The following is a 55,607-nucleotide window of genomic DNA, read 5'->3' on the forward strand; positions in this document are numbered from 1 at the left end:
TCGGCGGCTAGCCGCATCCGGCGGGACAGGAGCCGGTGCGACTGACGACGAATGCCAAGCTGCCAGACCGAAACCCCCGCCGCCAAGACCCCCTCGCTACGACCCCTCGTCGTAGTCGATCGGCGGACGGCGCTGGTCCACAGGGGCGGGCTGCGCAACATAAAGCACTGCTGAACTGCGAAAATGCCGCAGCGCGGGGTTCGGACAGTGTCGGCGCGCGGCCACTATCATCCGTCGTGGACCCTCCGCGGTGTGAGTGGGCTCACTGCTTATGTCCCGTTTTGTCCGATTTGTCAACTACTGACTGAGCTGTCGCCAGTGCTCTGCGTGCAGGTGATCTTCCCCGGGTTGAGACCGGCATCACACCCGGATGCATGAACCGCACACGCTGTCGGCGCGATCGGAGCCCGTACGGAGCGCCGAGCCGGCGTCGCCGCCGTGTGCGGGCGACGAGCCGCTCTGCTCCCGGCGGCAGCCCCACGCTGGTCGGCGAGCAGCTGATCCCGCTGTTCCCCCGCCGGGCCGCGGCGTGCGTGTGCCCGCGGCTCGTGACGGGTCCCGTGCCTCCGAGCCCCGCTTCCGTCCGGGTGCGGAAACCTCGAACCCCGGCAGAATCGATGTGTGGGGGACGGCCCCCGCTGCGTCGCGGGTGCCTACGTGAGAGGACCGTGCCATGCCCGACTTCCACCCGAAGCACGATCACCTGATCGTCAGGCCGATCGGGAGCTCGACCACGCAGGACCCGGAGAGGTGGAAGGGCGAGGTGGTGGCGGTAGGACCCGGCCGACAGTTGGAGAGCGGCAAACCGCACCCGGTGGATGTCAAGGTCGGCGAGAAGATCCTCTTCCACAGGCTCTCCGGTTCGGAGATCGAGGTGGAAGGGCAGGAGTACGTCGAGCTTCCCGAGGACGAGATCCTCGGGCTCTCCACGGAGTAGGGACAGGGCGACGGGCGTACCTGGCGCCCGATGCCTCGGATCCCGACATCCCCAGGCCCTCGAGACCTTTGGAGATTCCCACCATGCCCGAGCGGTCACCTGCCCGGATCGGCGTCACCGGACTGGCCGTGATGGGCCGCAACCTGGCCAGGAACTTCGCCCGCCACGGATACCGGGTCGCTGTGCACAACCGCACGCAGTCGCGGACCACGGCGCTGCTGGAGGAGTTCGGGCATGAGGGCGAGTTCGTGGCCACCAGGACCACGGAGGAGTTCGTCGCGGCCCTGGAACGCCCCCGTCTGATCGTGATCATGGTCAAGGCCGGGGCGCCGACCGACGCGGTCATCGACGAGCTGGTACCGCTGCTCGATGAGGGCGACGTGGTGGTGGACGGCGGGAACGCGCACTTCCTCGACACCAGGAGGCGGGAGGAGGCCCTGCGGGAACGCGGACTGCACTTCGTGGGCAGCGGGATCTCCGGTGGTGAGCAGGGCGCCCTGGAGGGGCCGAGCATCATGCCCGGCGGCACAGCCGAGGCCTACCGGGTCCTGGGGCCGTTGCTGGAGGACATCGCGGCCAAGGTCGACGGCAAGCCCTGCTGCACCCATGTCGGACCGGACGGCGCCGGTCACTTCGTCAAGATGGTCCACAACGGGATCGAGTACGCCGACATGCAGCTCATCGCGGAGGCGTACGACCTGCTGCGGCACGGAGCGGGACTGCAACCCGGCGCAATCGCCGAGGTCTTCCGGACCTGGAACGCCGGGCGCCTGGAGTCCTACCTGATCGAGATCACCGCCGAGATCCTCGCCCACACCGATGCGGCGACCGGGAAGCCCTTCGTCGACGTCGCGCTGGACCAGGCCGAGCAGAAGGGCACCGGCCGCTGGACGGTCCAGAGCGCGCTGGAGCTCGGCGTGCCCGTGAGCGGGATCGCGGAGGCGGTCTTCGCCCGGGCGCTGTCCGGCAGCGTGCCACTCCGGCAGGCCGGACGGGGGCTGCCCGGCCCCACCGAGACGTGGCTCGACAGCGCGGCGGCGGACCGGTTCGCGGACGACGTCGAGCAGGCTCTGTACGCCTCCAAGATGGTGGCCTACGCCCAGGGCTTCAACCAGATCCAGGCCGGCAGCGCGGAGTACTCCTGGCAGATCGACCCCGGTGAGATGGCCGCGATCTGGCGCGGCGGTTGCATCATCAGGGCTCGCTTCCTGGACCGGATCCGGGCCGCGTACGAGGCGGACCGGGAGCGTCCCACCCTGCTGACCGACGCGCACTTCCGGGAGGCGCTCGGCTCCGCGCAGTCGGCTTGGCGACGGGTCGTCTCGGTGGCGGCCCAGCTGGGGGTGCCCGCCGCCGGTTTCGCAACCGCGCTCGCCTACTACGACGGCCTGCGGGCGGAGCGTCTTCCGGCCGCACTGGTGCAGGGACAGCGGGACTTCTTCGGCGCACACACCTACCGCCGGGTCGACCGGGACGGGATCTTCCACACCCGCTGGGAGGCCGAGGGGCGCCCGGAGGAAGAGCGCTGAACCGTGCGGGGGGCGTGCGCCGACTTCCGGACCGAGCCGGTCGAGTCCAACGGCGGGACGACCACGTCGGACTTCTCCTCGGCCCGGCCCCACCCGGCGCGTGGCCCGGCCCGGGTGTCGCACGTCCGCCCGCTCGTCATCGGCCGGCGAGTCTTCCCGGATCGAGCCGGTCCGCTACGGCGAGCCCGTCTGGCGGCCCTGTCGGCGGGCGGGGAGAATGGTGATCGCAAGGCTTGCCGCCGCGAGACGCGGAGTTGGTAACTGGTGTGAAGACCACCCCCCGCCCCGCTGAGTGCGCCCCGCCGCTCGCACCCGGGCCCGGCGCTGGTGAGAAGGGGCTCAGGTCGGGCGCCCTGGGGCTGTTCTCGTCGGTGGCGATCGGGATCTCCTCGACCGCGCCGGCGTACAGCCTGGCGGCGACGCTCGGCGTGATCGTGGTCGGGGTGGGGCTGCAGGCCCCGATCATCACCATGCTGGCGTTCGTGCCGATGCTGCTGATCGCGTACGCCTACCGGGAGCTGAACGCCGTCGACGCCGACTGCGGGACGACCTTCACCTGGGCCACGCGCGCCTTCGGCCCACGGGCCGGCTGGATGGGCGGCTGGGGCCTGATCGTCGCCGACGTGATCGTGATGGCGAACCTGGCCGAGATCGCCGGCATCTACGGCTTCCGGCTGGTCGGGCTGGAGTCGCTGGCGACCAGCCGGATGTGGACCACCGTGGCCGGGGTGGTCTGGATCGCCCTGATGGCGGCGGTCTGCTACGTGGGCATCGAGGTGTCGGCGGCCATGCAGCGCTGGCTGCTCTGCCTGGAGGTCGCGGTCCTGCTGCTCTTCGCCGTCACCGCCCTGGTCAAGGTCTACACCGGTAGCCCGCCGACCGCGGTGCACGTCTCCGCCTCCTGGTTCAATCCGCTGAACGTCCCCTCCCCCCAGGCGCTGACCACCGGGGTGCTCGCCGCGGTGTTCATCTACTGGGGGTGGGACACCGCTCTCACCGTCAACGAGGAGACCGTGGACAGCCGACACACCCCCGGGCGGGCCGCCGTGCTGTCCACCGTGCTGCTGCTGGTCGTCTACGGTCTGGTCGCCACCTCGGCGCAGGCCTTCGCCGGGGTCGGCACCACAGGCATCGGGCTGGCCAACCCGGACAACTCCGGAGACGTGCTCTCCGGCCTCGGCGGGGCGGTGTTCGGCACCGCCGGGCTCGGCCACGCGCTCACCAAACTACTGATCCTGATGGTGCTGACCTCGGCGGTCGCCTCCGCCCAGACCACCATCCTGCCGGGCGCCCGCACCGTCTTCTCGATGGCCGCGCACAAGACCGTGCCGGCCGGCTTCGCCCGGCTGCACCGCCGGTTCCTGACCCCGACCTGGTCGACCGTCGGCATGGGGCTGGTGTCGATCGCCTTCCTGGTGCTGCTCACCTCGGTCAGCCGCAACGTGCTGGCCGACTCCATCGGCTCGGTGGGCCTGGCGATCGCCTTCTACTACGGCCTGACCGGCTTCGCCTGCGTCTGGTACCACCGCCGGGTGCTCACCCGCAGCGGCCGGGACCTGCTGTTCAAGGGCGTGCTGCCCGGGATCGGCGGGCTGATCATGCTGTTCCTGTTCTGCTACGCCGCCTTCCACGTCTACGCCGCCCCCGGCTACGGCGCGACCTCCATCCGGTTGCCACTGATCGGCCGGGTCGGCGGGGTGACCGTACTGGGGCTGGGCGCGCTGCTGATCGGCCTGGTGCTGATGCCGGTGGTCACCCGGGAGCACACCGCGGCGCTGCGGCTGCAACGCAGCCTGCTGCCGCATCGGCTGCCGACCTTGAGCGCGGTCGAGTCGGCCAGCCGCTACCTGCCGGCCGACACCCGCTCCGGGGTGGGCGGCGACTGGTACGACGTCATCCCGCTGTCCGGCAGCCGCGTCGGCCTGGTGGTCGGCGAGGTGCTCGGCCACGGCCTGCGGGCCGCCGCCGCGATGGGCCGGTTGCGGGCCGCCGCCCGGGTGCTGGCCCGGCTCGACCTGGAACCGGAAGAGCTGCTCGCCCGCCTGGACGACGTGGTGCGCGAGGAGGACGACCGGGGCGGCCCGCGCGGCGGCGGCGTGAGCTGCCTGTACGCGGTGTACGACCCGGTCGACGGCCGGTGCAGCCTGGCCCGCGCAGGCCACGCACCGCCCGCCGTGGCCGACCCGGCGGGCGGCGTCCGCTACGCGGAGCTGCCGGCCGGGCGGCCGCTGGGGCTGGGCGGCCCGCCGTTCCAGCGCGCCGAGCTGGACCTGCCGGCCGGCAGCCTGATCGCCCTGTACACGGACGGCCTGGTGGAGGCCGTCGACGGCCGGCGCGGGCTCGCGGAGACGCTGGCCGGGCTCCACCGGCCGCTGGAGAGCCTGTGCGACGAGGCGCTGGCGACCCTGCTGCCCGGGCCCGTGGACGACGACGCCGTCCTGCTGCTGGTCCGCACCCGTCGGCTCGACGCCGGGCAGGTCGCCGACTGGGAGTTGACGCCCGAGCCGGCGGCGGTCGCCCAGGCGCGTCGCAGTGTCACCGGGCGGCTGGACGAATGGGGCCTGGCGGACCTCGTGTTCACCACCGAGCTGATCGTCAGCGAGCTGGTCACCAACGCGATCCGGTACGCCCCCGGGCCGGTCCGGGTCCGGCTGATCCGGGACCGCAGCCTGATCTGCGAGGTCTCCGACACCGGGCACACCTCGCCGCACCTGCGCCAGGCCGCCCGGGACGACGAGGGCGGGCGCGGCCTGTACATCATCGCCCAGCTCACCGAGCGCTGGGGCACCCGCTACACCGAGGAGGGCAAGACCATCTGGACCGAGCAGGCCCTGCCCGCCGAGGGCTGACGGCTCCAGCCCCGAGGCGCGGGCCGCCTCGGGCGGACCCGAGGTGTCGACGTGACGCTTGCCGGTCGATCCAGGAAGGGAGAGGCGCAAGAGGCGCTTAACTGTGGAGTGGGGGAAACGACGCGGCTGTGGGGACGAGCGGGACAGAAGGGCAGTCCGGTGGCTGATGTCTCGAACAGGAGGGCGTGGCGTTCGCCGCGATTCCTGCCCAGGTGGGCGCACCAGGTCATGATCGGTGGCTATGTGCTGGTCGCGGCCGCGGTGGTGCTGGATCTCGCCAGCGGGCCCGGTGCCACGTTCGCCCCGATGCTCGCCGCCCTCCCCGTACTGGCCGGTGTGGGCGCCCGCCGGGCCGCGATCCCACTGGCGGCCGGGGTGGTCGCCAGCGCGATCGTCGTCGGCCTGGCGGTCTACGACAACGACGTACCCGCGGTCGTGATGGCGACCGCGGCGACCACCGTGGTCGTGGTCACCTTCTTCAGCTGCGCCAACGTCGTGGTGGTGACGGCCCACGAGCGGGAGCTGGCCAGGGTCCACACGGTCGCCGAGGCCGCGCAGCGTGCCCTGCTGCGCCTGGTGCCCCGGCGGATGGGGCCGCTGGTGGTCGCGGTGCGCTATGTGGCGGCGGAGGCCGAGGCACGGATCGGCGGGGATCTGTACGAGGTGATGCCGACCCCGTACGGGGTGCGGTTGTTCCTCGGCGACGTGTGCGGCAAGGGCTTGGCCGCGGTGGAGACCGCAGCCGACGTGCTGGGGGTGTTCCGTGAGGCCGCGCGGGCCGAGCCGGATCTGGCGGAGGTGGCCAGGCGGCTGGACTCGGCGCTCGTCCGTCGTCCGGCGAGCGAGGAGTTCGTCACGGCGGTCCTGGTCAGCATCCCCGACACACCGGGACCGGCGGTCGTGGTCAACTGCGGGCACCCGCCGCCGCTGCTTCGCCGTGACGGTGAGGTCACCATGGTGGAGCCGTCCGTCGAGGCGCCCCCGCTGGCACTGCTCGGCCTGGTCGGCGGGACCTACCATGCCGGGTCGATCGCCTTCGACCGCGGCGACCTGCTGCTGCTCTACACGGACGGCGTGTCCGAGGCCCGGGACGCGGCGAGCCGGTTCTACCCGCTCGCCCAGCGCCTGGCCGACCTGCCGCACGCGGAGCCGGACGCCCTGCTGGACGACCTGCTCCTGGACGTGCGGGCGCACGTCGGCTCCGGCCTGACGGACGACGCGGCCCTGCTCGCCGTCCGCCGGGAGCGGTGACCGCCGAGAGGGTGTGGATCGCCAGCGGTAGCGAGAGCGTTCGTCGCGGACAGAGCCGGTGTCGGCTGCCGCCTCTGTTGGCCGACAGCCGACACCGGCCTTCTCAGGACGTGCCGATCACCGGGTTCAGCAGCCCATGGTCCAGGTATGGGAGGCACCCTTGTCGTTCGCGGCCGCGTTGTAGCCGACTTCCTGCCCGGGGGCGAGGCAGATGGTGACGTGTCCGAGCAGTTCACGCGCGGAGTACACCTTCACGTGGTCCTTCACACCCGGGCCGGAAATGCCGTGGTTGGCCCAAGAGGAGTCGTGCCAGGCCATGTCGCCCTCCCACCAGTGGTCGTCTCCGGAGTGCTCGATCTTCAGGCCCGAGAAGTTGGCGTCCGTCCACACACAGAAGTTGCCGCTGGCGCACGGGACGGCCGAGGCCGGGGTAGCCGTGCCGGCGGCCGATGCGAGGGCCAGCAGGGCGGTGGCGAGCAGGGTGGTGAAGCGCCTCATCGGGGTGGACCTCCTGGGGTCGGTCGGTTGCTGAGCAGGGTGGTGGCTTCGGTCAGGGCGTGTGCCTGCAGGCGCTGCCAGGTGGCGAAGTCGGCCTGGTGACGGGCACGGACCTGGTCGAGGGTGCTGTGGCTGTAGTCGGCTTCGGGTTCGAAGTTGTTGACGACCACCGAGGATCGGAACCACGCGGCCTGGTCGCCGTACAGCTGCTGCTGTGCGGCGGCCAGGCATCCGTCGGTGTGGGCGCGGACGACGTAGCCGGTGGGCAGGGTGAGGGCGAGCTGGGCCGGGCCGGTGCCGAACAGCGCATCGGTGACCCGCTGGCGGTCGGCCGCCGACGGGGTCTGGTCCGGCCGGGGCGGGATGATTCCTTGCTGCTGGAGGCAGGAGTCGGTCAGCTGCCGGGTCGCCGCGGCGATGATCTCGTCGGGCTTGGGCGGGGACGGTGAAGGTGCGCAGGCGGTCATCACCCCGGCGGCGATCAGTGCGCCTGCCAGGCGTAAGGCGGATCGCGTCTGCAGGTTCACCGGTGATCAGCCCGCCACCGGTTGGTGGCGGGCCTTCATGGCTCCGTCCTCGGGGCTCACGTTGTCCGGCTCGTGGTCTCGCGGCATGGTGCCATCGTGGGGTCGGCGTGGGCGTCCAGTCGCACCGATCACGTGCACTGACCCCTGATCGGGTGATCATCTACTCCGTGGGGAGGTCCGTGCACGCCCCCGGGTTGACGTCGCCGTAGTGCTGTTGGGGCGTCGGGCGGTGTCGAGAGCACCTCGGTGAGGGAGGTCTTCCTGGCGTCGGTGTGCTGGGGCCGTACCACCTGGACACGGGCGCCGCGGGTGGTGTCGTTGGCGGCTGCGATGATCCACTTCATGAGTGAGACGACTCCCGCCGTGACGTGGACGCATGACCTGGCCACCACCGTCGAGCTGGTACGCACCCTGCACGACCTCCCGTGGGCCGCGGACCGGTCCGCGGTCGAACGGATGGTGGCTGAGCGCCCCGGCTGGAAGATCCGGCGGGAGATGAGCGATCTGCTTGTCGTCGGGCTGTTCCCGACCGGCGGGACGGAGCTGTACTTCGACGCCACCGCCCCCAAGCAACCGCAGTACCGGCGGATCCGGCTGATGCGGCTGCTGGATTTCGCCCCGGCGGCAACGCCGCACCAGCGGCAGGCCGCCCTGCGTCAGCTCGCCGAAGCCCTGGGCGCCGTCGGCTCGCCGACACCAGCGCCGACGGGGGCCGAGGGCTCCGGGCTGCGCTGGCGGTCGGGGGAGCGGGTGATGCTGCTGCAGAGCAACGACCGGTGGGCGTGGATCGCGCTGCACCTGGCGGTCGGCAGCGCGCAGCACGTCGACGAGGACGTCCTCGGGCGGATCAGCGAGCTCCTCCCGCCGCTGTGGGACACCGGCGTGCACCGGCGGCGCCTGACGCTGCACCGGTTTGCCGGGCCTCCCACGCTCGAACACCGGCGGGACGTCTTCGCCGACGTCTACCGGGCGGTGTGCGGCGTGCTCGGCGACCCGACGCTGTACGGGGGCGGCCCGAACGGGCCGGACGTCCGGTGGCGTGGCAGCGGCGAGGACACCGTGCTGCTGCGGCTGCGGGCCGACCGTCGGGAGGTCTGGGTCGAGACCGCCCCGGCCGGCCCGGTCGAGGCCGAGGAACTCGGCAGCTTCCGGTGGGGCGGCCCGGGCAGTGACGGGAGCAGCGACTTCTCCCGGCTGCCGTACAGCTGGCAACTGCACCTGCACGGGCCAGGCGAGCTCGCCACCTACCTGCCCGGCGGCCGACTGGCCGGCAACCTGGCGCACCTTCGGGAGTCGCTGGAGCTGCTGTTCGCCGCGTGGATCGAGCAACTGCCCGTCCAGCGGCCGGGGGAGAAGGTCACGTTCACCATGGCGTCGCGTCGGATCAGCGGAGGGATCTCGTTCACGTACGACACCGCGAAGGGGTTCCTGCTCCGCGTCGGCGCTCGGCCCGGCGACCCGCAGGAGGTGGCGGCGGCCATGACCGCCGACGGATGGCAGCCGTCCGGCAAACGGTGGAAGGCCGAGTTCCCCGTCCCGACCGCGCGGACCGCCACCGACGTCGCCGCGCTCCTCACCGCCGAACTGGCCGCCCGCGGCCTCACCGGCGATCACGGTGAGGTGACCGCCCGACGGATCCACTTCCCCGCACACCCGTACGGCTTCTTCCGCGCCACGGGGCTGGGGATGGAAACGAGCTGACGCGCCACCACCCGGAGGCCCGCTCCGGGCGGCAGGGCGAGCCAGGGACTACGGAGTCCGCTCGGCCGGTCGTTGCGGGGGCCTCACCTGCGGGGAAACGGCCGGCGGTCGCGAGCGCCACCGCGGCCGCCACCCTGTCGACCACCTCAGCCCGCGCGTCCACCGCCGCGATCTCCGGCGCCCGCTCGTACGCCCGACCCCGCCGCCGCTCCGCAGCATTCAGGCTGTCCGTGCCGCCCGGCGCAGCAACCGGGCGACGCGTGAGGACGGGGCAAGCGGTGCCTGGTGCGGCACTAGCGATCGCGACCGTGTGCCTTCCGTACGGAAGCGGCAACGCGATCGATCAGTTCGGGGAGGGCCGAACGCACCGGGTCGCTCAGGCCCGTACCCAGTTCGATGTCCGACGTCTCCACGGCGTGCACCACGAGCTCGCGGGGAAGCCGGTCGAGGATTTCCCCCAGGGCCAGGCACTCCCCGAGGCCCAAGGCATGAGTGCTCGCCGGACGCGTCGCGTGCGCGGCTGCTTCCGCCACCGACAGGGTGTGCAGTCGGCCGGGCCGGGCAGGGTGCGTTCGGACGGCTTCCACCACGACCACGGTGTCGGCGCCGTGCCACAGGTCGAGCATCCGGCTGGGCTCGCCGTCGCTGACCGCGAGCACGGTGCCGTCGGGAACCCGGCGCCGCAGTGCCTCCACCACCGCCGGGCCGACGCCGTCGTCGCGGCGGAAGGGATTGCCCACCCCGATCACCACGACCCGGCCGGTCACGTGCGTTCCACCGTCAGGTCGAGGAAGTGGGTCGAGCAGGAGATGCAGGGGTCGTGGTTACGGATGGCGCGCTCGCACACGGTGCTGAGTTCCTCGTCATCGGCGGCGGGGCCCGGCCTGTCCAACCGCGCCTGGACGGCCCGGCGCAGGTCCTCCTCGATGGCCGACTGGTTCTGGGCGGTGGGCGGAACGATGCGGGCCGCGGTGAGCGTGCCGTCCTCCGCCAGGGCGTAGCGGTGGTAGAGCAGCCCCCTGGGCGCCTCGGTGGCGCCGGTCCCGATCGCCTTGCGTGGCGGGACGTCGACGGCGGGTCGGGGAGGCGGTTCGTAGGCGTCGATGATCCGCAGGGCTTCCTCGACGGCGTGCACCACTTCCACGGCGCGTACGACGATGCTGCGGAAGGGGTTTCGGCAGACCGCGCCCGCCGCCGGGTCGCCGAGCCCGGCTTCGCGCGCGGCCTCGGCCGCCACGGGGTGCAGCCACCGGCCGTTGATGGCGTAGCGGGCCAGTGACCCGGTCAGGTAGCGGCGGCCGTCCAGGGTGGCGGTCAGGGCGGTGGAGTGCGGTACCTGCTCCTCGTGCACGTGCTGCTCGAAGTCGGCGACCGGGAACTCGCGCAGGGCCGGGCTCCCCCCGGTGCCGCTGCCGTCGTGGGCGGCCATGACGGCGGGTGTTCCGGAGTCGATGGCGTAGCGGCCGGGATCCCGCAGGGCCAGCAGCTCGTAGTCGCACACGGCGTCGGGGAAGTCGAACGCGGCCACCCAGCGCACGGTCTGAAGCGCGTCCTCGCGAGCCTGCCGCAGCCGGTCCGCCAGCGGACGCAGTTCCTGGGTCGTCGGCGTGCGGTAGAAGCCACCGACGCGGACGTTGACCGGGTGGACGGGGCGACCGCCCAGCTGTTCCAGGATCGCGTTGCCGGTCTGCTTGGTCCGCAGGCCGCGCTCGACGGCGGCGCGGTGGTCGCGGGCGAGTTCGACCACGCTCGGGCAGCCGAAGAAGTCCGGGGCGTGGAGCAAGTGGATGTGCAGGGTCTGGCTCTCGATCCATTCGCCGCAGTACAACAGGCGGCGCAGCTGGGCGAGTTGGCCGTCCACGGCGACGCCGCAGGCGTTCTCGACCGCCTGGCAGGCGCTCATCTGGTAGGCGACCGGGCAGATGCCGCAGATGCGGGAGGTGATGTCCGGTGGCTCGGTGTGCCCCCGGCCGATCAGGAAGGCCTCGAAGAACCGTGGCGGCTCGTAGATGCGCAGCCGTGCCTCGGTGATCCTTCCGTCGTGGACGCGCAGGTGGAGAGCGCCTTCGCCTTCCACGCGGGCCAGTGCGCCCAGCCGCAGGACGCGGGATCCGCGATGGCTCATACCGGCCCTTCCGAGGTGGTGTCCGTCCTCGCCCGAGAGTCGTCCTGCTCCTCGGCCTCGGCCTCGGCCGCGAGATCGGGTACGGGGGCATATTCCGGCGACGCGGCGTTGAAGGTGTGGAAGACACGCAGGATGTCGCGCTCGCTCATCCCGTCGTGGGCCAGTTGCCGGACCATGGAGCGCAGGTTGGGGCTGTCGCTCGGCCCGAAGCAGCCGTAGCAGCCGCGTCCGTAGGCCGGGCAGATCGCGCCGCAGCCGGAGTGGGTGACCGGGCCCAGACAGGGGGTGCCGTGGGCCACGGTGATGCAGGTGGTGCCGCGCCTCTTGCACTCGAAGCAGACGCTGTGATCAGGGATGCCCGGTTTGCGTCCGGCCAGGTGGGCGGTGATGACTTCGAGGAGCTGGCGGCGGTCGATGGGGCAGCCGCGCAGTTCGAAGTCGACCGGCACGTGGGCCGAGATCGGCGTCGAGGTCTCCAGCGTGGCGATGTACTCCGGGCGGGCGTAGACCGCGGCGCGGAACTCGGCGACGTCCCCGAAATTGCGCAGTGCCTGGATGCCGCCCGCGGTGGCGCAGGCTCCGATGGTGACCAGGCGACGGGAGATGCGCCGGATGTGCCGGATCCGCTCGGCGTCCTCGGCCGTGGTGATCGACCCTTCGACCAGGGAGAGGTCGTACGGTCCGCGCCCGGGCAGCTCCGCGCGCTCGCCGTCGGGGCCCTCGGCGGCGGACATCTCCAGGAAGTGCTCGATCCGTACCCGGTCTGCCAGACCGAGCAGCTCGTCCTCGCAGTCGAGCAGGGTCAGCTGGCAGCCGTCGCAGGAGGCGAACTTCCACACGGCGAGTGACGGCCTGGGATCGGCGTCCGGCCCGGGGCCGGTGTCCGGTCGCGTGTTGGTGACCATCTCACAACTCCCTTACTCCGAGCAGTGGTTCAGCCAGGTCGTAGCCGACGACCGGGCCGTCCCGGCACAGCAGGAGAGGGCCGAGCTGGCAGTGGCCGCAGTGGCCGGTGGCGCAGCGCATGTTGCGTTCCAGGGACACCTGGACGCGGTCGGGGGGCACGCCCCGGTCCGTCAGGGCGCGTGCGGTGTGGCGGATCATCACCTCGGGGCCGCACACCAGCGCGCACGTGCGGTCGGACTGGATGTCGAACCGGCCCAGGAGTGTGGTGACGATCCCTACCGCGCCGTGCCAGCCCGGGCCGGGCCGGTCGACGGTCACAGCCACCCGGGCCGGGCCGCGCCAGCTCTCGCTCTCCCCGCGGTAGAGCAGGTCGCCGGGGGTGCGGGCGCCCACCAGGATCCCGAACCGGCTGTACGCCGCGGGCCGCTCCAGGGCCGTGTGCACCACCGGCCGCAGCGGCGCGAGGCCGATGCCGCCCGCGATCACCAGGACGTCGTGGCCGACCGCCGCATCCAGGTCCCAGCCGACGCCGTACGGCCCGCTCAGCCCCACGGTGTCCCCCGGCCGCAGTCGGTACAGCGCCGTGGAGACTGCACCCACCGCGCGCACGGTGAACGCCAGCCCTCCGTGCCGGCCACGCAGGGCGCTGACCGAGATGGGCACCTCACCGACGCCGAACGCGTAGATCATGGCGAACTGGCCCGGCGAGAACGGCGGAAGCTCCAGTCGCACCGGCACCAGTTCCAGCGAACGGGTGTCGGCGGTCTCCGGCCGGGTGTCGGCGACCCGGTACGGCAGCGGAGAGGGCACTGTGCTCATGCCGGGCCGCCTCCGTACGGCGCGTACAGGTCCAGCAGCCTGACCCGGGTCGCCTGCAGGCGCTCGGCGACGACCTCGGTGAAGCGGCGCATCAAGGCATAGCCGAGTTCGGGCTCGGCCGCGCACAGGCCGAGTACGTCGGCGGCGGGGAACCGCGTCGCCTCCACCGCGGTCACCGTCTGCGCCCCCAGGTGCCAGCGGTACGGCGGGGAGATCCACGACCAACCCAGCAACTGGCCCGGGCCGAGCGTCTCCACCACGGGTGCCGGGTGCCGGCCGGGAACGTACAGGTCGAGGGCGACCTCGCCGGAGCGCAGCAACCAGAAGCGGTCGGCCTTCCCACCCTCGTCGAACAGCCGCGTACCGGCCGGATACGAAACGGGCAGTCCCGTGACCAGCAGCCGTTCGCGGTGGGCGACAGGAAGGAAGTCCAGGGGCGACGCCAGGCCGCTCACGGCGCCTCCGCCTCCTCCGATGCCCCGGTCTGTCCCCAGTCGTGCAGAGCGGCAGCCTCCTCGGTGATGTCGATACCGACCGGGCACCACACGATGCAGCGGCCGCAGCCCACACAGCCGGAGGAGCCGAACTGGTCGTACCACGTGCCCAGTTTGTGGGTCATCCACTGCCGGTAGCGGCTGCGCGCCGAGGCGCGGACCGGGCCGCCGTGCAGGTGGGAGAAGTCGAGGTCGAAGCAGGAGTCCCACAGCCGCCACCGCTCCGCGTGGTCACCGGTGAGGTCGGTGACGTCCTCGGTGGTGGTGCAGAAGCAGGTGGGACACACCATCGTGCAGTTGCCGCACGTCAGGCAACGCCCGGCGACATCGTCCCAGCGGGGGGCGTCCAGTGTGCCGGCCATCAGCTCCCGTAGGTCGGCCTCCGGCATGGTCCGTCCCATGCGGTCCGCGGCGGAGGCTACACCCGCGCGAGCCGCCTCACGGGTCGCGGGGTCTGCGGGGCGGGCAGGCAGTTCGGCGAGGATCTCCGCGCCTTCCTCGCTGCCGCTGCGGATCCAGAAGCGGTGACCGTGGTCGTCGACCACTTCGGTCATCACCAGGTCGTAGCCGGGACCGGCCGCGGGTCCAGTGCCCATCGAGACGCAGAAGCAGGTGCCGCCGGGCTCCGTGCACTCCACCGCCACCAGGAAGGCGCCGGTGCGCCGCCCCTGGTAGACGGGGTCGCGGTGCGGCCCGCCGGTGAGCACCCGGTCCTGGATCGCGATGGCCCGCAGGTCGCAGGAGCGCACCCCCAGGAACGCGTACCGGCCGGGCGCGGTCTCGTCGGCGGTGAAGACCGTCTCGTCGCCCACCCGGTCGGCACTCCACTGCCGCACCCGCGCCGGGTGGAGGAACGTCTTCCACGACTGTGGGCCCGCCGCGTTCGCGAACGCGGCACCGTCCGGCCGTTCACGCAGCCGGTAATGCCCGGCCTCCAGTTCCACACCCCATCCGTAGGGCAACTGGTCGGCCGACTCCAGTCCCGCCAGTACGATCGCGCCGTCCCGAACGGTGGGGCCGACCACGGTGAAACCGCGCCCGATCAGGACGTCGACCAGCGCGGCCATCCCGTCCTTGCCGATCACCATCCCGTCGGAGACGGGTGGCGACGAGGTGTTCACGTCGGTGTGCGTGTTCATGGCCTTGCTCCCTCAGCGCCGGGGAAAGCAGGTGCGGCGGCCGTCGGCGCCCTGGAACCCACGGGCGCAGGACTTCCGGCACAAGCGGACAAAACGGAGATACCGGAAGTGTAGTGGTCGACGGCCACCTCCAGATCGCCTACGGAGCGGTCCCGGCCCCGGTGTCGCCGGCCGGCCGCCTGCCGCGGCACCGCTGCCCCGCTACCGAAGGCGGTCCACCCGGAGGCCGCCGGGCTGTCCGCGTTCCGTACCGCGAACGCGGACTTCGATCGCGCCGGCCCGGACGAGGATCGGCGTCGGGGACGGCTCGCCGGTCAGGTGGGCGCCGGGCACGGTCAGCGGGCCGGGCCGCCGCAGGATGGTGCCGGTCGTCTCCGGTGCCGCTCGTCGGCGGTGTCGGCGGTGTAGGCGGGCGGGCCCGCTCTCGCGCAGCGCGGTGGAGCCGCAGTCAGCGAGCGCGGGGCCGCGTCGGAGCGCGACGGCCTCACGCAGCAACGGCACGGCGGCGCCGTCGACGGGCTCGGCGCGGGCGCGGTCGAGCAGTCGCTCCAGCCGGTGGGCGTCGATCATGTCCGGGTCGGCGCGCAGCGCGTAGCCGGGAGCACGGGTCTCCAGGCGCGGGCCGTCGGTGAGCAGGGCGCGAAGTCGGGCGATGTGGCCCTGCAGCGCGGCGCGCGCGGTGCGGGGCGGGGGCGTGGTCCCAGGCGAGGTCGAGCAGCCGCTCGACCGGCACGACACGGTTGGCCTCCAGGGCGAGCGCGGCCAGGACAGCGCGGCGCCGGGCGCCTCCGATGTGGATGGTGGTGTCGGCGGGGGACCGCAGTTCCAGTGGTCCCCCGCACCAGAATCCGCACGCCGCTCCTGTGCTCTCGTCCGTGTCCGGTTCCCGGGCCCGCGCTCTGGTCGGGCGGGGGCCCGGCGGTCCCGGGAGGCCGTGGGCCCGGAGGCGGTGCTCCGGGTCCACGGCGGCGGTGGTGCAGGCTCGACGGCGCGGCGCGGAACGGTGCCGCGCTCAGGCCTCGGCCATGGCGGCGACGAGGCTCGCGGGACGCATGTCGGTCCAGTTCGTCTCGACGTAGTCGACACAGGCCTGGCGGTTGTCGGGACCGTGGGCGATGGTCCAGCCGGCCGGGACGTCGATGAAGGCGGGCCACAGCGAATGTTGGTTCTCCTCGTTGACGAGAACGAGGTAGGTGCCGTCGGCGTCCTCGAAGGGATTGGCCATGGTGGGTTCCTTTCTGGATGGTGGTCGGAACGGGAGTGTTCACCGGCCGACCAGGACAGACCATGATCGACGGTGGCGAACGGAACAAGGCCCTGGCACGACCGTCAGGTGAACTTGCTTCAGATCGGGAGGTCGTAGCGGCGGCGGATGCTGCTGCCGTGGCGCCGGACGTCGGTGCCGTAGACGTGGAGCGAGACCGCGAGGTCGTCGCCGCCGTTGCGGACCAGGTGGATGTCGCCCGGCGGGGTCAGGTAGGTGACGGTGCCCCCGGCGGGTTGACCGTCGTCGCGACCGGAAACGCGAGCTCGAGACGAGCCACGCCATCGAGGAGGCCCGCGAAAACCGCGAACTGCGGCGACGCTGCTACACCGAACTCCACCGGGACGCCAGGCAGTTCGCCACAGCGCTGAGCCGTCACCTGTACGTCATGCGGGATCGTGCAGTCGGTGAGGAGGACGTTCGGGCACTGGAAAGAGCCAAGGACACCCACCGGGATGGCTGGTCCGAGACCCTGATGATCGCCCCGGACACGGTGATCGGACCGGCCAACGAGCTGAACGATGCACTGACCCGGGTGTACGGGCAGATCAAGCGCATCGAACAGGGAAACCCCAGGAGGGACGAAACCCTTCGGTCCGCCGCCGAAGCGCAACAGGCCCTCTGGCCCCTGATACGCGCCACCAGGGAAGCAATGCGCGGTGACCTGGGTGTCACGGGGGCCACCCCTTGGCCACAGTCGAACTCGTACGACGATCCGGCGATGATCGACGACTTCGAGGAACCACTCGGCCACCCCGACTCCTAGATCGCCAGCGAGAGCCGCCGAGATCCTTGGGCATCCGAAACCGACCCCGGCCCGCCATCGTCACGCTGCCCGACATCTCCCTCTCCGGCCGCCGCCCTCGAGTCCGCGAACCCCCTGCTGGGAGCAATTGTCAAGGCCTGCGGAGCGCCCCCGTTCCGGAATCCGCAGGCTCCGGGCAGGAACGGTCCTCCGTACGATGCCGTGCATGATCAAGGAAATGTCTGCTTGTCCGATCCGGACGCCATGGCCGTCTGATGGTCTTCCTGTCGGCCGCGTTGACTACGCGGGAACCCGTCGGGGGCGGCGATGAAAGCCGCCGTCTCCCCGCCGCGGCCGTTGGACGTCACCTCGGTCTTTCCCGAACTCACCGCCCATGCGGGGACAGCGGTCCGGTTGCATCCTGCGCCGGCGACTCCGGGCCCGCGTGACAGCTCCGTGGGAGGACCGCTGGCCTGGCCGGAGGATGAAGCATGGCCGACCTGCCCAGGCGGCAGTCATCTGATGCGCAGGCAGCCCCATCGCCCCGCCAACGTCCGCGGTGAGCGGTCGACAAGGTTCGTCTACCACGGTGAGATCACCTGGGACGCGATACCCGCGGACGCGTCGTGGCCCTTGCTGCCCGTGATGCAGGTGTATGCGCATGACGTGCCCTGGTACGACGGGTTTCCGGAGGGCATGGACATTCTTCAGATCCTCTGGTGTCCGTTCCAGCACGTCTACGACGCTCGGGGGGTGCCCTACAACGGAATCGCCGGCCCGTGGGTCCAGGTCCGCTACCGCCACACTGCTGACCTGGGAGACCGCTTCCTGACCCCGCCGGAGCCGCTGGCCGTCGGTGAGCCCGGCTATCTGCCCACCCCCTGCCTGCTGCGGCCGGAGCCGGTGACCGAGTACCCGCACCCGGGCGCCCTGGGCGAGGAGTTCGAGGCCCGGGTCGAGGAATGGGAGATGGCGACCTTCGGCGACCCGGACGACCCCGAGGAGTACGACCCCCGCTACTCCTGGGACCTCTCGACAGCCCCGGGCTGGAAGCTCGGTGGCCATGAACCCTGGAACTACCAGGGCTACTACGGCCCGGTGCGCTGCGCCACGTGCGGCAGCGGGATGCGCTTCGTGGCCGCGATCGCCAGCACGGAATGGGACGGGGGTACGGAAAGCTGGGCGCCTGTCGGCTTTCTCGAAGGCAGCCCACGCGATCGGCGTCAGTGCCGGGAGCCGACCGACGTCGTACTCGGGCGACGAGAGACCATGCGCGTCTTCACCTGCTCCCTCTCCCCAGACCACCCGGTCATCAGCGACCTGATGTAGTCGCCCGGCCGCGTCACTGCTCGTTCAGGCGGCGGCCGCCGCGGGGCGCTCGACCAGCCGGCCGCGTTCGAAGCGGGCTCCGGTGCGGACGAGCGGGATGAGGTGGGGGCCGTTGACGGCCCGCCGGCGGAGTGGCCGCCAGCCCTCGCCTGGCGGCTGCACCACGCCCCCAACGTGCTGCTCATCCCCGGCACCGCCAACACCGCCCACCTGGAGGCCAACACCGCGGTCAGCGAGATCACCCTCGACGCCGCGACCCTCGCCACCCTCGACGGCACCGAGTCCCGCTCCAACGACGTCCCCATCGGCTGACCGGAACCGACGCGGCCCATGGGCCGGCGCCACCGTGATCAGCACGGTCAGCAGCCCGGAGAAAGCCCGGCTGGCCACCGCCGCCGGAGCCCACCACGTGATCAACTACCGCGAGGGCGACCCGGCCGCCGCGATCCGCACGACGGCCCCGGACGGCGTCGACATCGTTGCCGAGGTGGCGCTCGGCGCGAACCTCGCCCTGGACCTCGCCGTACTGCGAACGCGCGGCACGATCTCGACCTACGCGAACGACGGCGGCAAGCCGGTCGAACTGGACGTACTGCGGAACATGGTGCTCAACGCGCGGTTCCAGTTCCTGATCCTCTTCTTGGCCGGTCCGGAAGCACGCGCCGCAGCCGCCCAGGACGTCGCCGCCGCAGTGCGCGACGGCGCGCTGCCGGTCGGCGAGGAGCACGGCCTGCCGCTGCTCCGCTTTCCCCTCGAGCGCACTGCCGACGCGCACCGAGCGGTCGAGAGCCGGGTGGTCGGCAAAGTCCTGGTGGACATCACGGCCTGACGTCCAGTTGGCACGTCGTGCTCCTCGAAGCGGCGGGCGAGGCGGACGGCCTGTTCGACGGTGTGGGCGCGCATGAGACCGGTGTAGGCGGCCTGCGGGCGGTCGGCGTCGCCGGCGTGCGCCCGGGCCTGGCGGTGCAGCTGCTTGTGCAGCGAGCCCCGGGGCACCTCGGGCGGCTTCACAGCGTCCTCCTCACCCGGCGGCGAACGGCGAGCACGGCCCCTGCGGCAAGGCCCGTCAGGGCGCCTGCGGCTGCCGCTGCCAGGAGCCGGGCGGCCGCAGGGTGCGGATGCGGGCGGGGAGCCGCCTGCTCGGGATGGTCGGTGGGTGGCGCCCCGTCGAGGGCCAGGGCGAGGGCTTCGGCCAGGTGCACGGCGCGGCGGCCGGTGCCCGCCTGGTCGATCTGGGTGCGGCAGCTGAAGCCGTCCGCCACGACGAAGGCGGCCGGTGCGGTGCCGCGGACGGCGGGCAGGACGCCCTGCTCGGCGATCGCCTGCGACAGGTCGTAATGCCCTTGCTCGAAGCCGAAGTTGCCGGCCAGACCACAGCAGCCCTCGTCCAGCACGTTCGCGTCGATGCCGGCGCGGCGCATCAACTCGCGGTCCGGGTCGGCGCCGAGGACGGCGTGTTGGTGGCAGTGGGTCTGCACGGTCGCCGCCCGCCCCACCTTCGGCGGGTGCCAACTGTCGGGGGCATGGTTGACGAGTTGTTCGGCGAACGTGCGCACCTGGGCGGCGAGGCGGACGACGTCCTGGTCGCCGGGAAGCAGGTCCGGGGCGTCGGAGCGGAAGACGGCCGCGCACGAAGGTTCCAGGCCGATGATCGGCGTGCCGGCCTCCAGCCACGGGCGCAGGACGCCGGTGGTGCGCTTCAGTACCCGTTTGGCGGTGGCGAGCTGGCCGGTGGAGATCCACGTCAGGCCGCAGCAGACCGGTTCCTCGGGGACGGCCACGTGGAAGCCAGCGTCCTCCAGCACCCGGACCGCCGCCTTGGCGATGTCCGGGTGGAAGTGGTTGGTGAACGTGTCCGGCCACAACACCACGGTCCGCGGGTCGTACGGGTCGGGCTGTGGCCGGCCCTCCCGGTGCCGGCCGTCCTGGAACGTTTCGGGGGCGAACAGGGGTGCGTCGCGGCGCGGGTCGATCCCGCCCAGGTACTTTCCGATCCGGCCGAGGCCGGGGGCGTGGAGGGCGGCGTTGGCCAGCCCGGGAGCGATGCGGGCGAACCGACTCCACAGCGGGAGCCAGCCCATGGCGTAGTGGGCGGCCGGGCGCAGCCTGCCCTGGTAGTGATGGGCGAGGAACTCGGCCTTGTAGGTGGCCATGTCGACACCGACCGGGCAGTCGGACTTGCAGCCCTTGCAGGCCAGGCACAGGTCGAGGGCGTCCCGTACCTCGGTGGAGTGCCACCCGTTCTCGACCGGCGAATCACCGTGGCCGCCGAGCATCTCGAACAGCAGGCGGGCCCGGCCGCGGGTGGAGTGCTCCTCCTCCAGCGTCGCCCGGTAGGAAGGGCACATCACCCCGCCCCGGTGCGTGCGGCAGTTGCCGATTCCGACGCACCGCATGACGGCCCGCCCGAAGTCGTGGTCGTCGTCGTTGTACGCGAAGTGGGTGTCCAAGGGCTGCGGGCGCCAGTCGGCGCCCAGGCGCAGGTTCTCGTCGACGCGGTAGGGGTGCACGACCTTGCCGGGGTTCATCCGGTTCCCGGGGTCGAACAGGGCCTTGACCTCGCCCATGGCGTCGACCAGCTCCTGGCCGAACATGCGGGGCAGGAGTTCGCCGCGGGCCTGGCCGTCGCCGTGCTCGCCCGACAGCGAGCCGCCGTAGGAGGCGACCAGGTCGGCGGCATCGCACAGGAACGCGCGGAAGGCCTCGACCCCTTTACCCGCACGCAGTTCGAACGGGATCCGGGTGTGGACGCAACCCTGCCCGAAGTGCCCGTACAGGGAGGCCTGTTGGTAGCCGTAGCGGTCGAAGAGCCGTTCCAGGTCGCGCAGGTAGTCACCCAGTTTCCCGGGCGCGACGGCAGAGTCCTCCCAGCCCTCCCAGGTCTCGGAGCCGTCCGGCGGCCGGGCGGTGACGCCGAGGCCGGCCTCGCGGGCCTTGAGCATCTCCTGTTCGCGGACCGGGTCGTCCGACAGCGCCACCGACGGATCGTCCTCGTCGCGGCCGAGCGCGCGCAGCAGCTCGCGGGCCTGGGCGTCGGCCTGCTCCTTGGTGTCGCCGGTGAACTGGAGCAGCAGCCAGCTGTCGCCCTCGGGCAGCCGGTCCAGCGAGTCCAGGTAAGCGTGTTCCTCGCGCATCAGCTGCGCCATGCGGCCGTCGATGGCCTCGAGCTGGGAGGGACGGCTGTGCTCGAGCAGGTCGGGGACGGCGTCCGCCGCCTGGCAGATGTCGTCGAACCCGAGCGCCAGCAGCGCCTCCGCGGCGGGCACCTCGACCAGCTCGAGTTCCGCCCGCAGGACGGTCACCAGGGTTCCTTCGCTGCCGACCAGCGCCTTGGCCACGTCGAAGCCGTTCTCCGGCAGCAGGGAGTCCAGGTTGTACCCCGAGACCCGGCGCGGGATCTTCGGGTAGCGTCGCCGGATGGCGGCCATGTTGCGGCCGGCGATGTCCTTCAGCCCCCGGTACAGCGCGGCCTGCGGGCCGCCCTCGGCGACGATGTGCGCGTAGTCCTCGGCACTGGTGGGACCGGCCCAGAACCGGGCACCCCCGTAGGTGAGGACCTCCAGGCGGCGGATGTTGTCGACGGTCTTGCCGTAGGCCTGGGCCGAGGCTCCGCAGCTGTTGTTGCCGATCATCCCGCCCAGCGCGCAGTGCGTGTGGGTGGACGGCTTCGGCCCGAACTTCAACCCGTGCTCGGCGAGCTGCCGGTTCAGCTCGTCCAGCACGATGCCGGGCTCCACCACACACGTCCGCGCCTGCGGGTCCACCGAGACGAGCCGGTTGCAGTACTTCGTCCAGTCGATGACCACGGCGGTGTTGGTGCACTGGCCGCCCAGGCTGGTGCCGCCGCCCCGGGAGAGCACCGGCGCGGCGAAGCGCGAGCACACGGCGACCGCCGTCGCGCCCGCCTCGACCGTACGCGGCACGACCACGGCGAGCGGGACCTGCCGGTAGTTGGAACCGTCGGTCGCGTACGCGCCGAGGCTGCCCGCGTCGAACCGGACCTCTCCGTCGACCGCCTCCCGCAGCGCCTCCTCCAGCGCCGGGAGGTCGACCTGCCCGTCGAGGCTGTCGCTCATCGTCGGTCCCCGCCGCCGGGGAGGAACTCCTGGACCTTGGCCTTCACACCTTGGCGGATGACGGAACCGCGGTCGCTGTCGCCGTGCAGGACGGCGGAGGCGGCGGCCTTGATCTGGTCCCAGGTGGCGTGCGGCGGGATGGGCGGCACCGCGGGGTCGGTGCGGAAGTCGATGACGAACGGCCGCTCCGCCCCCAGGGCCCGGCTCCACGCCGGGCGTACGTCCTCCGGCCGCTCCACCCGTACACCGTCGAGGCCGAACGAGCGGGCGACGTCGGCGTACGGGATGTCGGGCAGGTGCTGGGAGGGTTCGAACTGGGGAGCGCCCTGCATGGCACGCATCTCCCAGGTGACCTGGTTGAGGTCGTGGTTGTTCAGCACCGCCACCACCAGGCGCGGATCGTCCCACTCCCGGTAGTACTTGGCGGCGGTGATCAGTTCGGCCAGGCCGTTCATCTGCATGGCGCCGTCGCCCACGATGGCGATCGCGGGCCGGTCGGGGTGGGCGAACTTGGCGCCGATCGCGTACGGCACGCCCGGGCCCATCGTGGCCAGCGTCCCGGACAGCGAACCCCGCATGGCCCCGCGCATCCGCAGGTGGCGGGCGTACCAGTTGGCGGCGGACCCGGAGTCGGAGGACAGCATCACGTTGTCGGGCAGCAACGCGTCGAGGGTGTGCACCACGTACTCCGGGTTGACCGGGTCCGCGGTGACCTCGGCGCGGCGGCGCATGACCTCCCACCACCGCGCGGTGTTGTCCTCGATCGTCCTGCGCCAGGCGCCGTCCGACTTCGGGGCCAGCAGTGGGATGAGGCGCCGCAGGGCCTCGGCGGCGTCGCCGACGATGTTCACCTCGAACGGGTAGCGCAGGCCGACCATGGACGGGTCGAGGTCGATCTGCACCGCGCGGGCCCGGCCGAACTCCGGCAGGAACTGGCTGTACGGGAAGCTGGAGCCCACCACGAGCAGGGTGTCGCAGTCACGCATCATCTCGTAGGAGGGCCGGGTGCCGAGCAGGCCGATCGAGCCGGTGACGAACGGCAGGGTGTCGGGGAGGGCGTCCTTGCCGAGCAGGGCCTTGGCGACGCCGGCGCCGAGCAGGCCTGCGACCTGCTCGACTTCGGCGCGGGCCTGGCGGGCGCCCTGGCCGACGAGCACGGCGACCTTCTCGCCCGCGTTGAGGATCTCCGCGGCCCGGGCGAGGTCCTCGTCGGCCGGGACGGGGGCGTAGTGGGGCACGCCGAGGCTGGAGGGAACCTGTTTGAAGGCGTGCGCGGGCGGCTCGTAGTCGAGTTCCTGCACGTCGGCGGGGATGATCAGCGCGGTCACGGTACGGCGGGTGGCGGCGATGCGCATCGCCCGGTCCAGGACGTTGGGCAGCTGCTCGGGGACGGTCACCATCTCGCAGAACTCGGACGCCACGTCCTTGTACAGCGACAGGAGATCGACTTCCTGCTGGTAGGAGCCGCCCATGGCGCTGCGGTCGGTCTGCCCGACGATCGCCACCACCGGCACGTGGTCGAGCTTCGCGTCGTACAGGCCGTTGAGCAGGTGGATCGCACCGGGCCCGGAGGTGGCCACGCACACCCCGGTGCGGCCGGAGAACTTGGCGTAACCGACCGCCTGGAAGGCGGCCATCTCCTCGTGGCGGGCCTGGACGAAGCGCGGCTGGTCCTCGGCCCGGCCCCATGCGGCGAGCAGTCCGTTGATGCCGTCGCCCGGGTAGGCGAAGACGTACTCGACCTCCCACTCGCGCAGTCGCTGCAACAGGTGGTCGGAAACCTTCATCGTCTGCTCCTCTTGGTCCCGGTGCTCGCCGTCGGGCGCAACGGGGAGCGCCCGTTGCTGCACGCTCGGCTAACCGTCAACGGTGGGGCCGAAACCCCCTTTGTCGGCGGCCGAGGAAAACGGGTTGTTCGTGAGGCTCGGCGGCAGTATCGCGAAAGCCAGACCGGCGGGCGGGCAGGCGTGTCCGGGCAAGCGGGAACAGCAGCCCGCCGGGGGCACGGGGCCGGGAGGCGGCCACCAGCCCGGTCGGCTTCCGGGAGGCCCCAGGCGCCCGGGACGCGGACGCGCCCCGCATCAACAGGAGACTGTGGGGTCGCAGTGCCGTGGATCGGCGGTCAACTGCGTTGTGAGGGAGGGAAACTACGACCACCTGTCCTGGCGGTCGTTACGGGACGAGCCCTGGTTCGGAGCCGTCCCGACGCTCACGGGTGGGCCAGGAGCGTGTCGCCCGTCGGGTAGGGCCGCTCGACGGGAAGCAGTTCCCGTGCGGCGTTGAGTTCCCCGTCCCGCACCTGGGCGTGGACCGTCCGCGCGTGTGCAGGGCGCGGACCTCGAACCTGGGTGCTGGCATGCTGACCAGGTTCGATCTTCGGCGCGCGTCGCGCCAGCGAATTTGTCGGGCCCGGTGGCGGCTGCCAAGGCCACCCGGACGCGCCGCGGGGCGGCAGCACCGGTTTCGGCCGGTGCTGCCGCCCCGTGTGTCCTGTCCGCTCAGCCGAGCGGCGGAGTCAGCTCCTCGTAGCGCTGGCGGACTGGTGTTCGTCGGCTATGTGACCCCAGCTCAGGACGACTGCGCGTGAACCGTCCCGCCCGGAACCGCTCCCGCGACGTCATCAGTGGAATCCGTGCGGCTTCTACCGCAGGACGGCGTCCGCGTCGCCGGTGTGGACGACGGCGCACTCGCGAGGGTCCGGGAGCGTCGGGCCACGGCGTCAGTGCCGGTCCGGGCCCCTGGTGGGCGCGTCTGGTGGTCCCGTTCAGCGTCGCGGGCACCGTCTTCAACGCCGGCAACGCCCACCCGGCCCTGCAACCGCTGGCCGCACCGGTCATCGCCGTGGCCGCGGTGTTCGCGGACCAGTACGTCGACCGCGCCATCGCCGTCCCCGAACACCTCGAGGACCCGTTCGCGGTCACCGGCCTGGCCCGCCCTCAGCGCACTCGACCTCCACGGGCTCCACCCCAAGGGCCACGGTCTCACCCGCGATCCCGAGGAGCGGACCGCCGGCCCGGCGGGAACAGGGTGTCGGCGCGGTGAGAAAGCGCTGGACGGTGGGTCCGAGCCAGTCCACGATCTCCTCGCGGCCGAGTTCCACGCTCGCCGGGAACCGCAGCACGTAGCGCGTCAGTGCCAGCCCGAGCACGGTGGAGGCGCACAGTGCCGCCCGCGTCGGCGCCTGCTCCGGGTCCGGGCCCACCCGGCGGGCCAGCGGGATCAACTGCTCGCGCAGCACGCTCTGCATGCGCTCGGCGGCGGCCGGATCGGTGGTGCCGACCCGCATCAGCGCGGTGAGCCCCTCGTTCTCCTCCCACAGGGTGAGGAAGTGGCGCACCAGCGTCCGGCCGATCTCCTCGCGCGGTCCGACGGACAGGCCGGGAAGGTCGGGGTCGATCGAAACGGCCTCCGCGAAGAGGCCCGCCTTGTTGCCGTAGTAGCGCATCACCATCGACGGGTCGATGTTCGCGTCGCGCGCGATGGCCCGGATGGTCGCCTTCTCGTAGCCGTCCGCCGCGAAGCGCTCGCGGGCCGCGGCGAGGATCGTGGCGCGGGTGGCGTCGGAACGCCGGGCGGCCTGCTGGTTCTCCGTGCTTCCGGTCATGCCAACAAATGTAGGCCAACACGTGTTGACAGTCCAGAGTCGGCGGGCCTACGTTTGCCAACAAGCGTTGACCAACAAGCGTTGGCAAGGTTGTCGCCGTGGAGGCGGCCACCAGCGACGCCCTTGAGTGATCGTCAGAGCGAGAGGAAGTGCCGAAGATGGCCAAGCTCCAGAGCCTGGACCCGAACACGCCGTTGTTCGCGCAGTTCAAGGAGAGGACCGGGCCCATCGTCCTGGCCAACACCTTCGTCGTCCCGGAGGGGAGGGCCGAATCGTTCCTGGCCCTCTTCCGCAGGCAGGCGGCGTTCATGAGGGCCCAGCCGGGATTCGTCTCCCTGCGGATGCACAGGGGAACGGCGGACAGCCGGCTGCTGATGAACGTCGCGGTCTGGGAGTCGACCGAGGCGCTCGCCACGGCGTTCGGCAGTCCGCAGTTCCAGCGCATGGCGGCCGAGTCCCCCGACGACATCGTGTCCTACCCGCACATCTTCGAGCAGATCGACGTGTGACACGGCAGCCGCAGCCGAAGCACCCGCACCCGGCCCACCAGGACCACGAAGCCCACGAAGACCGCAAGGAGAAGCAGAACAGTGTTACTGAAGAAGACCAACACCGCGCTGGCCGCCGCCCTCATCCTCTTCATCCTCTGGTTCGGGACGGAGTTCGTCCTGAGCCCGGAGACGACGGCGCCGGGCTTCGGCCTGCCGAGCTGGCCGTCCGGTGACGGCGGCGGCTTCCTGGTCGTCAAGGGGATCCGTGACGTCGTCCTGGCCCTGGTCCTGGGCGTCCTGCTGGTGACGGGCCACCGCCGGGCGCTGAGCCGGGTGCTGCTGGTGGAGGCCCTCGCCGCATACGGCGACATGACCACCGTGCTGGCCCACCACGGCTCCGTGGCCACCGCGCTCGGCGTCCACGGCCTGACCGCGACGGTGATGGCGGCCAACGGTCTGCTGATGACGCGTGAGACCCGCGAGGTGACGACCGCTCCGGTGGCACCCGGATCGAGGAGCCGGACGGCGTACTGAGCGTCCACCTCACGGTCGACGCGCCCGGTGAGGCGGGCCGGCTGGCCGCAACGGCGCACCGAGTCGGACGCCGCCGCGCTACGGGCGGCGGCGTCCGCCCGGGAGGCGACCGCCGGCCCGGCCGAACTCGCCGAGTCGAACCTGGAACTGCACCGCCCGGTCGTCCGGGCCGCGCGCAACCCGCTGCTCGTCCGCCTCTACGACTCCTTCGTCGACGCACTGCACGAAGCGGCCAGCCAGGTGGTGACCGGCCACCACCTCCACGGCGGCGTCGAGCGGGAGACCACCGCCGACGCGCACCACGCCCTGGTCGAGGCGGCCGCCGCGGGCGACGCGGAGGCCGCCGTCACCGCGACCGGGCCGACCCGGACCGCACCCTCGACCGACTGCGCGCGGCCGGAGCCGGGCCCGTCGTCGCTCCAGGGGCTCGGCACGCAGGGCTCGGCGGGGCCCCGCCACCGACCTGGCCGACCACCTGGCCACGGGCGCCGGCCCGGCCCGCGGCGCGTGGCCGCCCGGCGGTGGCAGCGAGTCACTTACACCGCCGGAGGGCCAGGCGGTACACGGTGTTGATCCTGCCGTCCGTCGAGTCCATCTCCATGACGCTGGTGGCGCTCGGGCTCGACGTGCCCTGCTCGACCCGCAGTTCGGTGTTGATGCCGAGGCTGCGCTCCTCCCCGCAGGGGGCGAAGACCAGGGCGGCGACGGGCACGGTGTCGGTCGTCTGCCAGTTGTTGTCGAACGGGCCCTTGAAGTGGTGGTTCGAGGTGGTGGTGCGGGGGTCGCCCTGGAAGTGGTAGCTGGCCCGCTGGGTCGCGGACGCACCCGGCGCCAGCGACGCGAAGCCGCTGTAGCCGGCTGAAACGACCGCGTAGGTGTAGCCCCCGGGGGCGTGTACGCGCAGGCTGAGCCGGCAGTCCTTCTGGGCGTCGGTCGGCGACGTCCCGGGGCCGATCTGGGCGATGTACTTACTGTAGGTGACGGTGAAGGCGGTGCCGTCGGGGGAGACGGCCACGGCGGCCGTCCCGGTCGGGCAGCCGGTGCCGTCGGCCGTCACGCCGTCGATGACGATCCGGTCCTGTGGCTGGGGCGGCAGCGGAGGAAGGCCGCCGGCGAAGGCCGGAGAGCTGAACAATGACGTGGCGACACCTGTCGCGGCCAGGGCGCGGAGCAGCATGGGATTCCCTTCCATCGTCCACGGACCGGGGACCGGGCGTTCGCGGTCCGAGCCCGGCCCCCGGATTTCACGTGGGCATCGCACCACACGCCGCACGCCCCGGGCACAGGACGTCACTGCACGGTCACTCGAACAGCCTTCGGGGTGCACACCCCGTTCACCCGTGTACGGGAACAGGCGCGGTCCCCAGCGGCGTCGCGGGCACCGCACGGCTCGACCGAGTGGTCGCCGAAGAGCGGGGCGCCGGCCTGCTCGACGTGTCTCAGCACGGGTGAGACCTCCATGCTCTGTCCGGCGAGGGAGCCGATGCGCTCCGAGTGAACCCGAACAGCTCGCCGAGGTCCCGGCAGTGGGTGATGGTGTGGAGGTTCCAGGGCCCCGAGGTGGCCGCGGCGAAGGCGACCTCGGGGATCTCGCGTTCCTGCGCGAGTACGTGGCCCGCGCTCTTCCGCCGCCGACGGGTGCACGCGCAGCCACAGGTTCGCGCAGGCAAGCCCAGGGCCGCTGCAGCGATCTCGACGTCGATCTGCACGGCGCGGTGCCGGTGCATGGTGTTCAAGGTGTGTCCCGATTGATGCGGTTGTCGGTATGAGCGGCCAGTCCTCTCACTGTTGGGGTCGGGGTCCTTCCGCCCTACCACCGCCGGACACCGCCGAACCACCGCGGGTACGCTGGCGGCCGATGCCGGAGACCCGCCGAACCGTCCAGCCCGTGGCGACGCCCGCCGAGCCCGCCAAGCCCTCGGCGCAGACGCCCCGCGGTGCGGCCTGGGTCCCCCACGGCTACCACCTCGACGCCCACTCCCACACCCACGGTCAGCTGGTGTACGCCGCCGCCGGAGCCTTCAGCACCACGACCGAGCGCGGGACCTGGATCGCCCCGGCGAACCGGGTCACCTGGACCCCGCCCGGATTCGACCACTCCCACCGCTTCCACGGCCGCACCGGCGTCCGCCTGCTCGACGTCCCCGTCGACCTGTGCGGGGAACTCGCCGCCCACCCCGCCGTCTTCGAGGTGAGCCCGCTGCTGCGGGAGGCCCTGCTCGCCCTGACCGACCGGCCCCGGTTCCGCCCCGGCGCCGACCGGCGGCTGCTCACGGTGGTGGTCGACGAGCTCGCCGAGGCCCCCGAACCGTCCCTGCACCTGCCCGAGCCGCGCGACGACCGGTTGCGGGCCGTCACCGCCCTCCTGCACGCCGACCCAGGCCGTCCCGCGACCCTGGCCTCGCTGGGACGCACGGTGGGAGCGAGCGAACGGACCCTGAGCCGCCTGTTCCACACCGACCTCGGCATGAGCTTCCACCGCTGGCGCACCGTGCTGCGCGTCCACCACGCCCTGGTCCACCTCGCCGACGGCCGGTCCGTCACTGACACCGCGATGGAGTGCGGGTGGTCCAACCCGTCGAGCTTCATCGAGGCGTTCACCGGGATCGTCGGGCAGACCCCGGGCCGCTACCAGGCCGAACTGGGCGGCGACGTGCCGTAGCGGCGCTCGGTCCGACCGGTCCGACCGGTCCGACCGGTCCGACTGGCCTGCCCGGCCCGTACCGTCCCGCCCATACCGTCCCGCCCATACCGTCCCGCCCATACCGTCCCGCCCGTCCCGGACCGCCCGTGCCGAGCTTGGCGGCTTCCCCCGCGCGGCCTGGCCGGGCTGACCCCCCCCGCGGCCGCACGTCGGCCGGCTCTACCTCCAGTGCCCGCTCGACGACACCCTCGCGCAGTGGCCGGACGAGCGGGTCTGGAGCGAGCTGGTGGCCCGCTTCGGCTCGCCCGTCACGCCCGGCCCGATCGTCGACAAGCGGCTCCTGCCGCTGCGGAGCGTGGTGTACAGCCCCATGCAGTACGGCCGGCTGCACCTGCTCGGGGACGCGGTGCACATCGTCCCGCCGATGAGCGCGAAGGGGATCAACCTCGCCCTCCACGACACCGAGGTGTTCGCCCGCGCCGTCATCCGCCGCTACCGGGACGACGACCCGGCTCCGCTCGCCGACTACTCGCGGACCTGCCTGCGCCACGTCTGGAACTACCAGGCCTTCGCGGTCTGGCTCACCGAGATGACGCACAACGCCGGAGACGCCTCGTACGAAGGGGAGTTCCGCCGGCGGATCGCCCGGGCGGACCTGGAGCGCCTGCTCGGCTCGCCGACGGCCAAGCGGCTGTACGACGAGTTCACCGCGGGCGTGAACTGAGGCGGTGCCAGAACGGCCGTGGCCGGCGTGCGACGGACCCGTGGCGAGTAGCGTTCTCCATGACCGTCCAGGGCCGTCCACGACCGTCCGTGGCCGCTGTGAGTTGCCGTCAGCGTGCGCCGCAGGCCTGGCGACGCAGAACGAACCCTCGGGTTGTCTCCCCGGGGATCTTCCCTCCCGAGGGGTTCGACATTCCCGCAGGCCAGAGTCCAGAAATCACGCCCCCCGGACTCGCCGACAACCCTTCCCTGGCGGCGAGCCGACCATCATCGTGGGTGCGAAGGGCAACCTTCGCCTGCGGTAGCCCGCAGGCGGCCTCCGAACTGCTCCCGACGCGGAGAGGCCGGAACGGTTGACGGCGCTCGCCGTCGCCAGCAGCGACCGTCTCAAGGACCGCCGCGCCGCCTTCGTCACGTTCAAGGCCTCCACCGATGGGCGGGCCCGGAGAAGAAGGCGGGTTCAGGTGACGATGCGGATCGTCCAGAAGTCCGATGCGAGTCCCTGCTCGGTGAGGTAGGAATACGGCATGGTGAAGTAGCCGTCCATGCCCCAGCCGGGCCCCCAGGAGTTCCGGACGATGAAGCGTTCGGTCTGGTCGTCGTAACCCACGGCCATCACGGCGTGTCCGCCGATCACCTCCTCGTCCGTCGTCGGCAGCTGCGCGACGCCGGTCTTCTCGACCTCAGCGCTCTCGAAGTCGGCGTAGACAGTGAATCCAAAGACGAACGGGAAGCCTGACGCGAGACAGGCCTTGAACTGGTTGAGGTCCCGGGTAATGCGTTGGTAGGCGGTCACCGTGGACTTGAGGGCCTCCGTGTAGCAGCTCGCCGGAGGCTTCTGGCCTGCCCGTGCGTTCTGTGGGAAGGGGCCTCCGTCGGAGAGCGCGGGTGTGCCGTCGTAAGGCCACTCGTCCTCCGGGCACGCACCCAGGCTTGCCACGGACTTGATCCCGTCACGCAGCTGTGCGCCCGAGTCCGTACTGGCATGACCCTCGATCACCCGTTCGTTGTAGTAGATGAACAGCCGCGACGGAACGAAGGCCTGCAGGTTCTGCCGCATGAGCTCGAACTCGAACGCCGCGGCGATGGCGTTCGCGGTACAGCTGCCGATCTCGCCCTGGTCGTAGACCGGCGGGCACTGGCCGCGCAGATCCGCTGTGGGCGGCAGGCTGATGAGCGAGAGACGCGGTGCGGAGTAGAGGAAGTCGCGGGCGTCGGGCAGGTCCGGTGTCCAGCCGTAGCGGGCCGTGCGACGCGTGGTCGGATGTGGCATGGCACTCCTGTCAGAACGGTCTGTCGGCGCGCGATCGGTGACCGGGCGCGGGTGTACCGTCTGTATCCAGACCGTGCCGAGACCAACCGCTCTCGGACGCGCGTCCCTCGGGCAGGCCAGTACCGACCGCCTGATGGTGCTCTCTCAGGACCGGACCCCTCCAGGTCGGAAGAACGGGGCCTCCGGAACGGCGGGCAGACGGTCGGCCCTATCGACCAGTTCGCCGTCCAGGACGTCCGGTTCGATGTTCATCCGGTTCTCTCGTGAAGCTGAACACCTGCCCCGAAACCGGCTGGGCGGGGCCTCCGTGCACTGCTTCCGGGATGCCGCCACCCATGGGCCGCTGCGCTGGTACGTGAACTTCGAGAAGCCCACCAGCGCCGCCCCGGCATCGGATCCGTCCTGGCCGCTGCCGACGCTGCCGCCGGGCGCTGACGAAGCGGCCACGTCGGCGATCCCGTACCGGCTGTGACGGGCAACGGCCGGGGCCTGCATCTGGGCCAGTGCCGAACGCGCCGATGTTCGCCTGCGGCCCGTGCAGCGCCGAACTCCAAGAGTGAGTCTGGAAGTGGCAGGAGCGCCTGACTTCAAAACTTCATGGTCCGAATATCAGGGCCGATGAAGAATTTCGCGATCGCGATCAGCACGGCCAACTGAGCCAGTACGTACGCGATCTGCGCGGAGAAGCCGCGGAGCTGGTAGATCGAGAGCAGCAGTCCGAAGCGGCTGGGCCACAGACGCCGCTCGGAACGGAAGGTGTCCGCGTCCATGGCGAGGCTGGTGAGGGTCAGCACCAGGAGCATTTGGCAGATGGCGATGGCCCAGTTGCCGAGTGGCTGGTCGGTGAGGAGGTTGCCCAGGATCCCCAGGACGATCAGCAGGGTGTAGACGGCGGTCAGGCTCAGGGCGCGTGTCGGACCGCGGCGGCCGGGCAGCAGGCGCCAGAGCGCTCCCAGCACCAGGCCCGCGCCTGCCGCGGTGAGCTCCCAGAGCAAGAACTGCCGGATCATCTCGGGTGCCCCGAAGGAGTCCTGCGCGGTGTGCATCCACTGAGTCTGCTCCCCCTGGTAAAAGAACCAGAGGATGAGGAGAGTGCCGGGAAGGCCGAAGGCTGCCGCCAGCAGGGCGGCCCGGCGGGCGTTCTCCCACCACCTGGCATGCGGGCCCCAGCTCAGGGCGATGTCCATGACCGTGAACTGGCCGGGCAGCCAGGGCCGTGCCGTGTTGGCGGTTCCGGTCGGCGACCGCCAGCGGTGCAGCCCGCTCAGCTCCCGTTCGACCGCGTGCCGTTCCTTCTCCGCCGCCTGTCGGCTCGCGGCTCCTTCGCTCTTCCCCGGCTCCATGTCACGGAGCTCGTCGGTCAGCTCCCGGTAGCGGCGTGCACGCACGATGAGGTCGGAGTGGCCCGTCTCCGTGATCGCTTCGCTCAGCCTCGGAGTGTCCCCGCTTCCCTCAAGGTGTTGGGCCAGGACCGCCCACCGCTTCCCGACCGCCAACAGGGCGTAGAGGCCGGCGATGTCCAGGACGAGCCAGAGGACAGCCGCTGCCTGGCTGCCTGCGTACGAGCCCTGGCGGTAGGCGACCACGACGGCGAAGAACACGGCGATCAGGAGGAGGTCCAGCCTGGTGGGATACGCGCGCGGCACGGGGAACGCCAAGTCCCTGGCCCGTAGCAGGGCCACGATGGCGATGCCGGTCACCACCCAGGTCCCGGCGACGCACCATACGGGAACCTGGATGGTGTAGGACACCAGATGCTCGCTCAGGTAGGAGCGGTGCAGCCAACCGTACTCCTGCACGGCGCGGTCGCTCAGCCAGCTGGCCCGCTCCCACCCGCGCTCCTGGGTCCACCACTCCCACCCCAGCAGAAGGACGGTGATCACGGCGAGGACCGACCCGAGGCGGCGCAGCCGCCAGGGTGATGCCGGTGTCCGGATCAGTCCGCCCTCACACGCGAGCCGACAGATCCACAGCGCCAGGCCGGCCAGCCACAGCCACAGGAGCGCCGCGGTCATGGCCATCAGCGGGGCGAAGCTGTGGACGGACCCCGTTCCGGGGGAGGAGAGCTTATGGGGAAGGCCGAACAGGGACGGCCAGCCGGCTACCAGGCCGCCGACCGCTGCCACCAGTGAGGCGGCCAGCAGCACCGACCTCTTCGGACGGGCGGCGGCCGTCAACGCCCAGCCGACCAGAACCCCGATCAGGATCCTCCAACGGTCCTGACCGAGGAGTGTGTACTGCGGTGGCAGGAACGTCAGGCTGATGACGGCGCTGACCAGACCCCACTGCAGCAGGACCGTGCTGCTGCGGATTTCGAGCCCGGTGGCCTCGATGTGGGCCGGCCGGCGACGGGCTCGTAGAGCGGCCACCGCGACGATAGCGGACATGACCACCCACCAGGCGGCCATCCCGATCTTGTTGCTGACGAGAAATGCGCTTCTGCCGCTCACGGCCGCCCATGCGCGTTGCCACGGGGGAGCCACCCGAACCGTCAGCAAGGGGCTCGACTCCTGAGGCCGGTCAGGGTCGCCCCACCGCATGGTCCCGTTGCCGGCGGTCGAGGGTTCGGGTACCACGCGGGATGCCTCCAGGCCGCCCAGATCGACCACGACCGAGTCCCAACGGGCCCCTGCCAGAGCCGTCGGGGGAACGAGGGACAGCTTCCACTGGCCCGGGTGCACATCGACTTCCCACGGCCCGACGCGGAACATACCGGGTTGGTCGAACCAGAAGATCGTCGGGTACTCGACCTCGACCCAGTCAGGCTCGACGCTCACCGCCGGATTGGACGAACGCCACTCGCGTCCGCGCAGGTACTGTTGCGGGGGTCGCCCCGACTCCTGCTCGTCGCGAAGGAGACAGCGCATCGCATCGCGGTAGGCAACAGAACTCTTCTGCAGCAGCAGGCCCTCGGCGTACTCCCAGGACCTGGGTACGCGGACGGTCATGACTCCCCTGCCCTCGACCGTGTTGTGGGCGTGGTTGGCGAGTCTGAGTTCGACGTTTACACGGGCCGCGGTCAACTGCTCCGCATGACAGCTGCTCGGGGACGGGGAATCCGCTCGGGCGGGCTGTCCGCCCCAGAGAAGCAGGAAAGCCAGCATCGGCACGGCGCAAAGTCCCCACCAGTACAGCGCGGCGCTGCGGACTCTTGCGTTGCGACCGTGCGACGGCGGCGAGGTGTTCGTGTTCACCTCGCCGCCGTCCTCGTTCTTCAACGCGCTGTGCTCCTGCTTCCCGGGCACCCGCTGATCGGACTGCACTGCAGGATCACCTGGTAGGCGTGGCTCTCGACCTCACCGCTGCCGCGTCCGGTCTTCACGAACCGCCACTGCGAGGGCTTGGTGTGACCGGTCGCGTCCGCCTTGTCGACCCGGATCTGGAGGGTGCGTGCCGCGAGGTCGTGGGTCTCGACCAGGACCTCGTCGCCCGCGACCGGAAAGTGCTGGTGCAGCAGACACAGGCCGAAACGGTCGAGATTCCCGTGCTTTTCCAGCACATCCACGATATCGTGCACGAACTGACTGTCCTGCGGACCCAGTCCCTTGGCTTCCTCGAACGCCGGAAGCGACTGCCCGGGATCGTTCTCCGGATTTCCCATGAATTGTTCCTCGATGTCAGCTGAGTGGATTTCGGAATCCTAGGTTCGGTGACGAACGGCTGCAAGCCGACACCCCGGAGGGATGGCCGGCAACCCGCCGGCCCCTAATCCAGGCGGCCGAATACGGGTGCCGGCCGGTTGCCGTGGCAAGACGCCGCACAGGTAGAAAGCGGCCGACGAGCCGCCTTTCGAGCCGGGGGGAAGGCGCGAGCACCAGGCCAGCGGCAGGGAGCGCCCCGATCCCCCTCCCGGCCAACTTCCCACGCAAGAGTGGCTCGGAGCGGCGGGTTCAGGCGCGAGTGCGGCGGAGGAACCGGTCGGCGAGGTCGACGGCCTCCCTGACCGGGACGAGTCGGCAGCCAGCGGCACCGATGCGGGCGGTGGTGACACCGGTGGCGGCGGCGAGGACGCGGTGCCGAGGTCGCGAAGTACGGCGCCCACGGCCGGGGGCCGGGGCGATGGTTGGGTCGAAGCGCGGCATCCGGGCCCGGTACGCGGGCACTTCCGCCGTGGAGAGCCCGGCAACGGCGGACTGGTAGGTCCGCGACGTGGAGGAGTTCTCGGGTGTGGCGGTGAACTGTCGTGCACCCGTCTGCCCGGTCGGTCCGCGGACATGCGCCGGACTTGGAAGACGCGGCGTGTGCGAGGCCGAGGCGTTCAGGGACGTTGGGGCCGACTGGTAGCGGCGTCCGTCGGCGGCGATGCGGCTGCAGCCTGGTGTCAGGCGTGGGTGTGGGGGACGGGTTCGCCGGTGAGGGCGTCGGTCAGGGCCCGGACGCCGAGGGGCTGGTGCAGGACGACCGTGAGTTCGGCGATGCCGCCGTCCTCGCATCCGATGTCCGGGCCCGAGGCGTCGCGGCGTCTGAGCAGCAGGGTGACCTGCTCGGCTGTCTCCCCGGCCACCAGGTCGGGCTTGTAGTCGCAGCCGCTCCAGGCGACCTCCATGGAGACCGTGCGGTCGTCCGCTGCCACCGTGGTGTTCTTCGTGGACGGGTCGGCGAGCGCGATGCGGCGCAGGACCGAGGCGTCGCGTCGCGTGTAGGGGAGTGGGTAGTCGGCTTCGTCGCCCCATACGGCGTAGCACGCCGACACCATGGCCGCGATCACGCCCACCGCGGCTATCCAGCGCTTGTCGCGCACCGTCAGTTCCATTTCCCGGCCTCCCCCGTGTCGTCGATCAGAGTAGGTCTGCCGGCCGGCACAGCCGCAGGTGGTGTCGGTGGGTGGCGTCGACGGCGATGCCGACGAGCTGGAGGAGGGCGTGGCCCCGCGTGGTGGCGGCGATCAGCACGCCGAAGGCGACGGCGGTGAAGAGGGTGAAGGCCTCGTCGACGCGGCTGCGGGCGTGGGTGGTGCGCCGCAGGCGGGCGATGATGACGATCGCGAGGAACACTGACGCGCTGATCGTGTACTGCACTGCCCACCCCGGGTCTTGGCTTGACGCTGTGTGAGGCTGGCCCCGACCGGCTCCTCCTGGATCAACCAGGTGCGGGACGTCGCAGAGACACCGGTCTGCCGCTCTGGCGGGAGATGTCGCATCAGCTGGTACGTGCCGCTGCGTGCTTGGTCATCCTCGGCCGCAGGCCGGAACAGGCGTGGGCGGACCAGGTGATCGACACCGTAGGCCTGGCCGGGCGCCTGAAGCACCGGCCCACCGAGCTGTCCGGCGGCCAGCAGCAGCGCGTCGCCTGCGCCCGCGCCCTGGCGAGCAAGCCGGAGATCATCTTCGCGGACGAGCCCACCGGCAACCTCGACTCCCGCGCCGGCGCCGAGATCCTCGCCTTCCTGCGCAGCTCGGTGAACGACCTCGGACAGACCATCGTGATGGTCACCCACGACCCCGTCGCCGCCTCCTACGCCGACCGCGTCCTGTTCCTCGCGGACGGGCGGATCGTCGACGAGCTGATCGACTCCACCGCGGAATCGGTGTTCGACCGGATGCGCAAGTTCGACGGAGCCGGACGGACCAGCTGACGATGATCAAGGCAAGCATCCGCAACTTCCTCGCCCACAAGAGCCGGATGGCGCTGTCCACCCTCGCCGTCCTGCGCGGCGTCGCCTTCGTCTCCGACACCATCAACATCGCCTTCACCAAGACCAGCGAAATCGTCCTCGACCAGGCCAGCGCCCAGCACAGGAACATCCACCTCGGCGACCCGCTGCGCATCCTCACCCCCACCGGCTCCGTACCGGGCACCCTGGTCGGCATCGTCACCTACCGCACCGGCAATCCCGGCGTGACCATGGCCTACGTCGACACCACCACCGCCCAGAAGCAACTGCTCCGAAAGTCCGACCAGTTCACCGGCATCACCGTCGACACCGCCCCCGGTACCAGCCACACCACCGCCCAAACGGCGATCAAGACGGCGCTGGGCGACGGCTACTCAGTGGCCACCAAGGAACAGCAAGCCGCCACCGCCGCCCAACAGATCAGCTCCTTCCTCAGCGTCGTCACCACGGCCCTGCTCGGATTCGCCGGACTCGCCGTCCTGGTCGGCACCTTCCTGATCCTCAACACCTTCTCCATGCTCGTCGCCCAGCGCACCCGCGAACTCGGCCTCCTGCGCGCCCTCGGCGCCAGCCGCTCCCAGGTGCTGCGCTCGGTCCTCACCGAGGCGCTGTTCCTCGGCGTCATCGGCTCCACCCTCGGCCTCGGGGCCGGCATCGGCCTGGCCGCCGGCCTCAAGTCGCTGATCTCCGGCTTCGGCGTCGACCTGTCCGGCACAACCCTGGTCATCAACCCGGTCACCCCGGCAGCGGCCTACGCCGTCGGCGTGCTGGTGACGCTCGTCGCCCCCTACCTCCCGGCCCGGCGCGCGGCCCGGATCTCCCCGATGGCCGCCCTGCGCGAAGCCGCCACCCCGCCCGCGCCGAAGCTCGGCCGGCGCACCGGACGAGCCGGTTGAACGCCGTGCGCAACCCCCGTCGCACCGGCGTCACCGCCGGGGCGCTGATGATCAGCCTGTCCCTGGTCGGCGCGGTCGCCGTTCTCGCCGCCTCGCTGACCACCTCGGTGGACCGTGACGTCGACAACACCTTCGGTGCCGACTACGTCCTCTCCGGCAACGGCGCCACCCCGATCGGCCACGAGGTCACCGACCGCGTCAAGGCCGTCCCCGGCATCCGGGCCGTCACCCGCCAGCGGTACGCGGTGGCCCACCTGAACGGTTTCCAGCTCGTCGTGTCCGGTGTCGACGTCGCCACCGTCGACCAGGCCGTCAAGCCGCAGTACGTCGCCGGCACCACCGTCGACGTCGCGGCCGGCAAGCTGATGGTCGACCAGACCACCGCCACCGCCGACCACCTCTCGCTCGGCTCGCAGGTCGAACTCCACTTCCTCAACGGGAACGTGGGCACCCTGACCGTCGGCGCGATCTCCAAGCCCCCGGCCGGCGCGGGCAAGGACGGCGGCAGCTGGGAGGTCTCCCTCGACACCCTGAACCGCTTCGCACCCGAGGTCCAGGACTTCACCCTTTACCTCAACACCGCGCCCGGCGTGGACCACGCGAAGGTCCAGGCCGCGCTGGACAGCTCGCTCGCGAGCTACCCCCAGGTGAGCGTGCAGAGCCAGGCCGACTACAAGAAGCAGGTCACCGGCCAGGTCGACACCGTCCTCCACCTCGTCTACGCCCTGCTCGGCCTCGCGATCGTCATCGCCGTCCTCGGCGTCATCAACACCCTTGCCCTGTCGGTGATCGAACGCACCCGCGAGATCGGACTCCTGCGCGCCGTCGGCACCTCGCGCGCCCAGATCGGCCGGATGGTCCGCCTGGAATCGGTCCTCATCGCGGTGCACGGCGCCCTGCTCGGCCTGGGCCTCGGCCTCGCCTGGGGCATCACCGGCCAGAAGGTCCTCACCCTGTACGGGATCACCGCGCTCACCATCCCGTGGGCCACCATCCTGGCCGTGCTCATCGGAGCGGCCCTGTCCGGGCTGGCGGCGGCCGTTCTGCCCGCGGTGAAGGCGGCCCGAACCCGGGTCCTGACCGCCATCGCCACCTCCTGAGGGCCGCTGGTCAGCCAGCCCCGTTGCCCGCACCGCGCGGATCGGCGCGGTTTCTTGTTGGGGACCGCAGCGGCGGGGTAAAGATCGCACAGTCCCTGCGACAGATCGCGTGGGCGGAGGAGACGAGGAACCGTGGCAGAGAGCCGTATTTTCAGTGACACCATCGCCCAGTTGGAGGCGGAACTTCCCGGCATCGAGGTCCGGCGGCGGCGCCTGGAGGACGAGCTGACCGCCGCTGTGGCGCGCGAGAACGCCGTACGCGGAGCCATCCAGAGCTTGCAGGCCCTGGCCGGACTGCCGGCCTCGCAGGACGTCACGTCGGTGGGCAACATTCGGGCAGAGGCGGACGCCACCGCCGGGGGCCGGCCGCAGCAACTCGCGGCCGAAGCCGAGGCGGCGCCGGACCAGGGCGGGGAGCAGACCGAGAAGACCACCATGGGCACGGACACGGCCACGAAGACGGCGAAGAAGACCGCCGCCAAGAAGATCCCGGCGAAGAAGGCCACAGCGAAGAAGGTGGCGCCCGCGAGGAAGGCCACAGGGAAGAAGGTGGCGCCCGCGAAGAAGACCGCGGCGAAGAAGGCCGCCGACGGCGCGCGGCCGCGCACCGCGGCGAAGAAGACGGCCGCGACCGCCGGGGCCGGGCCGGTGCGGACCGGCGCGGAGCCGGCCGCCGAGAAGAGCGAAAAGGCTGCGCCCGCGCCCGGGCGACGCACGACCGGTGCCACCTCCGAGAGCGTGCTGGCCGTACTGGCCGGCGCCCGGGGAGCGCTGCGGGCCCGGGAGGTGACCGCCCGGCTGGGAATCGAGGAGTCGGCGGGCACCGTGAACGCGGTGCGCACCATGCTGGAGCGCCTGGCCAAGGCCGGCCGGGCGCAGCGCCCGGGCCGTGGCCTGTACGCGCAACTGGACGGCTGACCCGCGGGCCCAGCCAGCAGCCGGCCTGGGACCTGGTGGTCGTGGATGAGGCGCACCGTACCGCCGGTTCCGACGGCAAGGTTGGGTGGCTGTCTACGCGGACGGCCGTCTGGCGGCGGTATTTCACGGCGACGCCGAGTCCCCTGCCGCCCACCGCGAGCGGCTGGAAGCCGTGTGGACGAAGGCGGACACCTGTCTGACGGAACGGCTGGCTGCTGGATCCGCGCCGAAGCCCCCCAGGGCGGCGACCCCGACTGCCGACCCGGGGGTGGTGTTGGCTTCTTTACGAAAATCGCCGAGCCGAGCCGCGAGCTCAGCGCTCCGCGCCGCCGCTGAGCGGCGGCGCGGAGCCCCGAGGCCGTCTCAGGTGCCGGTGTTCCACAGCGGCTGGTGGCCGGGGCCGTAGATGACGAGGTTGCCGTCCTGCTGGAACACGAGGGTCGCGCCCGAGTTGCCATAGGTGTTCGAGGCCCACAGCGCCGGGCTGCCACCGTACCCATAGATGACGAAGTTGCCGTCGGGCTGGAACTTGGCGGTCGCGCCGGAGTGGTTCCAGGTGCCGGAGGACCAGATCGGGGTGGCGATGTTGTTGTAGATGACGAGGTTGCCGTCGCTCTGCATGGCAAGCTCATAGTTGTTGACGCAGATGGTCTCGCCGGGGGCGGTCCCGAAGCCCCCGTTGAAGGTCCAGCTGTCGGTGCTGTTGGTGTACTGGCACTGCAACGGGAACGGGTATCCGGCATGCGCCGCGGGCGCGACGGTCATCGCGGCGGCGCTCGCGACGGTCACGAGCCCCGCGGCCAGGGTCTTACGCATACGCATGAAAGGTCTCCGAGATCACATCAGCAGAGGGCAGTTCCGTGATCGTATAGACGCACCGATCGCCCCGCTCACTTGATCCGAAAAACAGTCAGCCTCAGCCACGGCGCGTAGTGATCCGCTCGGCCTGAGCGCGAGTTCGGCTCTCCCTGGTCCTGAGCTGGATCCAACGTCGTTCCACGGAGCTCTCCCCAAACAGTGATCTTGGTCGTGACAGGTGCTCGTGCATGCATGCGCTAACTGGCGGCCTGGCGGCCTTTGAAGCCGTTGTCGTATCCGATCCCGGTGAGCAGAGGTTCGAATGAGACAACTCGATCGGATGATCTCCAACTGGTGCGCGCATGAAGGCAGGGCCTCCTGTTCAGCGCTTCCACCGCTTCACATGAGCGCCCTGAACGAATTCGCCCACAGCCTCGACCGGCTCAGCGCCGAAGTCAGCAGCCCGACGGAACAGGCATGACCGCGCTCAACCCCAGGTCCGGCACTGTCATGTGGCGGTAGGGGACTGGGGCGGGCGTGTTGCACTGCCGTGTTGCACCGGCCTCGGCGCCTGTCCTCTGACATCGAACGTTGATCGCCTGCCACCGGAGTTAGACCACTGCGGGTTTGCGCCACTGAGGACTGACCGCCCATGTCCGCGTACCTGGGGCAGCGCAGGCCCGGTACGGCTCGACGTGCAGCGGAGGCTGGTTCTGCGTGCCGCTGCGCGGTCTGCGGCATCTGACGGGCAGCCGAAACGGAAGGCGGTCGGCGATGGGTGGTGAGCGCACCGGTGGCTGGAGGTGCGGCGGCTGCGCTGCCTGCCCGTGTGACCTGCTCAGTACCGGCGCAGCAGTGGCCACAGGGCCGTCCACGGGCGGTCCGGTCCCGCGCAGAGCACGACGGCCGCGTGCTGCTCCATGTTCGCCGTGCCGTGCCCGTTGTCGACGCGCGCGACCGTGCGGCAGGCGGTGAAGTGCTCCTCCAGGTCGGCGTAGCCCGCTGGGTGGACGAGCAGCACCGGCCCCGTGGCGGTCGCCGGTGGCGGACCCCAGGCCCACAGGCCCATGTGGCCGGAGTACGGGGAGGGCAGGCCGAGGGCGGGCCCGTACTGTGCGAGGGCTCCGGCCTCGCCGTAGTTCGAGGTCAGCAGCACGGCGGTGGGCCGCTGCTCGATGGGGGTGGCCGCCCAGCCGGTGGCGGTGGCGCGCGCGAGCTCCGGCCAGCCGACCTCTTCGCCGATGTCGGGGTCGACCGTCATCGGCACCGCCAGCGCAGAGGCGGGCAGCACCGGCAGGGCGGCCAGCGCGCTGACGAGCAGGGCCGCGAGAAGTCCGCCGGCCAGCCTGGCGCGGTGATCGCGGGCCCAGTGAGCGTACGGTTCACAGCCGGCCGCGGTGAGCGCGTACAGCAGCGGGATGGGGTAGTAGGCCTTGCCGCCGCCCGCTATCACCAGCAGGCAGAGCACCATCCAGGCCACCGCAACCGGTCGGGCCCATCGCAGCTCCGGCCGGCGCAGCAGCCGGCTCAGCCCGGTCAGCCAGAGGGGCGCCAGCAGCGGGGAGAGCTGGAGCGCCTGCATCGGGACGACGAGCAGCCGCCCGCCCGCTCCGCCGGCGGCGCTGATCCCGTGGGCGACCGTCAGCTCGGGCCAGCCGTGCGTGGCCTGCCACCCAAGGACGGGCAGCGCGAACGGGAGCGCGGCAAGCAGCGCGAACAGCGGTCCGAGCAGAGTGCGTGGTCGGGGCACGAGAAGGCCGCGCGGTCCGGCCGTCAGAGCGCCCGCCGCCAGCGCCGCGAGCAGCCCGAGTACCAGCAGCTTGTTCAGCAGCGCGATCCCGACCGCGACGCCGAGCAGCGGCCACCAGCGGGCCTCGCCCGTGCGCAGCAGGCGGAGGGTCAACAGGACGATCGTTAGCCAGCTGGCCAGGTCGAAGGTCGCGGTGGAGAGCAGGTGGCCGTTGCCCAGCACATAGCCCGAGCAAGCCGCAGCTCCTGCCACGAGTACCTGCCCGCCCCGCCCGGCGCCCAGCTCACGGGCGATCAGCGCGGTGAGTGTGATCGAGACCGCGGTGAGCAGCGCGGGCAGGATCCGTACCCCGGTCGGGGTGGCGCCGAACAGCTCCGCCCCGAGCCGGGCCAGTAGCGGGGTGAGCGGCGGCTGGTCCGGATAGCCCCAGGCAATGTGGCGACCGGCGAGCAGGAAGTACAGCTCGTCGCGGTGAAAGCCATAGCGACTTGACAGCGTGATCAGCAACGCCGCGGCAGCGGTCGCGATCCCGCCGACCGGCCCTGCCGCGAACGGCCCCAGGCACGGCTGTGCATTCCCCCGAGTGCGCATGCCCGCATTCTCACTCTCCGGCACAGGGCCCGAGAAGAGCCTGGAAGACGGCAATCGGACCAGCGACCCGCTTGACGGGCTACCCCGTGCGATCAATCGTCAATGGCACGAACCCGCAGTGGTCGAACTTCGGTGGCAACCGGTCAAGGTTCCGTGGCACGGGACAGCGCCTCCCGCCCCGCTGCTGCGCCCAGGCCGTGTCGTGGCCAGGGCGGGCGTGTCCGGGCAGGGGGCCGAAAGTGGCGCAGCCGGACCCCGAACTGCTGCCCTTGGACGCCGCACCGGCCTCGACATCCGGGCCGATGCCCTCCGAAGCGGCCACACGGTGAACGGGCAGTTCGGCGACCTCCTCGGCGCCCGCCGCGTCTGACAAGTCCTCACCCCACCGCCGCCGGGCAACCGGTCCGGCGCCGCCCCTTCGGGCTGCTTCAGCGGGCAGTGGGCGGCCGTACCCCCGTGGCGGCCGCCTGCCGCCGTACCGGGCCTACGGGTGGTACACGACCTCCGGGAAGGCCTTCGACGGCCCGTCGAGCAGGTTGCCCCGGCGCCGGTTGCGCAGGTGGAGGTCGAAGAAGGCGAGCGGGTAGGCCTGCTGGATGAGGACGCCGCGGTCGGGGTCGAGGGTGCCGACCTGGGACTGGATCTGCTGCTTGGTCATGCCGAGCAGCCTGCCTGCCTGGGGGATCAGCGTCATGTTGTCGCCGTACGAGGGGTGCACGGCGCCGGTGGCCTGGACGTCGAGGCGCCAGCCGCGCAGGTGGCCCCAGAAGGTCTCGACGTACGGGCTGGCAGCCCGGGTGTAGTTGGCGGTCATCAGCATGAACGGCCGGTCGATGTCGGTGGTGATGGCGGGGTTCGACTCCATCCGGCCGTCGAAGGTGAGGCCGGCGCGGATGCGCGGGTCGGCGACCATGGCGAGGGCGGCGGCGGTGCCGCCCTTGGACCAGCCGGAGACGCCGACGTTCCGCGCGTCCAGGGCGCCGAGCAGGCCGGTCGGCAGGGTGCGGCCGTCGACGTCGGGGTTGCGCCCGTTGGCGAGGTCGACGACGCGCTCGAGCAGGAAGAGCAGGTCGGCGGCGTAGTCCTTCGGGTACAGCCCGGGGGCGACGCCGTCCCGGGTGACGACGGTCCCGTCCGGGAACTCGGTGATGCCGTCGTGGGTGTGGTCGACGGTGACGACGGCGAAGCCGTGGCTGGCCAGCTCCTGGACCCCGATGGTGTGTTCGCCGCGGTGGCCGCCCGCGCCGTGCGAGTAGAGGACGACAGGCAGCGGCCGGCCGGTCCGGTGGACGGGCGCGCCCTGGTGGCCAGCGGTGAGCGGGGCGAGCGAGAGGGGGAGCGGGAAGCCGACGTCGTCGAGCAGGGCCTTCAGGGCGCCGTCGGTCATCCAGGGGGCGAGCGGGTACGCGTCGGCGTCCGCGGCACGGGCCGGGTACCAGACGGTGGCCATCAGCTCGCGGAACTTTCCGGGCCTGGCGTTGGGGTCGAGCCGGGACTCGTCGCGCAGGTGCAGCGGCACCATGCCCACCGGGAAGGGGCCGGTGGGCGCAGTCAGGGTGAGCCGAGCGGGGGAGCCGGTGTCTGAGGGGACGGTGCCGGGGGAGCCGGTGCCGGCGGAGGTGGGAGCGGGAGTGGCCGAGGCGGTGCGGGCGAGGCCCAGGGGCGCGACGGCGCCCAGGGCGAGGGCGGCGCCCAGCACGCGGCGGCGGGTCGGTCCGGTACGGCGTGCGACCGGCGTGGTGTCCATCGGCGTGGTGTCCATGCGCTGAACGCTGTCATGCGGGGCGGGTGGGCAGCATCAACCCACCGATTGATCCTCCGTCACCTCGTATTGGTCCAGAGGTTTACATCCCCGGGCTAATGCGGAACGGGTGCGAGCGGGGTCCGGTGGAGCCCTGGTCGACGGATAGCCGGATGACCGGACGACTGGATGGCCGGAGGAACAGACGAAGACGGGGTCGCGGACCTTTTCTGCCCAGTGTCCATCGAGCAGGACACCACCATCCCCCAGGCCGCTGCCCCTAATGCAGTGGAGGGCCAGGTCCTGCCCTCAAGCGGGCAGATACTCAGCGAGCACCGAGCGCTGTTCGTCATACTCGCTGCTGCGACTCGGCGCGTTGTGCCGCGCGCCGGGAACGTGAGCCGACTGCCGCAAGCTTTCCGCCCGCGCCGTCTCCCGGGCCAGCAGATCGGCTTGCGGGCGGTGGGAGCGGGCCGTGTCAGGGTTCGTGGGTATTCGTACTGGCGGCGGGTGTCTGTGGTGTAGATCGTCCGTCAGGGCGGTTCGTGGTGGCTCCGGCCCCGACGTGCTCCCGCCGGACTACGAGCTCTTCGGTCGGTCACGGTCCGTCGGGTCGGCGAGATACTCGGCCTACCTGTCGGCGTCCGGGGCAAGCTGGAGCCGCTTCGCGCACAACCGACCAAGCTCGCCGACCGCGGCTGGCCGTGCAGGCCCGCCGACGGCCGGTTCAGATCGGGGTTGAGAGGATCGGACAGTGGAATAGCGCTGGACGGGCCGGAGCACGTGGATCTTCACGAACCGTGCGGCGCGTTTCTCAGGTCGGTTCGTTGAGACAGCGCGCGAACACGCCAGTGAACACGTACCAGGCGCACCGCCTCGCGGCCGTCGCCGGCCTCGCCGACCACCTCCAGGTCGGCGGTGCCGCCGACCAGGATCCCGAGCCCGACCAGCATCAGCGGCTGGTCATCGACCAGCAGCACCCGCACGCTCATGCCGGGAGCCTCGCCGTCACCCGGAATCCGCCCTCCGGACGCCGGCCCGCGCTGAACTGGCCGGACAGCAACGACACCCGCTCGCGCATGCCGAGCAAGCCGAAGCCACTCCCGCCAGCCGCCGCCGAGGGCCTGGGACGGCCGGGCTCGCCGGGACCGTCCTCCCCGTCGTCCACCACCTCGATCGTCACTCCTTCCGGCTCGTAACCCACCGCGACCCGGCACGTCCGCGCACCGGAATGCCGCACCACGTTCGTCACCGACTCCTGGACGATCCGAAACGCCGACAGCTCGATCTCCGGCGGCAGCGGACGCCGCTCGCCCCACCAGGTCACCTGGACCCGCACCCCGGCGTCGGCCGTGCGTTCGGCGAGCCGCGGAATATCGGCCAGGCAGCCGGCCGGCGCCAACGGAGCGGCCCCCGGCATGGCATCGACCGGCTCGGCGCGGCGCAGCGCCCCGAGCATGCGCTGCAGCTCGAGCAGCGTCTGGCGGCTGGTGGTCTCGATGCCGGTCAGCGCCTGCCGCGTCTGCTCGGGCTTGGTGTCCACGACCCGCGCCGCCGCTCCCGACAGCACCGTGATGATCCCGATGCTGTGCGCGACGCTGTCGTGCAGTTCGCGGGCGATCCGTAGCCGCTCGGTGACGACGGCGCGGGCCGCCCTCTGCTCGTGCAGGGCTTCGAGGTATTCACGGCGTTTGCGGTACACCCCTCCGATAACCCACGCGACCGCGAGCCACGACGCGTACTGCCCGGCCCACCCGACCGCGTCGCCGACGGAGCCCTCGGGGTTGACGTGGGTGAAGTTGACGAACGCGGTCGCGACGGCCGCGACGGAGCCGACGGCGGCAGCCTTCGGCCGCCGGACGGCGAGGTACCCGCCCAAGGCGACGAGCAGGACGAACACGATCAAGGGCCGCGCGCCGAAGATGTCGCTGAGGGCTGATTCGCCCAGGATCGTCGCGAAGACCGCCGTCGGCAGACGGTGCACCAGCAGAACCGGAAGGGCGAGCACGACGCACAGACCGATCGTCTGGAGGGGCCCGAGGCCGGGAAACCAGAACAGGCCGTCGAAGTGCCTAACCTCAGGGACCGGCATCGTAAAGCAGAGCATCAGCGCGTAGAAGCAGGCGGTGGCCAGCACCACGGCCTGTGACCTCAGCCAGGTCACGCGCTTCGATGTCGGGAGACGCTGGAGAAGCTCTTCCATACGGAGATCGTATTCAGCGGCTTCGGCTCCGCGCGTCGCCCCGGGGATGTACGCGGGGTACACCCCCGGGCCGAAGGCCTGGGGGGAGAGGTGACACCCGCCGGCCGACGCGACGGATCACGCTCCGTTCGTAGGTTCGTGACCATGACGAACGCACCGATGATCGACGTCCGCGAGGCGACGAAGAAGTACGATGACGGCCCGCCCGCGCTGGCCGGTGTGACCTTGTCCGTGGCGTCCGGTGATTGTGTGGCGATCCTCGGCCACTCCGGTAGTGGGAAGTCCACGCTGCTGAACCTGATCGCCGGTTTGGACAAGCCCTCCAGCGGCAGTGTCACCGTCGACGGCACACGCGTCGATCAGCTTGGTGAGGCCGGATCGGCGAAGTACCGCCGGGCCTCGATCGGCATGATCTTCCAGTTCTTCAATCTGCTCGACGATCTGACCGTGTTGGACAACGTCATGGTTCCGGCGCAGCTGGCTGGGATGGGCAAGGGTGAGGCGAAGCGCCGGGCCGTCGAGCTGCTCGGCTCGCTGGGTATCGAGCGGCATGTCAAGGCCTATCCGCAGCGGCTGTCCGGTGGTCAACGGCAGCGGGTGGCGGTGGCCAGGGCCCTGATGAACAAGCCGGCGTTGTTGCTGGCTGACGAGCCCACCGGCGCGCTGGACTCGAGCTCGGTCGAGGACGTGCGCCAGCTGCTGCTGGACCTGAACGCCGAGGGCCAGACCATCGTGCTGGTGACCCACGACGTGCAGCTGGCCGCCACCACCGCGCACCGCACCATCGAGTTGGTGGACGGTGCGGTCGCGCGGGACGTCGTCAACAGTGGCAGTGATGCCGGCCTGGCCGCCCACGCGCGGCTGACCCGTCCGGCGGGAGCGGTCGGATGACGCTGCGCAAGCCGCCGATGCCCCGGCGCCTCTTCGAGGCCGGATTCCACGCCATGGCCCGCATGCTGCCGGCGGTGAGCCGGTGAGCGCGCTCGGCAAGGTCGTACGCTCCGGCGTGGGCCGGCGTCGGGTCCAGTCCCTCGTCATGGCTTTGACGACGTTCACCGCGGTGATGTCATCAGTACTCTCCCTCGGCCTGCTGACCGCCGTGCAGGCCCCGTTCGAGCACGCTTTCAACACCCGGAACGGAGCGCACCTGGCGGTCCAGTTCGACGGTTCGAAGGTCACGACCGCGCAGACCACCGCCACCGCGCACGCCGCCGGTGTCACCGAGGCGGCCGGGCCGTACCCGATCGCCGCCGCGTTGGACACGACCGTCGGCACCGACTGCCCCAAGACCGATTGGGCCGGTCACGACAACCATCCGATCACCGTCACCACCCGGCCCGACCTGGGTAGCACCTCCGGGATGGACCAGCTGGTGCTGACCCAGGGGCGCTGGCCGGCCGGCCCGGGCGAGATCGCCCTCCCGGCGAACAACTATGCCGACGCCTGCTTCGGCTCTTCGGTGGTGTTCTCCTCCCTGCCGGGCAAGCCGTCGTTCAAGGTTGTCGGCTTCGCCGACTCGGTGACCAACAGCGCGACCGGCTTCGCCACCGCCGACGGTTTCGCGCGGCTGACCGCCGCCGGGGCCAAGACCGACGAGCAGATGCTCTACCGGTTCGCCAAGGCCGGGACCGACGCCGACATCGCCACCGACAAGCAGGCGGTGGCCGCCGCCGTGCCGGCCGGCGCGGTCGAGGACGGACAGTCGTATCTGACCGCGGAACAGCAGGCGACCGGCAACGCCAAGGCCTTCGTGCCGTTCCTGATCGCCTTCGGGATCCTCGGGCTGGTCCTGTCAGTGCTGATCATCGCGATCGTGGTCAGCGGCGCGGTGGCCTCGGGAATCCGGCGCATCGGGATTCTGAAGTCGTTGGGCTTCACCCCTTCGCAGGTGGCCCGCGCCTACACCGCCCAGGCCATGATCCCGGCGACACTCGGTGTGGTCCTCGGCACGGTCGTCGGCAATCTCGTGGCTGGGCCGATCCTGAACGGGGCCTCCGAGCAGCTCGGCGCGGCCAGTGCCACGATTCCGTTGTGGGTCAGCGCCGTGGTGTCGCTGGGCACCCTGCTGATCGTCGCCGTCACGGCTTCGATCCCGGCGTTGCGGGCCGGCCGGATGTCGGGGGTGCAGGCTCTGGTGGTCGGCCGCGCCCCGAAGGCCGGGCGCGGTCAGACTGCGCAGCGGCTGGCCTCCCGGCTGCCGCTGCCTCGGGCCATGTCGCTGGGGCTGGCGCAGCCCTTCGCCCGGCCGGCCCGGGCCGTACTGGTCGGCGCGGCGGTGCTGCTCGGCACGGTCAGCGTCACCTTCGCGGTGGGGTTGGGGACCGCGTTCAGCAAGTACCAGGACACTACTATGAGCTCGGGCTTCAACGTCGCGTCGAAGCTCGTGATACCCGCAGCCGACGTGGGCGTGTCCTGGGGTCTCTACGGCCCCAACGACCCGCGCCACGCGTACCTGGATGCCCCCAAGGTGGCCGCCGCGCTCGCCGAGGTCCCGGGCACGAAGGCCGCGTTCGGCTGGGGCGACAGCGGCGCGACCATGATCGGCGCGCCGATCGGCGGCGAACCGCCGGTCCTGTACACGGTCAGCGGCGACTTCTCCTGGACGAACATTGAGCTGCTGTCAGGCCGCTGGTACTCGGCGCCCGGCGAGGTCGTGGTCGGCGACAAGCTGGCCTCTGCGGTGGGGATCCACGTCGGTGACAACTTCACCGTGGTGCAGCAGAACAAGCAACTGGCACTGAAGGTCGTCGGCATCGACTTCGACACCCATGGAACCGACTACACGGCCATGACGGATGCGGCCACCTTCACCGCCGCAGGACTGACCCCGCACATCGACCAGTTCAACGTCGAGCTGGCCTCGAACGTCAACGGAAAGGACTGGTCCACCGCAGCCGCCGCCGCCCTGACCCCGCTGAACGCCTCGGTCCAGCCGAACTCGACCGACACGAACCTCGTGGTGCTCATCATGGACGCCCTGGTGGCGGCACTCACGCTGATGTTGACCGCGGTCGCCGCGCTCGGGGTGCTGAGCATGGTGGCGCAGGACACCCGGGAGCGGGTCCACGACATGGGGATCTTCAAGGCCCTCGGGATGACGCCCAAACAGACCATCGCGATGGTCCTGACCACGGTGACACTCACCGGCCTGATCGCCGGACTCATCGGGGTACCGCTCGGGGTCGCATTGGAGAAGGCGACACTGAGCCCGATGAGCAACGCGATCGGCCGGCACCTGCCACCGAGCGTGACCCACGTCTACACCGCCGGGCTGCTCCTTCCGCTGCTGGCCGCCGGGGTCGTGATCGCCCTGCTCGGGGCACTGCTGCCGGCCGGCTGGGCGGCACGGTCCCGGACCGCCACCGCGCTGCGGACCGAGTAGGACCGAGCAGAGCCGCCGGTCGCCGCAGCAGAAGCGGTGCTGGGCACTGCACGGCGCGGCAAGAACGCCAATGCCGACCTCCCCTGGTTGATGCCCTCGGGAGGTCGGCATTCCGGTGTTCTTCCCTCAACACAAAGGCGTGAGAGGCACCCGGCATGGCGGTCAGCGTCTTCGACCTGTTCTCGATCGGCATCGGCCCGTAGTGTTCACACACAGTCGGCCCGATGCGCGCGGCCCGGATGTTCGTCAAGCGCCTGGACAACGAGGGCCCGCTGCCCCGGGTGACCAGGGTCGTCGCAGTACTGCTCGGCGGCACCGGCCTCGCCGAACTCGACTTCGAGGTCGCGCGGTTGGAAGCCGCGGAGGTGGTGTTCGGGCAGTTCACCGACGCTCAGAGGGCCGGTCAGGCGGATGACCCCGCGAAGGCCGAGGAGTTGGAGCGGGTCACGACGGCTCCCGGGGCGGGCGGGATGCTGCTGGTCCCTCACCGCGAAGCGGGCATGGATGTCGACGTGCTGCCAGCCGACTACCAGGCGATCCTCAAGGTCGTGGGGAATGCGGAGGATGCGGTCAAGGCAGGGGATGTGGCGGTGGCGCTCGGTAAGGGAGTACAGCCGGCGCAGGTCGAACCGCTGCGTGGCCAACTGCGGCGCCTGGCGGATCGGGACTGGCTGCAGCGGACCCCGGCGGGTCGCTGTACGGCCCGGCGATAGCGACATTGACCGCGCGACATGGCCTGTTTGCCACGTAACTCATTGACCCTCGACGGGAGTAGTCAAGCCGACCGTGAAGGACTGCCAGCCGCCCGGCGCGAGGCCGTCGATGCCTGCCACCGCTACCTGACCGGCCACCTCGACCAACTCAGCTACGACACCGCCCTCGACAAGGGGTGGCCAATCGCCACCGGCGCGATCGAGGGCGCCTGCCGCCACCTGATCGGCGACCGACTCGACATCACCGGCGCCCGCTAAGGCCTGGCCGGAGCCGAAGCCGTCCTGCGACTACGCGCCCTCGTCTCTAACGGCGACCTCGACGCCTACTGGCGCTTCCGCATCGCCCACGAGCACGAGCGCCTGTACCTCACCGACCAGCACAACCCCGACCTCACCGCTTGATCACGGGCTTCGTTACGGACAGACTGCAACGCATGAGGTTCACAGGCGCGCCCGCCGACACACCGACCACCGGCGACGAAGCCGACCTCTCGAATCTGGGGCAGGCTCAAAGGTGAGCGCCGACCTGCCCTACTTCCGCTACCACCCCGACCCCCTCGCAACCGGATCCATCCGCGCGAGCACCCAGACCTGCGCCTGCTGCGAACGCAGCACCGGATGGATCTACACCGCGACCTTCTACACGGCCCAGGAGGTCAACAAGAGATTCTGCCCTTGGTGCATCGCTGATGGCAGCGCAGCTGAACGATTCGAGGGCGATTTCACCGACGCCTACGGGCTTGACGGCGTCAGCGAGGAGACACTGGAGGAGGTCACCCGCCGCACCCCTGGCTTCCATTGCTGGCAGGATCCGCACTGGCTCGTCCACTGTCATGACGCGGCCGCCTTCATCGGCGAGGTCGGATACACCGAACTGGCGGCTCATCCCGAGGCGCTCGACCAGCTTCGGAGCGACCTACGAATGGACGGTTGGCGCGATGCAGCCCAGCTTGAGCGCTTCCTGAGCCACCTCGGCCAGGGAGCAAACGCCATGCTCTTCCGCTGCACCGTCTGCAGCACCCACCTCGCCTACGCCGACGCCTCATAGCTGCCCCGCGCGATCTTTCCCTTCAAAGGATCCGCACCCAATGAGGTTCTCCTTGAAGCCCGCACGCGGAAGTAGTGCTCGGCCCGCCGGGAACCCCGATCCGGTTCGACGCGCCTCTGCCGGGAGACTGCCTGGAGCAACTCACCTTCACCTCGCGCCGCGGCGAGCGAAAACCCAAGCACGTCGAGGACGGGCGACTCCTGCCCGTGCTCAGCCTGCAGGGCATCTACCGGCTCGCTCCGAGTTCAGCGGACATCCTCACCCGACACCTCAGCGATCAGGAGCCAGGAGCATGACCGACCTCTCGGCCCTTGTGCTGCGAGTCCGCGAACGCGCGGTCCAGCAGGCGGAGGCCCTGCCGGCGTGCGTCACCGACCAGGACATCGCGGTAGCCGAGCGTGAACTCGGATTCGCCCTGCCGGCGCTTCTGAACCGGTTGTACCGGCAGGTGGCCAACGGGGGCTTCGGTCCGGAGTACACCCTGCTGCCCCTCATCGGAGCGGGACGAACGGCTGTCTCGGAGTACGGCCCACTCCGCAGCGCTGCCTCCGAGTACTGGCCGCAGGGAGTACTGCCGATCCTGGACTGGGGCTGCGGCATGTATGCGGCTCTGGACTGCCTGGATCCCGCAGCGCCTGTGCTGCTCTTCGAGCCGAACGCAGGCCCCGAGGACTGGGCCGACGCGTGGTTTCTCGACTCGCCGTCCCTGGCGCAGTGGCTGGGTTCCTGGCTGGAAGGGACCGGCTGGTGGGAGGAAGAGGTCATGATGGCCGAGGACGCGCAGGAACCCGTGCCCTGGTCCGATGCCTCACAGCGTCTCGCGGCGAACGGCTGAACGGGGCACGCAGCGTGTTGCCCAACACGAGGATCGAGAGAGCAATAGGGACCCAGTGACGACACACAAACTGCGGCTATTCGCGGACTACTTCCAGCTCCATGTGATGGACGAGAACGCCGAAGATGATCTGGGTGACGTCTGGACCGCCGATGCGGTGTCGGACGGCCTGGCGGTCTCGGAGCAGACCTTCGACCATGCAAGCGATGGACGCCAGTCCGCTGACCCGTTGGCGGGCTGCAGTCCTAGAGGGTCTGTTGCGAAAGTGGATCTTGAGTTGTGATGATCATGGTGTGGCGCGAGGGGATCTGACGGACGGGCAGTGGGCTCGGCTGGAGCCGTTGCTGCCGGTGGGGAAGAAGGCGGGCAGGCCGCGGACGTGGACACGTCGGCAGTTGATCGACGGGATACGGTGGCGGACCCGCGCGGACACCCCGTGGCGGGACATCCCCGAGCGATACGGTCCGTGTGGACCGGGTCTACGACCCGTGGCCATCAGTGGGGCGCTGTACGACCGCCCAGGGGGAGGATGTGACGGCCGCTGTCAGTCGGCTGGGGTCACAGCCGAAGGTGCCCTCTTTCACAGCGCGCCCGTGCAGCGAGGCGAGGGCCGAGCCCGGGTCGTTGCCGGCTCCCGGGCTCGGCCGCCGCGAGGACTCCGCGTCAGCAGTTCACCGGAAGTGCCAGCGTGACCGGGACCGGACCTCGATAGGCGCCCGACACCGCGAAGGAGGCGTGTACGACCGAGCCGCACGGCACCGTGGCAACGATGCCGTCCACCCGCACCGTGCTGACCGTGAACACGGTGCGCCCGGACACCGCGCCGAGCGATCCCCCGCCGACGGTCTCCGCCGAAAGCCCGGTGATCAGTTCCTGCGGTGCCGGCGGCCACGGCGTCCCCGGCGAGGGCGGGCCCGCCAGCCCGATCTGGCCGTACACCACGACGCGGTCGCCGGTCACCTCCGCGCACACCTTGGTGGACAGGCCGGCCTGCTGGCCGGACCAGCCGCAGGTGGTTGTGGTGGCGGCAGGGGGCTGCGGCGCGTCAGCGAGCGCCGGAACGGGGATGGCAAGGAGCGCCGCGGCGCCAGTCGTGGCGGCCGCGATACGCGAGACGGGGTTCATGGGCTTCTTCCTTCGAGAGCTGGGAGGCGTTCGCAAACTGTCGCGATGTGGCACATGTGATATTTCATTCGCGCCACGACCAGAAGTTTGGCATGCGTTTCGAATGGATGAGGCCGTTTTTGCCTTTGAACTATAGCCATGACCGAAATTGGGCCTTCGATGACGCATTTCCGCCTGGGTGGACGAAGCCCCGTGGAGTCCCCGGCGTCGCCTCGTTGAACCCGGGATGAACCGTCTCCGCGGCCGCCCCACCCAAGGCCGGCCGCACCCGGCTGCGCGCGGTCGGCTGACCGCCCCCGGGCCCGTGCCCGACCCCGGCGCTACGTGCGCGGCAGAAGCTCCGGGCCGTAGGACGGAGGGGAGAGGGTGAAGTCGGCAGACGCATTCGTCTACCTGATCACCGTCGCGAACAGCCGATCTACCTGCCGCACCGCGGCGGCCTGGACCGTCCTCCCGGCCAGTTGCGGACCGGACGCAAGTACCGCCGCAAGCGGCGCCGTCCCGACCAGCGGACCACCCGGTTCCCGGCCGCCGGCCTGCCCATCGGCGAACGGCCCGCCGAAGCCGCCGAACGACTCGTCCCGGGGCACTGGGAGGGCGACTTGATCGTCGGGAAGGACAACCGGTCCGCCATCGGCACGCTGGTCGACCGCACCACCCGCTACGTCAAGCTCGTCCACCTGCCCGCCGGCCGCGGATCGGAACATGTTCGGGACGCCCTGGTCCGCACGTTCATCGGCCGGTGCGGCCTCCGGTTGGAGGACTCAGTTCGAGGTGTGCTTGCTGGTCCACCTGCCGAGAGCCCGTGTCAGTTCCGGCGCAGGGCGGGCCCCAGGTCTGTCGGCGCCGGCTGGTAGCCCAGGTGGGTGCGGGCGGCGGTGAGGTCGAGGGTGCGTTCGTGGGCCAGGTGGCGGACGGCGTAGACGGTCAGGCGGGGGCGCCGGTCGGACCGGGTGGCCCGGGCCAGGAGTTCGGCGGTACGGGCCAGCGGGAGGGCGAGGGCAAGTGGTAGGTAGAGGGGTGTGGCCGGGAGGTCGTGGGCGGTCAGGACCTGGCGCAGCACGTCGTCCAGCACGACCGGCTCCCGGTCGGTGATGTTGAAGGTGCCGGAGGCTTTGCCCTCGGCGGCGAGCAGGCAGGCGTCGACCAGGTTCACCACGCTGGTCAGGCTCAGCCGCTGGCTGCCGTCGCCGATCGCGAACAGCTTTTGCCCGTACGGGGTTCGGCGCACTGCCTGGAGGACGCGCGGCAGGAGCGTGGTGTCGCCGGGACCGTAGACGGCGTGCGGTCGCAGGATCACCGCGTCGGGGCGGACTCGGCGCACCGACGCCTCGGCCAGTGCCTTGGAGCGCCCGTAGGCGTCGATGTGGCTGACCGCGTCGGTCTCGTCCTCCCGGGCCATGACGGTCGGCCGGCGCGGGTCGTAGACGCTCGC

At 71.1% G+C, this 55,607-nt stretch carries 50 protein-coding genes and 5 pseudogenes (1 of these 55 running past the window's edge); 27 read left to right on the forward strand and 28 right to left on the reverse strand.

What is annotated here, in order from left to right; all coding sequences use genetic code 11:
• The first annotated feature begins 673 nt into the window (after positions 1-673).
• From ACH4J0_RS14845 to ACH4J0_RS14860, 4 genes are all read left to right on the forward strand, one after another.
• Positions 674-937, forward strand: a complete 264-nt coding sequence (locus ACH4J0_RS14845) for a hypothetical protein (protein WP_396239988.1) — start codon at positions 674-676, stop codon at positions 935-937.
• A gap of 83 nt (positions 938-1,020) precedes the next feature.
• Positions 1,021-2,466 carry an NADP-dependent phosphogluconate dehydrogenase gene (gene gndA / locus ACH4J0_RS14850; RefSeq protein ID WP_396239990.1) on the forward strand — a complete coding sequence of 482 codons (1,446 nt, stop codon included), beginning with the start codon at positions 1,021-1,023 and terminating at the stop codon, positions 2,464-2,466.
• 266 nt (positions 2,467-2,732) lie between these two features.
• Complete coding sequence (locus tag ACH4J0_RS14855; RefSeq protein ID WP_396239992.1) at positions 2,733-5,315, forward strand: SpoIIE family protein phosphatase; 2,583 nt, start codon at positions 2,733-2,735, stop codon at positions 5,313-5,315.
• A gap of 228 nt (positions 5,316-5,543) precedes the next feature.
• Positions 5,544-6,566, forward strand: a complete 1,023-nt coding sequence (locus ACH4J0_RS14860) for a PP2C family protein-serine/threonine phosphatase (protein ID WP_396239994.1) — start codon at positions 5,544-5,546, stop codon at positions 6,564-6,566.
• 126 nt (positions 6,567-6,692) lie between these two features.
• Here ACH4J0_RS14860 and ACH4J0_RS14865 read toward each other — a convergent pair whose 3' ends face one another.
• Positions 6,693-7,064 (reverse strand): peptidase inhibitor family I36 protein, encoded by a 372-nt coding sequence (locus ACH4J0_RS14865; protein ID WP_396239996.1) that lies wholly within the window; start codon positions 7,062-7,064, stop codon positions 6,693-6,695.
• Positions 7,061-7,591: a hypothetical protein gene (locus tag ACH4J0_RS14870; protein ID WP_396239998.1), complete on the reverse strand. Its 531-nt coding sequence runs from the start codon at positions 7,589-7,591 to the stop codon at positions 7,061-7,063. The genes ACH4J0_RS14865 and ACH4J0_RS14870 overlap by 4 nt, the downstream gene beginning before the upstream one ends.
• Before the next feature lie 342 nt (positions 7,592-7,933).
• On the opposite strand from ACH4J0_RS14870, the gene ACH4J0_RS14875 reads away from it, so the two are divergent.
• The gene (locus ACH4J0_RS14875; RefSeq protein WP_396240000.1) at positions 7,934-9,292 is read left to right on the forward strand and encodes a hypothetical protein; all 1,359 of its coding nucleotides are present in this window, start codon (positions 7,934-7,936) and stop codon (positions 9,290-9,292) included.
• A gap of 293 nt (positions 9,293-9,585) precedes the next feature.
• On the opposite strand, the gene ACH4J0_RS14880 is transcribed toward ACH4J0_RS14875, so the two are convergent.
• From ACH4J0_RS14880 to ACH4J0_RS14915, 8 genes are all read right to left on the reverse strand, one after another.
• Complete coding sequence (locus ACH4J0_RS14880) at positions 9,586-10,059, reverse strand: hydrogenase maturation protease (protein ID WP_396240002.1); 474 nt, start codon at positions 10,057-10,059, stop codon at positions 9,586-9,588.
• Positions 10,056-11,417 (reverse strand): Ni/Fe hydrogenase subunit alpha, encoded by a 1,362-nt coding sequence (locus tag ACH4J0_RS14885; protein WP_396240004.1) that lies wholly within the window; start codon positions 11,415-11,417, stop codon positions 10,056-10,058. The genes ACH4J0_RS14880 and ACH4J0_RS14885 overlap by 4 nt, the downstream gene beginning before the upstream one ends.
• On the reverse strand, positions 11,414-12,322 hold the full coding sequence (locus tag ACH4J0_RS14890) for an oxidoreductase (protein ID WP_396240006.1): 909 nt from the start codon (positions 12,320-12,322) through the stop codon (positions 11,414-11,416). The genes ACH4J0_RS14885 and ACH4J0_RS14890 overlap by 4 nt, the downstream gene beginning before the upstream one ends.
• Position 12,323: 1 nt before the next feature.
• Entirely contained in the window at positions 12,324-13,142 is an 819-nt protein-coding gene (locus tag ACH4J0_RS14895) for an FAD/NAD(P)-binding protein (protein WP_396240008.1), read from the reverse strand.
• On the reverse strand, positions 13,139-13,597 hold the full coding sequence (locus tag ACH4J0_RS14900; RefSeq protein ID WP_396240010.1) for a Crp/Fnr family transcriptional regulator: 459 nt from the start codon (positions 13,595-13,597) through the stop codon (positions 13,139-13,141). The genes ACH4J0_RS14895 and ACH4J0_RS14900 overlap by 4 nt, the downstream gene beginning before the upstream one ends.
• Entirely contained in the window at positions 13,594-14,775 is a 1,182-nt protein-coding gene (locus ACH4J0_RS14905; RefSeq protein ID WP_396240012.1) for a 4Fe-4S dicluster domain-containing protein, read from the reverse strand. The genes ACH4J0_RS14900 and ACH4J0_RS14905 overlap by 4 nt, the downstream gene beginning before the upstream one ends.
• Before the next feature lie 201 nt (positions 14,776-14,976).
• The gene (locus ACH4J0_RS14910; RefSeq protein WP_396240014.1) at positions 14,977-15,513 is read right to left on the reverse strand and encodes a hypothetical protein; all 537 of its coding nucleotides are present in this window, start codon (positions 15,511-15,513) and stop codon (positions 14,977-14,979) included.
• A gap of 274 nt (positions 15,514-15,787) precedes the next feature.
• Positions 15,788-16,000 (reverse strand): MbtH family protein, encoded by a 213-nt coding sequence (locus ACH4J0_RS14915; RefSeq protein WP_030557867.1) that lies wholly within the window; start codon positions 15,998-16,000, stop codon positions 15,788-15,790.
• A gap of 427 nt (positions 16,001-16,427) precedes the next feature.
• Between ACH4J0_RS14915 and ACH4J0_RS14920 the strand changes: the two genes are divergently transcribed.
• Entirely contained in the window at positions 16,428-16,805 is a 378-nt protein-coding gene (locus ACH4J0_RS14920; protein WP_396240016.1) for a hypothetical protein, read from the forward strand.
• 675 nt (positions 16,806-17,480) lie between these two features.
• Positions 17,481-18,113, forward strand: a complete 633-nt coding sequence (locus tag ACH4J0_RS14925; protein ID WP_396240018.1) for a hypothetical protein — start codon at positions 17,481-17,483, stop codon at positions 18,111-18,113.
• A 24-nt stretch (positions 18,114-18,137) separates the two neighbouring features.
• Here the strand turns inward: ACH4J0_RS14925 and ACH4J0_RS14930 are convergent, their stop codons facing one another.
• Positions 18,138-18,278 carry a hypothetical protein gene (locus ACH4J0_RS14930; RefSeq protein WP_396240020.1) on the reverse strand — a complete coding sequence of 47 codons (141 nt, stop codon included), beginning with the start codon at positions 18,276-18,278 and terminating at the stop codon, positions 18,138-18,140.
• A gap of 9 nt (positions 18,279-18,287) precedes the next feature.
• Between ACH4J0_RS14930 and ACH4J0_RS14935 the strand changes: the two genes are divergently transcribed.
• Together ACH4J0_RS14935 and ACH4J0_RS14940 are read left to right on the forward strand one after the other, a co-directional pair.
• Complete coding sequence (locus tag ACH4J0_RS14935; RefSeq protein WP_396240022.1) at positions 18,288-18,425, forward strand: hypothetical protein; 138 nt, start codon at positions 18,288-18,290, stop codon at positions 18,423-18,425.
• 34 nt (positions 18,426-18,459) lie between these two features.
• Complete coding sequence (locus tag ACH4J0_RS14940; RefSeq protein WP_396240024.1) at positions 18,460-18,942, forward strand: zinc-binding dehydrogenase; 483 nt, start codon at positions 18,460-18,462, stop codon at positions 18,940-18,942.
• Between the two features lie 178 nt (positions 18,943-19,120).
• Here the strand turns inward: ACH4J0_RS14940 and ACH4J0_RS14945 are convergent, their stop codons facing one another.
• The 3 genes and pseudogenes from ACH4J0_RS14945 to ACH4J0_RS14955 all read right to left on the reverse strand — a co-directional run.
• A complete protein-coding gene (locus ACH4J0_RS14945) occupies positions 19,121-22,189 on the reverse strand; it encodes an FAD-binding and (Fe-S)-binding domain-containing protein (protein ID WP_396240026.1) in 3,069 nt (1,022 codons plus the stop codon).
• Complete coding sequence (locus tag ACH4J0_RS14950; protein WP_396240028.1) at positions 22,186-23,976, reverse strand: thiamine pyrophosphate-requiring protein; 1,791 nt, start codon at positions 23,974-23,976, stop codon at positions 22,186-22,188. The genes ACH4J0_RS14945 and ACH4J0_RS14950 overlap by 4 nt, the downstream gene beginning before the upstream one ends.
• Positions 23,977-25,214: 1,238 nt before the next feature.
• A pseudogene (locus ACH4J0_RS14955) lies at positions 25,215-25,793 on the reverse strand (TetR family transcriptional regulator); the annotation flags it as partial.
• A gap of 158 nt (positions 25,794-25,951) precedes the next feature.
• Between ACH4J0_RS14955 and ACH4J0_RS14960 the strand changes: the two are divergent.
• The 3 genes from ACH4J0_RS14960 (at position 25,952) to ACH4J0_RS14970 (ending at position 27,391) form a co-directional block, all read left to right on the forward strand.
• Entirely contained in the window at positions 25,952-26,302 is a 351-nt protein-coding gene (locus tag ACH4J0_RS14960; RefSeq protein ID WP_396240030.1) for an antibiotic biosynthesis monooxygenase family protein, read from the forward strand.
• 81 nt (positions 26,303-26,383) lie between these two features.
• Entirely contained in the window at positions 26,384-26,818 is a 435-nt protein-coding gene (locus ACH4J0_RS14965; RefSeq protein ID WP_396240032.1) for a DUF4267 domain-containing protein, read from the forward strand.
• Between the two features lie 27 nt (positions 26,819-26,845).
• The gene (locus ACH4J0_RS14970) at positions 26,846-27,391 is read left to right on the forward strand and encodes an FCD domain-containing protein (protein ID WP_396240034.1); all 546 of its coding nucleotides are present in this window, start codon (positions 26,846-26,848) and stop codon (positions 27,389-27,391) included.
• Here the strand turns inward: ACH4J0_RS14970 and ACH4J0_RS14975 are convergent.
• Positions 27,351-27,995, reverse strand: coding sequence for a DUF4360 domain-containing protein (locus ACH4J0_RS14975; RefSeq protein WP_396240036.1), 645 nt, complete (start codon positions 27,993-27,995; stop codon positions 27,351-27,353). The genes ACH4J0_RS14970 and ACH4J0_RS14975 overlap by 41 nt on opposite strands.
• Positions 27,996-28,676: 681 nt before the next feature.
• Here ACH4J0_RS14975 and ACH4J0_RS14980 point away from each other — a divergent pair.
• Both ACH4J0_RS14980 and ACH4J0_RS14985 read left to right on the forward strand, forming a co-directional pair.
• On the forward strand, positions 28,677-29,480 hold the full coding sequence (locus tag ACH4J0_RS14980; RefSeq protein WP_396240038.1) for a helix-turn-helix domain-containing protein: 804 nt from the start codon (positions 28,677-28,679) through the stop codon (positions 29,478-29,480).
• Positions 29,481-29,727: 247 nt separating this feature from the next.
• A pseudogene (locus tag ACH4J0_RS14985) lies at positions 29,728-30,186 on the forward strand (FAD-dependent monooxygenase); the annotation flags it as partial.
• 459 nt (positions 30,187-30,645) lie between these two features.
• On the opposite strand, the gene ACH4J0_RS14990 reads toward ACH4J0_RS14985, so the two are convergent.
• Entirely contained in the window at positions 30,646-31,458 is an 813-nt protein-coding gene (locus tag ACH4J0_RS14990) for a C1 family peptidase (protein WP_396240040.1), read from the reverse strand.
• A 244-nt stretch (positions 31,459-31,702) separates the two neighbouring features.
• Between ACH4J0_RS14990 and ACH4J0_RS14995 the strand changes: the two genes are divergently transcribed.
• The gene (locus ACH4J0_RS14995; RefSeq protein ID WP_396240042.1) at positions 31,703-31,930 is read left to right on the forward strand and encodes a hypothetical protein; all 228 of its coding nucleotides are present in this window, start codon (positions 31,703-31,705) and stop codon (positions 31,928-31,930) included.
• Positions 31,931-32,045: 115 nt separating this feature from the next.
• Here the strand turns inward: ACH4J0_RS14995 and ACH4J0_RS15000 are convergent, their stop codons facing one another.
• The 4 genes from ACH4J0_RS15000 to ACH4J0_RS15015 all read right to left on the reverse strand — a co-directional run bounded on the left by ACH4J0_RS15000 (position 32,046) and on the right by ACH4J0_RS15015 (position 36,476).
• A complete protein-coding gene (locus tag ACH4J0_RS15000) occupies positions 32,046-34,721 on the reverse strand; it encodes a DUF6185 family protein (protein ID WP_396240044.1) in 2,676 nt (891 codons plus the stop codon).
• On the reverse strand, positions 34,673-35,059 hold the full coding sequence (locus ACH4J0_RS15005; RefSeq protein ID WP_396240046.1) for a hypothetical protein: 387 nt from the start codon (positions 35,057-35,059) through the stop codon (positions 34,673-34,675). The genes ACH4J0_RS15000 and ACH4J0_RS15005 overlap by 49 nt, the downstream gene beginning before the upstream one ends.
• A 720-nt stretch (positions 35,060-35,779) precedes the next feature.
• The gene (locus ACH4J0_RS15010; protein WP_396240048.1) at positions 35,780-36,211 is read right to left on the reverse strand and encodes a hypothetical protein; all 432 of its coding nucleotides are present in this window, start codon (positions 36,209-36,211) and stop codon (positions 35,780-35,782) included.
• 25 nt (positions 36,212-36,236) lie between these two features.
• Positions 36,237-36,476: a hypothetical protein gene (locus ACH4J0_RS15015; protein WP_396240050.1), complete on the reverse strand. Its 240-nt coding sequence runs from the start codon at positions 36,474-36,476 to the stop codon at positions 36,237-36,239.
• A gap of 176 nt (positions 36,477-36,652) precedes the next feature.
• On the opposite strand from ACH4J0_RS15015, the pseudogene ACH4J0_RS15020 reads away from it, so the two are divergent.
• The 4 genes and pseudogenes from ACH4J0_RS15020 to ACH4J0_RS15035 all read left to right on the forward strand — a co-directional run.
• Positions 36,653-37,033, forward strand: a pseudogene (locus ACH4J0_RS15020) (ABC transporter ATP-binding protein); the annotation flags it as partial.
• Positions 37,034-37,035: 2 nt separating this feature from the next.
• Positions 37,036-37,968, forward strand: a complete 933-nt coding sequence (locus ACH4J0_RS15025) for an ABC transporter permease (RefSeq protein WP_396240052.1) — start codon at positions 37,036-37,038, stop codon at positions 37,966-37,968.
• Positions 37,969-37,973: 5 nt separating this feature from the next.
• Positions 37,974-39,068 (forward strand): FtsX-like permease family protein, encoded by a 1,095-nt coding sequence (locus ACH4J0_RS15030; RefSeq protein WP_396240054.1) that lies wholly within the window; start codon positions 37,974-37,976, stop codon positions 39,066-39,068.
• 132 nt (positions 39,069-39,200) lie between these two features.
• Positions 39,201-39,986 carry a prephenate dehydrogenase gene (locus tag ACH4J0_RS15035; RefSeq protein ID WP_396240056.1) on the forward strand — a complete coding sequence of 262 codons (786 nt, stop codon included), beginning with the start codon at positions 39,201-39,203 and terminating at the stop codon, positions 39,984-39,986.
• A gap of 363 nt (positions 39,987-40,349) precedes the next feature.
• Here ACH4J0_RS15035 and ACH4J0_RS15040 read toward each other — a convergent pair whose 3' ends face one another.
• The 5 genes from ACH4J0_RS15040 to ACH4J0_RS15060 form a co-directional block, all read right to left on the reverse strand.
• Complete coding sequence (locus tag ACH4J0_RS15040) at positions 40,350-40,808, reverse strand: hypothetical protein (RefSeq protein WP_396240058.1); 459 nt, start codon at positions 40,806-40,808, stop codon at positions 40,350-40,352.
• Between the two features lie 814 nt (positions 40,809-41,622).
• Entirely contained in the window at positions 41,623-43,125 is a 1,503-nt protein-coding gene (locus ACH4J0_RS15045; RefSeq protein ID WP_396240059.1) for an ArnT family glycosyltransferase, read from the reverse strand.
• A 484-nt stretch (positions 43,126-43,609) separates the two neighbouring features.
• On the reverse strand, positions 43,610-44,887 hold the full coding sequence (locus ACH4J0_RS15050) for an alpha/beta hydrolase family protein (protein WP_396240061.1): 1,278 nt from the start codon (positions 44,885-44,887) through the stop codon (positions 43,610-43,612).
• Between the two features lie 770 nt (positions 44,888-45,657).
• The gene (locus tag ACH4J0_RS15055; RefSeq protein ID WP_396240063.1) at positions 45,658-45,858 is read right to left on the reverse strand and encodes a hypothetical protein; all 201 of its coding nucleotides are present in this window, start codon (positions 45,856-45,858) and stop codon (positions 45,658-45,660) included.
• Complete coding sequence (locus ACH4J0_RS15060; RefSeq protein WP_396240065.1) at positions 45,855-47,069, reverse strand: sensor histidine kinase; 1,215 nt, start codon at positions 47,067-47,069, stop codon at positions 45,855-45,857. The genes ACH4J0_RS15055 and ACH4J0_RS15060 overlap by 4 nt, the downstream gene beginning before the upstream one ends.
• A gap of 144 nt (positions 47,070-47,213) precedes the next feature.
• Between ACH4J0_RS15060 and ACH4J0_RS15065 the strand changes: the two genes are divergently transcribed.
• The 8 genes and pseudogenes from ACH4J0_RS15065 (at position 47,214) to ACH4J0_RS15100 (ending at position 53,739) form a co-directional block, all read left to right on the forward strand.
• Positions 47,214-47,960, forward strand: a complete 747-nt coding sequence (locus ACH4J0_RS15065; protein ID WP_396240067.1) for an ABC transporter ATP-binding protein — start codon at positions 47,214-47,216, stop codon at positions 47,958-47,960.
• Between the two features lie 145 nt (positions 47,961-48,105).
• Entirely contained in the window at positions 48,106-50,451 is a 2,346-nt protein-coding gene (locus ACH4J0_RS15070; RefSeq protein WP_396240069.1) for an ABC transporter permease, read from the forward strand.
• Between the two features lie 155 nt (positions 50,452-50,606).
• Positions 50,607-50,771, forward strand: a pseudogene (locus tag ACH4J0_RS15075) (serine dehydratase beta chain); the annotation flags it as partial.
• 450 nt (positions 50,772-51,221) lie between these two features.
• Positions 51,222-51,566: pseudogene (locus tag ACH4J0_RS15080) on the forward strand (ISKra4 family transposase); the annotation flags it as partial.
• Positions 51,567-51,678: 112 nt separating this feature from the next.
• Complete coding sequence (locus ACH4J0_RS15085) at positions 51,679-52,212, forward strand: CbrC family protein (RefSeq protein WP_396240071.1); 534 nt, start codon at positions 51,679-51,681, stop codon at positions 52,210-52,212.
• A 292-nt stretch (positions 52,213-52,504) separates the two neighbouring features.
• A complete protein-coding gene (locus ACH4J0_RS15090; RefSeq protein ID WP_396240073.1) occupies positions 52,505-53,047 on the forward strand; it encodes an SMI1/KNR4 family protein in 543 nt (180 codons plus the stop codon).
• A 106-nt stretch (positions 53,048-53,153) separates the two neighbouring features.
• Positions 53,154-53,330, forward strand: a complete 177-nt coding sequence (locus ACH4J0_RS15095) for a hypothetical protein (protein WP_396240461.1) — start codon at positions 53,154-53,156, stop codon at positions 53,328-53,330.
• Positions 53,254-53,739, forward strand: a complete 486-nt coding sequence (locus ACH4J0_RS15100) for a transposase (protein ID WP_396240075.1) — start codon at positions 53,254-53,256, stop codon at positions 53,737-53,739. Before ACH4J0_RS15095 ends, ACH4J0_RS15100 begins: the two co-directional genes overlap by 77 nt.
• Here ACH4J0_RS15100 and ACH4J0_RS15105 read toward each other — a convergent pair.
• The 3 genes from ACH4J0_RS15105 to ACH4J0_RS15115 form a co-directional block, all read right to left on the reverse strand.
• Positions 53,711-54,172, reverse strand: a complete 462-nt coding sequence (locus ACH4J0_RS15105; protein ID WP_396240077.1) for a hypothetical protein — start codon at positions 54,170-54,172, stop codon at positions 53,711-53,713. The two genes, ACH4J0_RS15100 and ACH4J0_RS15105, sit on opposite strands and share 29 nt — an antisense overlap.
• A gap of 389 nt (positions 54,173-54,561) precedes the next feature.
• Positions 54,562-54,852 (reverse strand): hypothetical protein, encoded by a 291-nt coding sequence (locus tag ACH4J0_RS15110; protein ID WP_396240079.1) that lies wholly within the window; start codon positions 54,850-54,852, stop codon positions 54,562-54,564.
• 128 nt (positions 54,853-54,980) lie between these two features.
• Positions 54,981-55,607, reverse strand: partial view of an NAD-dependent epimerase/dehydratase family protein gene (locus ACH4J0_RS15115; RefSeq protein WP_396240081.1) — the 3' portion only. The gene runs 336 nt beyond the window's last position; the window shows 627 of its 963 coding nt (coding positions 337-963); its start codon lies off the right edge, out of view — the gene reads right to left on this strand; its stop codon occupies positions 54,981-54,983.

The sequence above is a fragment of the Kitasatospora sp. NPDC017646 genome (genome assembly GCF_044329365.1).
In the GTDB taxonomy this organism is placed as follows: Bacteria; Actinomycetota; Actinomycetes; order Streptomycetales; family Streptomycetaceae; genus Kitasatospora.

What these genes read in the sequence shown, in the direction of transcription:
- ACH4J0_RS14845 (WP_396239988.1), top strand. Translation starts at nt 674, where the DNA reads ATGCCCGACTTCCACCCGAAGCACGATCACCTGATCGTCAGGCCGATC.
- gndA (WP_396239990.1), top strand. Translation starts at nt 1,021, where the DNA reads ATGCCCGAGCGGTCACCTGCCCGGATCGGCGTCACCGGACTGGCCGTG.
- ACH4J0_RS14860 (WP_396239994.1), top strand. Translation starts at nt 5,544, where the DNA reads ATGATCGGTGGCTATGTGCTGGTCGCGGCCGCGGTGGTGCTGGATCTC.
- ACH4J0_RS14865 (WP_396239996.1), bottom strand. Translation starts at nt 7,064, where the DNA reads ATGAGGCGCTTCACCACCCTGCTCGCCACCGCCCTGCTGGCCCTCGCA.
- ACH4J0_RS14875 (WP_396240000.1), top strand. Translation starts at nt 7,934, where the DNA reads ATGAGTGAGACGACTCCCGCCGTGACGTGGACGCATGACCTGGCCACC.
- ACH4J0_RS14885 (WP_396240004.1), bottom strand. Translation starts at nt 11,417, where the DNA reads ATGAGCCATCGCGGATCCCGCGTCCTGCGGCTGGGCGCACTGGCCCGC.
- ACH4J0_RS14890 (WP_396240006.1), bottom strand. Translation starts at nt 12,322, where the DNA reads ATGGTCACCAACACGCGACCGGACACCGGCCCCGGGCCGGACGCCGAT.
- ACH4J0_RS14895 (WP_396240008.1), bottom strand. Translation starts at nt 13,142, where the DNA reads ATGAGCACAGTGCCCTCTCCGCTGCCGTACCGGGTCGCCGACACCCGG.
- ACH4J0_RS14905 (WP_396240012.1), bottom strand. Translation starts at nt 14,775, where the DNA reads ATGAACACGCACACCGACGTGAACACCTCGTCGCCACCCGTCTCCGAC.
- ACH4J0_RS14915 (WP_030557867.1), bottom strand. Translation starts at nt 16,000, where the DNA reads ATGGCCAATCCCTTCGAGGACGCCGACGGCACCTACCTCGTTCTCGTC.
- ACH4J0_RS14920 (WP_396240016.1), top strand. Translation starts at nt 16,428, where the DNA reads ATGCGGGATCGTGCAGTCGGTGAGGAGGACGTTCGGGCACTGGAAAGA.
- ACH4J0_RS14925 (WP_396240018.1), top strand. Translation starts at nt 17,481, where the DNA reads ATGGACATTCTTCAGATCCTCTGGTGTCCGTTCCAGCACGTCTACGAC.
- ACH4J0_RS14945 (WP_396240026.1), bottom strand. Translation starts at nt 22,189, where the DNA reads ATGAGCGACAGCCTCGACGGGCAGGTCGACCTCCCGGCGCTGGAGGAG.
- ACH4J0_RS14950 (WP_396240028.1), bottom strand. Translation starts at nt 23,976, where the DNA reads ATGAAGGTTTCCGACCACCTGTTGCAGCGACTGCGCGAGTGGGAGGTC.
- ACH4J0_RS14960 (WP_396240030.1), top strand. Translation starts at nt 25,952, where the DNA reads ATGGCCAAGCTCCAGAGCCTGGACCCGAACACGCCGTTGTTCGCGCAG.
- ACH4J0_RS14975 (WP_396240036.1), bottom strand. Translation starts at nt 27,995, where the DNA reads ATGCTGCTCCGCGCCCTGGCCGCGACAGGTGTCGCCACGTCATTGTTC.
- ACH4J0_RS14980 (WP_396240038.1), top strand. Translation starts at nt 28,677, where the DNA reads ATGCCGGAGACCCGCCGAACCGTCCAGCCCGTGGCGACGCCCGCCGAG.
- ACH4J0_RS14990 (WP_396240040.1), bottom strand. Translation starts at nt 31,458, where the DNA reads ATGCCACATCCGACCACGCGTCGCACGGCCCGCTACGGCTGGACACCG.
- ACH4J0_RS14995 (WP_396240042.1), top strand. Translation starts at nt 31,703, where the DNA reads ATGTTCATCCGGTTCTCTCGTGAAGCTGAACACCTGCCCCGAAACCGG.
- ACH4J0_RS15005 (WP_396240046.1), bottom strand. Translation starts at nt 35,059, where the DNA reads ATGGGAAATCCGGAGAACGATCCCGGGCAGTCGCTTCCGGCGTTCGAG.
- ACH4J0_RS15010 (WP_396240048.1), bottom strand. Translation starts at nt 36,211, where the DNA reads ATGGAACTGACGGTGCGCGACAAGCGCTGGATAGCCGCGGTGGGCGTG.
- ACH4J0_RS15025 (WP_396240052.1), top strand. Translation starts at nt 37,036, where the DNA reads ATGATCAAGGCAAGCATCCGCAACTTCCTCGCCCACAAGAGCCGGATG.
- ACH4J0_RS15040 (WP_396240058.1), bottom strand. Translation starts at nt 40,808, where the DNA reads ATGCGTATGCGTAAGACCCTGGCCGCGGGGCTCGTGACCGTCGCGAGC.
- ACH4J0_RS15045 (WP_396240059.1), bottom strand. Translation starts at nt 43,125, where the DNA reads ATGCGCACTCGGGGGAATGCACAGCCGTGCCTGGGGCCGTTCGCGGCA.
- ACH4J0_RS15050 (WP_396240061.1), bottom strand. Translation starts at nt 44,887, where the DNA reads ATGGACACCACGCCGATGGACACCACGCCGGTCGCACGCCGTACCGGA.
- ACH4J0_RS15055 (WP_396240063.1), bottom strand. Translation starts at nt 45,858, where the DNA reads ATGAGCGTGCGGGTGCTGCTGGTCGATGACCAGCCGCTGATGCTGGTC.
- ACH4J0_RS15060 (WP_396240065.1), bottom strand. Translation starts at nt 47,069, where the DNA reads ATGGAAGAGCTTCTCCAGCGTCTCCCGACATCGAAGCGCGTGACCTGG.
- ACH4J0_RS15065 (WP_396240067.1), top strand. Translation starts at nt 47,214, where the DNA reads ATGACGAACGCACCGATGATCGACGTCCGCGAGGCGACGAAGAAGTAC.
- ACH4J0_RS15070 (WP_396240069.1), top strand. Translation starts at nt 48,106, where the DNA reads ATGGCTTTGACGACGTTCACCGCGGTGATGTCATCAGTACTCTCCCTC.
- ACH4J0_RS15090 (WP_396240073.1), top strand. Translation starts at nt 52,505, where the DNA reads ATGACCGACCTCTCGGCCCTTGTGCTGCGAGTCCGCGAACGCGCGGTC.
- ACH4J0_RS15095 (WP_396240461.1), top strand. Translation starts at nt 53,154, where the DNA reads ATGGACGAGAACGCCGAAGATGATCTGGGTGACGTCTGGACCGCCGAT.
- ACH4J0_RS15100 (WP_396240075.1), top strand. Translation starts at nt 53,254, where the DNA reads ATGGACGCCAGTCCGCTGACCCGTTGGCGGGCTGCAGTCCTAGAGGGT.
- ACH4J0_RS15105 (WP_396240077.1), bottom strand. Translation starts at nt 54,172, where the DNA reads ATGAACCCCGTCTCGCGTATCGCGGCCGCCACGACTGGCGCCGCGGCG.